The organism is Vibrio fluvialis, from assembly GCF_900460245.1.
Taxonomy (GTDB): Bacteria; Pseudomonadota; Gammaproteobacteria; order Enterobacterales; family Vibrionaceae; genus Vibrio; species Vibrio fluvialis.
In genome coordinates this window covers 57,672-115,342 of the sequence record NZ_UHIP01000001.1, presented here as the reverse complement: position 1 = coordinate 115,342, position 57,671 = coordinate 57,672, and the positions used below count along the sequence as shown (strand labels likewise).

Below are 57,671 nucleotides of genomic sequence, written 5' to 3'. Positions count from 1 at the left end.
CCGCCGCCTGCAACCACGCCTTCTTCCACTGCTGCGCGAGTTGCGTGCAGAGCGTCTTCAACGCGGTCTTTCTTCTCTTTCATTTCAACTTCAGTCGCTGCGCCCACTTTAATTACTGCAACGCCGCCAGCCAGTTTCGCTACACGCTCTTGCAGTTTCTCTTTGTCGTAGTCTGAAGTTGCATCTTCGATTTGTTGACGAATCTGAGCAACACGGCCCTGGATCGCTACTTCATCACCTGCACCGTCGATAATCGTGGTGTTTTCTTTGGTGATGGTCACGCGTTTCGCTTGACCCAGATCTTCCAGCACTGCTTTTTCCAGTTCCAGACCGATCTCTTCAGAAATCACCGTACCGCCAGTCAGAATCGCGATATCTTGCAGCATCGCTTTACGACGATCGCCAAAGCCAGGCGCTTTCACTGCCGCAACTTTCACGATGCCACGCATGTTGTTCACAACCAACGTTGCCAGCGCTTCACCTTCCACGTCTTCTGCGACGATCAGCAGTGGACGAGAGGCCTTCGCGACGCCTTCCAGTACTGGCAGCAGTTCGCGAATGTTCGATACTTTTTTGTCAACCAGCAGGATGAACGGGCTTTCCAGATCCACGCTGCCTGCTTCCTGGTTGTTGATGAAGTAAGGAGACAGGTAACCGCGGTCAAACTGCATACCTTCTACCACGTCCAGCTCGTCTTGCAGAGCCTGACCTTCTTCAACAGTGATAACGCCGTCGCGGCCCACTTTTTCCATCGCTTCTGCGATGATGTTGCCAACGCTTAAATCCGAGTTTGCAGAGATAGTACCTACCTGTGCGATCGCTTTGGTGTCTTCACATGGCACAGACAGCGCTTTCAGCTCTTCAACCGCTGCAATCACGGCTTTATCGATACCGCGCTTCAGGTCCATTGGGTTCATGCCGGCAGCAACAGCTTTCAGACCTTCGTTAACGATAGCCTGAGCCAGTACGGTTGCAGTTGTCGTACCGTCACCCGCTGCGTCGTTGGCTTGAGAAGCCACTTCTTTCACCATTTGTGCGCCCATGTTCTGGAATTTGTCTTCCAGTTCAATTTCGCGCGCAACAGATACACCATCTTTGGTGATGGTTGGTGCACCAAAAGATTTATCCAGTACTACGTTACGGCCTTTAGGGCCCAAGGTAACTTTTACTGCATCAGCCAGAACGTTTACACCTTCCAGCATTTTTACTCGAGCGTCATTACCAAATTTTACGTCTTTAGCAGCCATTTTGTATTTCCTCTCTAGAATTCGGTTTTAGTTAGTTTGCTTGGGAGCAATTACTCAACGATTGCCAGGATGTCGTTTTCAGACAGAATCAGTACTTCTTTACCGTCGATTTTCTCTGATTTCGTGCCGTAGCTTTCAGCAAAAATCACAGAATCGCCAACTTTCACGTCCAGAGGCAGAACTGTACCGTTTTCCAGAATGCGGCCTTTGCCGACTGCAAGTACTTTACCGCGTGTTGATTTTTCTGCCGCAGAACCAGTGAGAACAATTCCACCAGCAGATTTTGATTCAACTTCTTGGCGTTCAACGATAACTCGGTCATGTAATGGACGAATATTCATCGGTCGTCTCTCCTGATTAAATTTTCCGTTTGGTTAATAAAACGCTGATTGACCAGCTTGTGAATGTTATGTGGGGTATCAAACGCCATATCCCAAGGGGGAAGCGCGAAAAAAGTGTGATGAAATTAACGAATCCGTGGCGAAGTCTTCCAATTGATGAGGTTTCTGCCGCTTTACGCCAGCGCGTATAGTAAATAATTTGCTTTATTAACCTGAATATCCATAATAGTCAGAGAATAAAGAGGGATATGATGAAGACGATCGACCGGATTTTACACACCATCAAACGTGAAGGTGCCGTGACCGCCAAACAGCTCGCCGATGACCTGGGTATGACGACCATGGGTGCGCGTCAGCACCTGCAGGCTTTGGAAGACGACGGCGTGCTGGCGTTTCACGATGTGAAAGTCAAAGTTGGCCGTCCGACTCGTCATTGGTCTCTGACACGTAAAGGTCATGATCAGTTTACAGACCGCCATGGCGAACTCACCATTCAGGTGATTGAAGCGGTGGAGCATATCTTTGGCAAAGAGGGCTTGGCCAAAGTGGCGGCCGAACGCGAAGCGCAAACTCTGGCGCAATACCAGAACGTGCTGGCGGAGTGCACCGATCTGCACAGTAAACTGGCAACGCTGGTTGAACTGCGTGAACAGGAAGGCTACATGGCTGAGCTGGAGCAAACCGAGCACGGTTATCTGCTGATCGAAAACCACTGCCCGATTTGTAAAGCCGCTAAACGCTGCCCGAATCTGTGCCAGTCGGAACTCAACATCTTCCAGCGTCTGTTGGGCGAAGAGTACCGTATTGAGCGCAGCGAACACATCATCGAAGGCCAGCGCCGCTGCACCTACCTTATCGCTGCTGCCTGACCTTGTCTCATTTTTGAGAACAACGATATTCGTTCCACCTTTAGGACATTTCCTCACTTATGCTTGAAGTGTTGATAATTTAATCAACGTACGACCTTGCAGAGGAGTGAACTATGTCCCCCCCTCAATCAAACGTAGCGAACCAGACCCTGCCATCCTTTGATGAACTGGTAGAGCTGGCGCAGCAGGATCCTGAAGCATTCAGCCGTTTTAAACGCGATATGTGCCAGGAGATGATCCTTTCCGCATCCGATGGCATGCAGAATCGATTGTGGGCGCAGCAAAGTCATATCGACCTGATTCTGAGCCAATGCAAGAATCCAGACCACGCGAACGTCACCCTGATGCGAGAACTCAGTCTGCAAATGGCCAAATTTCGCGACGCACTTGATGGTGAGATCATTGAGGAGAAACCGAGCGCGGATGTGATTCCCTTCCGCCCGAAATCGGATTCGTGGCGCTAAATAAAAAGGAGGCGAATGCCTCCTTTTTTCATCATTTGAATCGCCTTATTCCGGCGCTTTACCAAAACGGTTATCGCCGTCGCTTCCGGCCAGAAAGCCACATTCAATCAGTATCCAACTACCACACAACAGAGCCGCGAGTGAGATACCGGTATCGAGTAAATTGGGCGTGGTCGTCATACTGGCCTCTCCCATTGGCACTGTCATTCGGCCTATCACCAACGGTACATTGAGCAGCAGCCACCAACTCGACTTATCCCGGTCATGCCAGCGCTTGGCCGTCACCGCCAAATCCGGTACCAGAATCAGCAGCATAAACATCGGCAATACATACGGCGCGAGTCCCGGCAACCAGCGGTTGAGCAGTACAATCACGCTGACAATGGCCAGGTAATAGCAGACATTCCAGATCCAGTAAGTCTGGCGTCCGATGCGTCCCTGAAATGAAAATAACAGTGTTTGATAAGACATACGTGTTTCCTGTTAAAACGGAATCAACTCGCTGTCAGTTCGTGACCTTCTGAAAACATGCCCGGTCCATGTCACGAATATTCACCGTCAGACTGCGGACATGACTGGCTTGTGCAACCAAGACGTCCATCAACTGGCGTGACAGCTCGCGTTTTTGCTCGGAGGTGCGCCCGTCCAGCATCTCAAAACTGATATGAATAAAATCCACGCTGTCCGCTTCATCCCCCACCAACCAGTGGTGGCAACGTAACGCACGGGATTTGATGGATGGAATATCGAACAAACCGCACTCCATCACCACCTGATGCAAATCTTCCAACAGCCCCTGCACATTGACGCGCTCATCCACAGAGTTGGAATACTCAAGCACCAAATTAGGCATATCTACTTCCTTGTTTGTTATTTTCCCCATACTGAACTGACAGTAATAACAAGACGCAGCACAAAATCCGAGCGAATGGCCTCTATTCTGTATAGCAGATCACTTCCCGGCCTTGCGCCTCATCAAACAAGATCCCAGAAAGTCATGACCGGAGTCATGATCTGCGTAGTTTTATCTGTTATATTCTTTCGCAGTCACGTTTTTTTTATTCATTTAAATTGGAGATATTCCTATGCGTCGTCCTGTAGTGATGGGGAACTGGAAACTGAATGGCAGCAAAGCAATGGTTACTGAGTTGCTGACTGGTCTGAATGCGGAACTTGAAGGTGTAACGGGTGTTGACGTGGCAGTAGCTCCACCAGCACTGTACCTGGATCTGGCTGAGCGTCTGATTGCAGAAGGCGGCAACAAAATGATCCTGGGTGCACAGAACACTGACCTGCACAACAGCGGTGCGTACACTGGTGACATGTCTCCAGCCATGCTGAAAGATTTCGGTGCGTCTCACATCATCATCGGTCACTCTGAGCGTCGTGATTACCACAACGAATCAGACGAGTTTGTTGCGCAGAAATTCGCATTCCTGAAAGAAAACGGTCTGACTCCAGTTTTCTGTATCGGTGAAACTGAAGCACAAAACGAAGCGGGCGAAACGGAAGCAGTATGTGCACGTCAAATCAACGCAGTGATCGACGCATACGGCGTTGAAGCTCTGAACGGCGCAATCATCGCTTACGAACCAATCTGGGCAATCGGTACTGGTAAAGCAGCAACTGCTGAAGATGCGCAACGCATCCACGCCTCTATTCGCGCTCTGATCGCAGCAAAAGACGAAGCCGTTGCAGCACAAGTTATCATCCAATACGGCGGTTCTGTTAAACCAGAAAACGCAGAAGCTTACTTCTCACAACCAGACATCGACGGTGCCCTGGTTGGCGGCGCGTCTCTGGATGCGAAAAGCTTTGCAGCGATCGCGAAAGCAGCAGCAAAAGCAAAAGCGTAATCGCTTATTGAAGAAAAAAGGTCGGCATCGCCGGCCTTTTTTTGTTGAGGCTCCGTGAACTTGGCTCGGCTAGTGCCCGCAGGCAAGATCGAGTATCCTAGCGACTTCTTCCCTGTAACTGGCTGCCTGCTTACCTGAGTGACGCACGTTGCCGCGTGATGTAAGAAGGGTATATGCACGACAAACACGGCCTGCTCTCCGCCCCTATTCCCAATGTACTGCGCCAGATGACGATCCCAATGATTTTCGGCATGGTCGCGATCTTGATGTTTAACTTGGTCGACACCTTTTTCATCTCGCTATTGGGCACCGATGCACTGGCCGCCATCAGTTACACCTTTCCGGTGACCTTCGGCGTCAACTGCATCACCATGGGCATAGGCGTGGGGCTGTCGACCAGTATCGGTCGTCTGCTGGGTCAGGGCGATACCTCTAATGCCGCGCGCTTTTCTACTCACGGGTTACTGCTGGCGGTCACCTTAGTCGCCATCGCCTGTACGCTGGGCTTTTTCACCATCGAACCGCTATTTTTGCTGCTCGGCGCCAAAGCCGAACTGATTCCGCTGATTGAGCAGTACATGCAGGTCTGGTATCTCACTATTCCGCTGCTGGTTATTCCGATGGCGGGCAACAGCGCGATTCGTGCCACTGGCGATACCAAAACTCCGGCTAAGATGATGATGCTGGCGGGCGCGATTAACGGCTGTCTCGATCCGTTGCTGATTTTTGGCTATGGTCCGTTTCCGGAGCTCGGTATTCAGGGCGCTGCCATTGCCAGCGCCTTTTCCTGGCTGGGCGCCTTGATTGGCTCACTCTACGTATTAGTCAAACGCGATCGTCTACTGGCACCGCCACATTTTGCCTCTCTGCGCCACGACTGGCAGCAGATCCTCAAGATTGGCACGCCTGCAGCGCTGTCTACGGCGATGAGTCCGATTTCCGGAGCACTACTGATGATGATGCTTTCCAGCCACGGTACCGCCGCAGTGGCCGCATACGGTGCGGCGCAGCGCATTGAATCGATTCTGATCCTGGTGCTGATGTCGCTGACTTCCGCCCTGACGCCGTTTATGGCGCAGAACTTCGGCGCACAAAATCCGACCCGCAGCTTTTCCGGCCTGTTTTTAAGCCTGCGCTTCTCGTTGATTTTTCAGTTGTTGGTTTTCATCATGATGGTACCGCTGAGTATTCCGCTGGCCGCGCTGTTTTCGCAGGAGCAAGCGGTGCGCGATCTGCTGTGGCATTACCTGCTGGTGGTGCCGTTCAGTTATGGTTTTCAGGGTGTGGTGATGATGCTGGTGTCGGCGCTCAACGCGCTTCATTTACCGCTCAAAGCTTTCCAATGGAGCTTCATGCGCCTGTTTCTGTTCACTCTGCCATCTGCATGGCTCGGGTCGACTCTGTACGGCATTGAAGGACTGTTCATCGGGATTGCGCTCGGCAACGTCCTCGGCGGGTTGTCGGGCTATCTGTATGCGTTATTACTGCGCCGCCGCTATCTGCGCGAAGGCATGGCACTGCCCGGTCAACACTAACTCAGACCAAAGTGATAGCAACAAAAAAGCCAGCTCAATGCTGGCTTTTTTCAATCTGATTCAGAGAAGTTCGTCTTCCACTTCATCTTCTTCGCTGTCTAGGTCAGCCGTATTGAGCGGCTCCTGCGACAGGATGATACCGGTATTGTCGGCGTAGAGGTAATCTTCCGGCAGGAACGTCACGCCACCAAAGTTAACCGGTATATCCACTTCACCGATACCTTGTGATGGAGCGCCAACCGGAATCGATGCCAACGCCTGAATGCCGATGCTCATGTCTTCCAGCTCATCGACTTCACGCACGCAGCCGTACACGACAATGCCTTCCCATTCGTTCTCTTCGGCTATGGCCGCCAGTTCAGCATCAAGCAGAGCACGGCGTAGTGAACCGCCACCGTCGATCAGCAGTACACGCCCTAGGCCATCTTGCTCGAGCGTCTCACGAATGAGGCCGTTATCTTCAAAACACTTGATGGTCGTGACCTGGCCGGCAAATGACGCGCAGCCACCGAAATTGCTAAACATGGGTTCTACCACATCCACTTGGTCGAGATAGATATCACATAACGCAGAGGTGTTATATTCCATAGCCTTAGTCTCTTTACGAACAGTCTTTCAACGAGTATATCGGGTCAGTAAGTCAATGCAATGACAGAGTGCAAATTAACTCGTCAGAGTTTGAGCTATAACCACTCCAACAAACAAAAGGTTAGTGACGAGTGAACACTTGACGATCACTGGCAACATCGGAGCAATCTGCGCTGGTTTCTCAGAGACCCACACCGCGCGGCCATGCTTGGTCACCATAATGAGGCTCAGCAGAAACGGTAGGCTGATCCACAGCGGCTTGCCTTGCATCAGCAGGTAACTGGCAAACGCCAGCACAGCGCCTGTCAGCAGCAGAAAGTGGTAGGTTTTCGCACGCTGCTGCCCCAAACGCACAGGTACGGTACGCTTGCCGCACTCGGCGTCGTTTTCGATATCGCGCATGTTGTTGACGTTGAGCACCGCCACCGCCATCAAACCGCAACCCAGCGACGGCAGAAACAGGCTCCACTCGATGTGGCCAGTGTGCAGGAAGTAAGTGCCAGACACGCCCAGCAGGCCAAAGAACAGGAACACCGACAAATCACCAAGGCCCACGTAACCGTAGGGTTTGTTGCCTACGGTGTACGCAATCGCCGCCATCATCGCCAGCACGCCTAAGCCAATGAAGGCCAGAATGCTTTCCAGACTATCCAGCGCGTAGAACACTAACGCCAGCCCGGCGATAATCGTCAGAGCGATATTGATGACTATCGCCCGCTTCATGTCGGCCAGCGACACTTCGCCCGACTGAATGGCGCGCATGGGGCCGAGACGTTTTTCGTTATCGGTGCCTTTTACTGCATCGCCGTAATCATTGGCCAGATTGGACAGAATTTGCAATAAGGTGGCGGTCAGCAGGGCCAGCAACGCAATCGGCAGTGAAAAGTGTCCGGACGAAAACGCCAGCGCGCTGCCGGTAAAAATGGAAACCAGTGCCAGAGGCAACGTCTTAGGACGTGCGGCATCAAACCAGATACGTAATGAGTTATTCATGAGAACGAACAATTGATCAACATTGGCTTCAGTATACGCCCAAGTGCGTAATATGAAAAAGCCCACCAGATCAAGGTGGGCTCAGAAATTACAGAATAAAGCGGCTGAGATCTTCGTCTTCGACCAGCTCTCCGAGTTTGGAGCGCACATAAGCCGAATCAATCGTCAGACTTGCACCGGCTTTCTCGGTGGCGTCAAACGAGATTTCATCCATCAGACGCTCCATTACCGTATGCAGGCGGCGGGCACCGATATTTTCGGTGGTTTCATTCACCTGCCATGCGGCTTCAGCAATCTGTTTGATGCCATCTTCCGTGAAGGAGATGTCAACGTCTTCCGTCTTCATCAGTGCCATGTACTGTTCGGTCAGCGAAGCTTTTGGCTCAGTCAGAATACGTTTGAAGTCATCGCTTGATAGCGCTTCCAGTTCAACGCGGATTGGCAGACGGCCTTGCAGTTCTGGGATCAGGTCCGAAGGTCGCGCCACCTGGAATGCACCCGACGCAATAAACAGAATATGGTCGGTACGAACCATGCCGTGCTTGGTGGATACTGTGCTGCCTTCAATCAGGGGCAGTAAGTCGCGTTGTACGCCTTCACGAGAGACATCAGGGCCAGACACTTCACCGCGCTTACAGATCTTGTCAATCTCATCGATAAACACGATGCCGTTGTTTTCAACGTTGTAAATCGCCTGCTCTTTCAGCTCTTCCTGATTAACCAGCTTCGCCGCTTCTTCTTCCGTCAGCGCTTTGAACGCATCTTTGATTTTCAGTTTACGTTTTTTCTTGGTGTCACCACCCAGATTCTGGAACAAGCCCTGCAGCTGGTTGGTCATTTCTTCCATACCAGGAGGCGCCATGATTTCCACGCCCATCTGCGGCACTGCCACGTTCACTTCGATCTCTTTGTCATCCAACTTGCCTTCACGCAGTTTCTTACGAAATACCTGACGCGTGTTGGAGGATTCATCGTTCTGTTCCGCTTGGCCCCAGGCATCACGTGCCGGTGGCAGCAAAGCATCAAGAATGCGTTCTTCCGCTTGCTCTTCAGCGCGGAACTTCACTTTTTCCATTGCTTGTTGGTGGGTCATCTTCACAGCGACGTCGGTCAAATCGCGAATGATGGTTTCCACCTCTTTGCCCACATAGCCCACTTCGGTGAACTTGGTGGCTTCAACTTTGATGAACGGCGCATTGGCCAGTTTCGCCAGACGGCGGGCAATTTCGGTTTTACCCACACCCGTTGGGCCGATCATCAGAATGTTCTTTGGCGTAACTTCCACACGCAGGCTCTCTTCAAGCTGCATACGGCGCCAGCGGTTACGCAGAGCAATTGCAACCGCGCGTTTTGCTTTGTCCTGACCGATGATGTGACGATTCAGTTCATGGACAATTTCACGAGGAGTCATTTCAGACATAATGGTTTCCTTCAAATTCGGTGGCAAATCACACGCGATTATTATTCTGCCGCTGCAGGCAATAAGCCTTCAGGAATTTCCAGTTCTTCGATGGTGTGATGATGGTTAGTGAACACGCAGATATCACCGGCAATCGTCAGCGCTTTTTCTGCGATTTCACGTGCGTCTAAATCGGTATTTTCCAACAGGGCAATCGCTGCCGCTTGAGCAAAGTTACCGCCGGAACCAATCGCAATCAGATCGTGTTCTGGCTGCAGCACATCACCATTACCCGTGATGATCAGCGATGCCGTTTCATCGGCTACCGCCAAAATGGCTTCAAGGCGACGCAGTGCGCGGTCGCTGCGCCAATCTTTGGCCAGCTCTACCGCGGCTTTTGTCAGGTGCCCCTGATGCATTTGCAGTTTGCTTTCAAAGCGTTCGAACAGCGTGAATGCGTCCGCCGTACCACCCGCGAATCCGGCCAATACTTTGTTGTTGTACAGACGACGAACTTTACGCGCATTGCCTTTCATTACGGTATTGCCAAGCGAGACTTGTCCGTCACCTGCGATGACAACTTTGTTATTACGACGTACAGATACGATGGTAGTCACGATGAACCCCTTTGTGGTTTTCACTATCAAGATAGTGGATATATGAGGCTGGAAAATCAAAATTCAAGGATTGAATCGTCAGCACAAAGTAAAAACGCCCGGCACAAAGTCCGGGCGTTTCTGTTGTTCACGAGATTACTGCTGCTCTTTCCAAATCGCACAAGGTTCAATTTTAGCGCGTTGCAGTTTGTGTTTATCACGCTCCGCATCGCGTTTGAATTTGTACGGACCGAGGACCACGCGATACCAGCTGCTGTCTTCTTTCTTGCGGATTTTGCTACTCAACCCTTGGAAGGCGATATCCAGTTTACGCGCTTCCGCCTGCTGCATATTTTTGTACGCGCCGCACTGCATCACGTAAGGAATATCGGAGACCTGCAGCTCTTTGGCTTTGACCTCAATCTCACGACTCGGCAGTGATTCAACATAATCCCACTTCTCCGTCGGAGGCGGTGGCAATTCATTAGTCGCTTTAGGTTTGCTGACGGATTTCGGCTTGGTATCCACCACGACCGGAGTGGGTTTCGGCGGCTCAGGATCCTGATTGAGCAGATACAGCCCATAGCCAAAACCGGCAACCAATAGCGTCGCCAACAGGCCACTACGCCAAGGTTTTCTACGTCGAGGAGCTGCTTTTTTGGGGGTCGGCTTTTTCGGACTACGACCGCGCCTTACATAATCTTTATTAGCCACAGACAAATTCAAAAGTTGACAATTTTGCCCACATGTTAAAGCAGTTTCGCGGCAGATAACAGAGCGGAAATGGAAGCGGCGCATCAAAATACGCCGCTTATTTCAAGGAAATGTCAGGTTTGAAGCTGCTTACATCGAACGAGGCGGCGCTGCGCTCTCACGCACCACCAGCTGAGTTTCCAGCAAACGTGAGCCGGCACGCACGTCATGACCACGCAGCAATTCCAGCATCATCAGCATCGCCTGACGGCCAATCTCGTAGCGAGGCTGAGAGATGGTCGTCAGCGGTGGATCGCAGTACTGGGCGAATTGAATGTCATCAAAGCCCACCACAGAGAGATCTTGCGGTACGCGCAGTCCCAGACGTTTCGCTTCCTGAATCGCGCCAATCGCCATGGTATCGTTGTGACAGAAGATAGCCGTTGGTGGCTCAGGCAGGGCCAATAATTGACGCACCGCTTTGGCTCCGGACTCAAAAGTAAAGTCACCACTCATACTGTAGGTCGGATTGCGAGTGATACCCGCACGACGCAGCGCCTGCTGATAACCTTGCTGACGAAACTGACACAGCACCGCGGCTTCCGGTCCGGCGATTTGTGCCACACGTTTGTGCCCCATCTGAGTCAGATAGTTCACGGCTTCAAACGCCGATGTCAGGTTATCAATGTGTACCGTAGGTAGCTCAAGCTCCGGCGCAAACTCACACGCCATCACCATCGGTGGCAGGTTTTTCTGCTCGGGTTTGCTCACATCAAACGGCAAGTCAGTCCCCAGCAGTAACATGCCGTCCGCTTGTTTGGTAAACACCAGGTTCACAAATGAGCTTTCACGTTTTTTCTGCTGTCCGCTGTCGCCCAGCAGCACCAGATAACCGTGTTCCATTGCAGCATCTTCGATACCACGAATGATCTCTGTGTAATAAGGGTCACAGATATCCGGCACTATCGCGACAATGGTTTTTGACTCATTGCGGCGCAGATTTCGGGCCAAAGAATTCGGTGAATAGCCAGCTTCTAAAACTGCCTCCTCGACCCGCTTACGGGTTGAGGCTGAAACTTTTTCGGGATTCATCAGAGCGCGCGAGACCGTCGCCGTCGAAACGCCTGCAAGCTGGGCAACATCCTTCATTGTCGCCATGTGTAATTACCCTCTTTCTCGGTTCTCATCGTGCAATTGCACTTTTTTATGATTATGGGATTGCGAGTTGTCCAATTACATTCAGAAGTTCGGCACTCCTTTTACCCAACGTCTGATACCGCTTTGGACGAACTTAAGCTCGATTTTATGCAGCGAAAACGTTTCACTGACAAAATGTTGCGAATAGTCTATTCGTTTCCGCATAGAAAGTTACGGTCTGATTAACAAATTTTGCATCACAAGCGTGATTTTAATCACGATAAGAAGGATTTTACTTTTCTGATAAAAGCAACAATAAGCAAAATCAGCTCAGATCCTGTGGTTCTATGTCCAATGACCAGCGAACTTTCCCCGCCAGCGGCAGCAACTGAATCGCAGGTTTGGCACTGGCGAGCAGCTTTTGCATCACTGAACGGCTCGGCGCCTGCAGCAATAATTGCCAGCGGAATTTGCCCGCGCGTTTTGCCAGAGGTGCAGGAGTTGGGCCGAGCACCATGCAGCCCTGTTCACACAGCGGATGCGCTTCTAAGGTGTGTCTCACCTGGCGCAGAAAATCTTCCACCATTGGCGACTGGTTGCCTTCGGCGCGAAACAAGGTCAGATAAGTGTACGGCGGCAATTGCGCCAGTTTGCGCTCAGCCAACGCCTGCTCGGCAAAATGGTTGTAGTCGTTATTCAGCAAAGCTTGCAGCAAACTGTGCTCGGGATGATGGGTCTGCAACACCACTTCGCCGGGTTTACTCGCTCGGCCCGCACGGCCGGCGACCTGAATAAACAGCTGCGCCAGACGCTCAGAGGCACGAAAATCGCTGCTGTACAGCGAGCCATCGACATCCAGTAGCGCTACCAGCGTCACATCGGGGAAGTGGTGACCTTTGGCCAGCATCTGCGTGCCGATCAGAATTTGATATTCGCCGCGGCGAATCGCGTTGAGTGCCGATTCGAGACTGCCTTTGCGGCGCGTGCTGTCGCGATCGATACGAATCGCTTTGTATTCCGGAAACAGCTCACCGAGCTGCGCTTCCAGCTGCTCGGTGCCGACACCGACGGTCACCAGATGCGTCGAGCCGCAGCCCTGACATTGGTGAATCACCGGACGCTGCGAACCACAATGGTGGCAGCGGATTTCATTGCTGTACTGATGATAGGTATAGTAGGCATCGCAGCGCTGACAGTCGGCAATCCAGCCACATTCGTGGCACATCAGCGCGGGCGAAAAACCGCGACGGTTGAGGAACAACAGCACCTGATTGCCTTGCGACAAGTGGCGGCGCATTTCGGCGATCAGCGGTGCCGACAAGCCACTTTCAAGATATAAGCCTTTGACGTCTAACACCCGGTTAGTGGTCGGCAGTGCCGCTCCGGCGCGCTGCGTCAGTTGCAGATGATGATATTTACCCGTCAGCGCATTGTGCAGCGTTTCCAGAGCCGGCGTGGCCGAACCCAGCACAATCGGCACCTGCTCAAGATTGGCGCGCATGACGGCGACATCCCGCGCGTGATAACGCAGGCTGTCTTGTTGTTTATAAGAGGCGTCGTGCTCTTCATCGACAATAATGATGCCGAGATCGGCAAACGGTGTCAGCAGCGCCGAGCGCGTGCCAATCACAATGCCCGCAATTTTATCGCGCGCCGCCAGCCAGGCATTGAGGCGTTCCGTTTCATTCAGCCCCGAGTGAATCACTTCGACCGGCACATCAAAACGCTTGCGAAAACGGTTGATGGTCTGGGGCGTGAGGCCAATTTCCGGCACCAGCACCAACGCTTGCCGCCCGGCTTCCAACACCGGCTTGATGAGATTGAGGTAAACCTCCGTTTTACCCGACCCCGTGACGCCTTGCAGCAGATAACAACCAAAACCACGCTGACTGTTCACCGATGCAATCGCAATCGCCTGCTCCTGATTGAGCCTAGGTTTATCCACCTGAGCTTCAATCTCCTTCGGCCACGGGCGAAACTGAGGCTGCTTTTCAGTGACTTCAATCCAACCTTTGTCTTGCAAGGTATTCAATGTGGCACTGGACACTTCTTCATCCAGCATGATCTGATGCGCCACCGGACCTGATTGCACCAAATGCATCACCTGAGCCTGTTTAATCGCCCGGCCAAACCCCTGCATCAGTTGATCACGGCCACGTTCGGTAATCTGCCACTCTTTACTGCTGGCAAAATCGGCTGGTTTGCCTTTGCGCAGCGCACCCGGCATCGCATTGGCCAGCGTGTCGCCGAGTGGATACTGATAAAACTGGCTACACCAGTGCAGCAGGCGGTACAGGGTCTCCGGCCACACGGGCTGCGAATCCAGCACCGCTTTGATCACTTTTAACTGCTCACGCGGAAATTCCGATTCCTGCACCAGTGCCGTGACGATGCCGACCAGCGTCTGGCGGCCAAACGGCACCGACACCCGTCCGCCGATGATCGGAAACAGATGGCTGGGAATCAGGTAATCAAATTGCTTATCCAGTGGCACCGGCAAGGCAACACGGGCAATAGTTGGGCGCATAACAGTCCGTCAGCAGTCAAAAATGGTGAGAAATCACAGTCTACTGGATGCGGATGGGAAATTCGACCCACAATAGTGGCGAAAATAACGCCGAAAGCGGTTGATCCGAAGCGGTGGATTCATTAATATATCGCGCCTTGAAGATGCTTGGTCAACAAGGCTGAGTATCGAACAGTATCATTAACATTACGTGTGGTGTCCGACGTTGATTCGGATAGCGACACGGCCTAAATTGAGGTTATCCCATGAAAGCTGGTATCCACCCAGAATACAAAGCAGTAAACGCGACTTGCTCTTGCGGCAACTCTTTCGTTTTCAACTCTACTCTAGGTAAAGACTCTCTGCACCTGGACGTATGTGACAAGTGCCACCCATTCTACACTGGTAAACAACGTGTTGTTGACACTGGCGGCCGTGTTGATCGCTTCAACAAGCGTTTCGGCGCACTATCAAGCAAGAAGTAATTACTGCTTCACGCGAAGATTCAGAAAAGGACGCTCCGGCGTCCTTTTTTCATGCCTGCAATTTCTCCTCACGGCGATCACAAAACAGCTGGTCTTATCAGATTAAATCAGTCAAGTTTTGTACGATTGACTCGCAATCCTGCCTAGGCAGCTTGACAGACATCAATTAGAATAATTCTCCTTTTCCAAAACAATAAGAGAACCTCCCCCTATGTCCGATGACAATCGCCAACAACTGACTCCGGAAGAAACTTTCCGCCAACGCGCACTGGATTACCATGCCCTACCTATTCCAGGGAAAATCGCTGTTTCTCTAACGAAACCAGCAGATTCTGCTGCTGACCTTGCTCTGGCTTACAGCCCGGGCGTGGCGGAACCGGTGCGTGAAATCGCACAAAATGTCGACAACGTATACAAGTACACTGCAAAGGGAAATACCGTTGCAGTTATCTCCAACGGAACGGCGATCCTCGGTCTGGGTAACCTGGGCCCGATGGCATCCAAACCGGTCATGGAAGGTAAAGCCCTGCTGTTCAAACGTTTTGCGGGCCTGGATTCTATCGACATTGAAGTCAAACACCGCACCATCGACGAGTTCGTCGATACCGTCGCGAACATTGCCGACACCTTTGGTGGCATCAACCTGGAAGACATCAAAGCTCCGGACTGTTTTGAAATCGAACGCCGCCTGATTGAACGTTGTGACGTTCCCGTGTTCCACGATGACCAGCACGGTACTGCGATCGTCACCGCTGCCGGCATGCTGAACGCGATTGAGCTGCAAGGTAAAAAGCTGGAAGAGTGCATCATCGTCTGTCTGGGTGCTGGCGCCGCTGCCGTCGCTTGTATGGAACTGCTGATCAAATGTGGCGCAATGCGCGAAAAGATCTATATGTTGGATCGCAAAGGTGTGATTCACACCCGTCGTGACGACCTGAACGAATACAAACAACTGTTCGCGAACAACACCGACAAACGTACGCTGGAAGATGTGATCGCCGGCGCTGACCTGTTCCTGGGCGTTTCGGGTCCGAACCTGCTGCCAGCCGACGCACTGAAGCTGATGGCCGACAAACCGGTGGTGTTTGCGTGTTCCAACCCAGATCCAGAAATCAAACCAGAACTGGCTTACCAAGTGCGCAGCGATCTGATTATGGGTACCGGCCGCAGCGACTACCCGAACCAGGTGAACAACGTGTTGTGTTTCCCATTCATCTTCCGTGGTGCTCTGGATGTCCGCGCCAGCGAAATCAACGATGAGATGAAACTGGCTGCGGTCGACGCGATTCGTCAGCTAGCCAAAGAAGAAGTGCCAGTAGAAGTGCTGAAAGCCGCGGGTGTAGACAAATTGTCTTACGGCAACGACTACATCATTCCAAAACCAATGGACCCTCGCCTGCTACCACGCGTAGCAAAAGCGGTGGCTCAGGCTGCCGTGGATTCGGGCGTTGCTCGCATCGAAATGCCACAAGGCTACATGGAAGCCTAAGCACTCTTTGCTTCAAGTGAAGACAAAAAAACCCTGGCCAATGCCAGGGTTTTTTAATGCGTGTCGGTCCGTGGGATCAGTCGTCGTACGCTTCGAACTCAATGCCCATTGCGGTCATCAGTTCTTTCACTTCCGCCGGAATGTCATCCGGGCGGTCTTTACGCAGATCTTCATCCGTTGGCAGCGGCTGGCCTGTGTAGGCATGCAGAAACGCTTCACACAACAGTTCACTGTTCGTTGCATGACGCAGGTTATTGATTTGGCGGCGAGTACGTTCATCCGTCAGCACTTTCAGCACCTTAAGCGGAATCGATACGGTGATTTTTTTCACCTGCTCGCTCTTTTTCCCATGCTCCGCGTATGGGCTAATATATTCGCCATTCCAGTCTGCCATTGCGCACCTTCGTTGTTGGATTCGAGTTGAATATTTTCAAAGTCCCCAATTTTAGCGGGATTTACTGCCATAAGCAAAGACATATAGACGTCTAGAAGTGTTGACGTCTTCTTTTTTGGTCAGTAAAGTGTGATGTTATTCAGCGGGGTGAACAGAAATATTAAGGTTCACTGCCGACTTGGAAGCCAAAACACCGTCAATCAGGAAAGGAAACGCTCATGACCAATCGCAAGCCAGCGACCGTTGCGGTCCGCACGGGTATTGAATCTGACACTCAATACCACGCTGTTGTTCCACCCATTTATCTCTCGACCAACTATGGCTTTCCTGCGTTTGGTGAAGTGCCAAAATACGATTACACCCGCTCTGGTAACCCGAACCGTGGTTTGCTGGAACAGGCACTATCTGAACTCGAATGCGGTGCCGATGCGGTGGTCACCAACTGCGGCACTTCGGCGCTCAACCTTTGGGTCAGCGCGTTTCTTTCTCCACAAGATTTAATCATTGCGCCGCACGACTGTTATGGCGGCACTTACCGTTTGTTTAACACGCGCGCGAAGAAAGGCGACTTCAAAGTGCTGTTTGTCGATCAGTCCGACGAGCAGGCTCTGGCGGCGGCGATGGCCCAAAACCCGAAACTGGTGTTATTGGAAACCCCGTCCAACCCATTGGTGCGTGTGGTCGACATCGAAAAAATCTGCCAGCAAGCCAAAGCGGTCGGCGCCTTGGTGGCGGTCGACAATACCTTTTTGACACCGGTGTACCAAAAGCCTCTGACGCTCGGCGCTGACTTTGTGGTGCACTCCACCACCAAATACCTGAACGGTCACTCGGACGTGATTGGCGGCGTGATCATCAGTAAAGATGCCCAGCATGCCGAAGAGCTGAAATGGTGGGGTAACTGCATCGGCGCGACGGGTACGCCGTTTGACAGCTACATGACGCTGCGTGGCTTGCGCACGCTCGGCGCACGTATGCGCGTGCATGAAGAAAGCTCACAGCAAATCCTTAACTATCTGCAAAGCCAGTCATTGGTAAAAGTGATTTATCACCCTAGCCTGCCAAACCATCCTGGTCACGAGATTGCGAAAAAACAGCAGGTCGGTTTTGGTTCAATGCTGAGTTTTGAGTTTGGCGGTTCGTTTGAGCAACTGAAATACTTCGTCGGCGAATTGGAACTGTTCTCGCTGGCAGAATCACTCGGCGGTGTAGAAAGTCTGGTATGTCACCCCGCCTCAATGACTCACCGCGCGATGGGCGAAGAAGCTCTGGCGGAAGCGGGCGTCTCACAGCAACTGCTGCGTTTGTCAGTCGGTCTGGAAGATGCATCCGACCTGATTGCCGATCTGGATCAGGCGTTTAATAAAGCCAAGGAGGCCTTTTAATGACAATTTCGCGTCAGCTGCATAAATTTGGTGGTAGCAGTCTCGCAGACCCGGAATGTTATCAACGCGTCGCCCATATTCTGCAGGAATATTCACAGGCCGACGATCTCGTGGTGGTCTCCGCGGCGGGTAAAACAACCAACCGCCTGATTGCCTTTCTCGATGCTCTGAATAAAGACGGCCGTATTGCGCACGAAGCGCTGCAATCCCTGCGTCTATATCAAAGCGAACTGATTGAAGGTTTGCTGGACGGCGACACTGCCGATCAGCTGCTCACCCAACTCAACAACGAATTTGTCGCCCTGGGCGAGCTTGCCGCTCCCCTGAACAAAGCGCAACAAGCGGCGGTGCTCGGTCACGGAGAAGTGTGGTCATCACGCCTGTTGGCAGCGCTGCTCAACCAGCTCAAACTGCCAGCGGTCGCTCAGGACGCTCGTGCTTTCCTGCGCGCCGAGAGCGGCACGCAACCGGAAGTCGATCGCGCGCGCTCTTATCCGCTGATCAAAGAAGTACTGGCACAACACGCCCATCATCGCGTCATCATCACAGGTTTTATGGCGCAGAACGAAGCAGGCGAAACCGTGCTGCTCGGCCGTAACGGTTCTGACTATTCCGCGACCGTAATTGGCGCGCTGGCCGAAGTGGATCGCGTCACCATCTGGAGTGATGTCGCAGGCGTGTACAGCGCCGACCCGCGTCTGGTCACCGATGCCTGCCTGCTGCCACTGCTGCGTTTGGATGAAGCCAACGAACTGGCTCGCCTGGCCGCACCGGTACTGCACAGCCGTACTTTACAGCCTGTGGCACAAAGCGCGATGGATCTCAGCCTGCGTTGCAGTTATCAACCAGAATCCGGATCCACCCGCATCGAGCGCGTGCTGGCTTCAGGCCGCGGCGCAAAAATCATCACGTCGCTGGAAGAAGTTCTGCTGATTGAACTGGCGTTTGTGCATGGTCACAACTTCCAGCGCGCTCAGCAAGACGTGCTGGAAAAACTCCAACGGGCGCAGTTGGAACCGCTGGCGTATGAAGTTCAGGCCGACCAACAATACCTGCGTCTGGCCTATACCGCAGAAATTGCCTCCGGTTCGCTGGCCTTCTTGCAAGATTTAGGTATTGAGGCGGAAATCAAACTCAAAGAAGGTTATTCCATGGTGGGCGCGGTCGGTGCAGGTGTCACCAAAAACGCGCAGCACAGCTATGGGTTCTTCCAACAGCTCAAAACCGCGCCGGTTGAATTTGTGTGCGAAGCGGAATCCGGTCTGAGTCTGGTCGCCGTGCTGCGCCAGACGGCTGTCGAACCACTGGTCATCGGCCTGCACACGCAACTGTTCCAGGCACAAAAACGGGTCGCGCTGGCTCTGTGCGGGAAAGGCAACATCGGCTCCAGCTGGCTGAAGCTGTTTGCTGAGCAGAAAGAAGAGCTGGAAAAGCGTCATGGCATGAACTTCGAACTGGTGGCGGTGATTGACAGCCAGACTTACTGCTTCAAACCACAAGGTATCGACGCAGCAAAAGTGTTTGCTCACTATAACGACGAAGCCGTACCGAACGATGGACAAACTTGGTTGACGCAACTGGGGAATATTCAGGGCTTTGACGAAGTGGTGGTGCTGGATGTCACCGCGAGTCAGGAACTGGCGAGCCGTTATCTCGATATCGCCGAACACGGCATGCATCTGATTTCGGCCAACAAAGTGGCGGGATCGGCCGCGGGTGATTACTACCAGCAAGTGAAAGACGCATTTGCCAAAATCAGTCGCCATTGGTTGTACAACGCGACCGTTGGTGCCGGCTTACCCATCAATCACACCGTGCGCGATCTGCGTGAAAGCGGCGATGAAATTACCGCGCTGTCGGGTATATTCTCTGGCACGCTGTCGTGGCTGTTCCAGCAATACGATGGCCAGGTGCCGTTCAGTGAACTGGTTGATCTCGCCTGGCAACAAGGCCTGACCGAACCGGACCCACGCTGCGATCTCGATGGCTCTGACGTAATGCGTAAGCTGGTGATTCTGGCGCGTGAATCGGGGCTGGAAATCGAACCCCAAAACGTACGCGTTGAATCCCTAGTGCCGGAAGAGTTGCGCGATCTGTCACTGGATGATTTCCTCGATAAAAGCCAGTTGCTCAATGAGCGCCTGGCCGAACGTCTGGCGAAAGCACAGCGTCAGGATAAAGTGCTGCGTTATGTGGCGCGCCTCGAAAAAAATGGCAAAGCCACTGTTGGCGTGGAAGCACTCGATAAAGAACACGCGCTGGCGAATCTGCTGCCGTGTGACAACATCTTTGCCATCGAGAGCAAATGGTACCGCGATAATCCGCTGGTGATTCGCGGCCCGGGAGCCGGACGTGAAGTCACGGCAGGCGCGATTCAGTCGGATCTCAACCTGCTCGCAGGCCTGTTGTAAGCATGATAAAGCTCGCCAAATTGGCGAGCTTTTTGTTGTTTGTTCTACTATTAATTTCTATATCAGCACATTCGTCGAACTTGAAGGTTACAGGCAGAAAATGCGACTAACGTGCTGAGAACGTTGTTGAATTAACCTCACGATCAACATGAAAAATATTCATATTGGCAAGGTTGACATTAAAATGCATTCAAGACATTCTGTAGCCATATAGACGTCTAAACGTCAATTTTTAAGAAGTGTTCGCGTTGTGGCACGTTGCCACAGGGAGAGGAAAAATGGGTTACACGCACGCCAGTCATATTGACGCTTTAAACCAGAATATTGCTGATCTTTCAGACATCAATGTATCGTTTGAATTTTTCCCGCCGAGCACGCCACAAATGGAAGAGACCTTGTGGAACTCTGTACACCGCCTGAAAACGCTGAAACCAAAATTCGTCTCTGTGACTTACGGCGCCAACTCCGGCGAACGTGACCGTACCCACTCGATCATCAAAGCCATTAAAGATCAGACTGGCCTGATTGCAGCGCCGCACCTGACCTGTATTGATGCCAGCCGCGAAGAACTGATTCAGATTGCTGACGATTACTGGAACAACGGTATTCAGAACATCGTCGCACTGCGCGGTGACATTCCTCCGGGTGGCGGCAAACCTGACATGTACGCATCGGACTTGGTGACTTTGCTGAAATCACGTCATGACTTCGATATCTCAGTGGCAGCCTTCCCGGAAGTTCATCCGGAAGCGAAAAGCGCGCAAGCCGATCTGCTCAATCTGAAACGTAAAGTCGAGGCAGGTGCAAACCGCGCCATTACGCAGTTTTTCTTTGATGTGGAAAGCTACCTGCGTTTTCGTGACCGCTGTGTGACCGCCGGCATCGATGTTGAAATCGTACCGGGCATTCTGCCCGTCTCGAACTTTAAGCAGGCATCGCGTTTTGCTGCGCAGAACAACGTTAAGGTGCCGAGCTGGATGGCGAAACAATTTGATGGGCTTGACGACGATCCTGTGACCCGTCAGCTCGTGGGCGCCAGCCAAGCAATTGACATGGTGCGCATCCTGTCGCGTGAAGGCGTGAAAGATTTCCACTTCTACACACTTAACCGTGCCGAAATGACTTACGCGCTATGCCACACGCTGGGCGTTCGTCCAAGCCTGTAAGCGAATGTGAGAAACAAAAAAACGCCGACAACCGTCGGCGTTTTTTTATAGATTCGATATCGTGGCAATCGGTGGATTATTCCACGTCGTCCATTTTACCCAGCAGATTGCGAATACGCTCTTGCCATGCCGTGTGTTCTTGTTGAATTTGCTGAGCGCGCTGCTCCAGAGCTTCACGGCTGGCTTTCAGCTCGTTTGCTTCTTCAGTCAGCTTCACTTTTTCTTCTTTTAGCTCTTCAACTTCCATTTGCAGCAACGCGATTGTATCAACCGCGGTTTGGATTTTTGCTTCTAGTTGTTCTAGTACTTCAAAAGACATGGTACTTACCCTTTTTTGATTCGGTTGCGGTGAACTCACTTCACTTAATTTCCCCATTCTACTCAGCCAAGCGCAGAGAAACACTCACTATATTCGATATTTTGCGCTATTCGGTTAAAAAAACGGCGCAAATTGACCTGACGCTTACTTTGCATGCGTGAAGGGGGAAACAATGCCTGAAAACAGAGGCTATCGTAGCGAGTTTTGATCGAGTGCAAGTCTCATGGGTGTCAAAAAGCAAACGTTTCCTTTCGAATATGCTAAGATCCGCCGCAAATTGTCCCTATTACTGATCCTTGGTTTGGAGTAAGCATGAAACGCGATTTGGCAATGGCATTTTCACGCGTCACGGAAGGCGCTGCATTGGCAGGATATAAATGGCTTGGCCGCGGCGATAAAAATGCCGCAGACGGCGCTGCAGTTGAAGTGATGCGCACCTTATTAAATAAAACCGAAATCAAGGGTGAGATCGTCATCGGCGAAGGCGAGATTGACGAAGCGCCAATGCTGTACATCGGTGAACAAGTGGGCATCGGTGGCGATGAAGTCGATATTGCGGTGGACCCGATTGAAGGCACACGTATGACGGCGATGGGCCAGTCCAACGCGCTGGCCGTACTGGCGGCGGGCGAAAAAGGCAGCTTCCTCAAAGCGCCGGACATGTACATGGAAAAACTGGTAGTGGGTCCGGGTGCGAAAGGTTGCATCGACCTGCACAAACCTTTGCAGGAAAACCTGGAAAACATCGCTGCGGCGCTGGGTAAACCGCTCAGTAACCTGACTGTGATTACGCTGGCCAAACCGCGACATGATAACGAGATTGCCCAGATGCAAAAACTTGGCGTACGCGTGTTTGCGGTGCCAGATGGTGACGTGGCGGCTTCTATCCTGACCTGTATGCCAGACAGCGAAGTCGATGTGATGTACTGTGTGGGCGGCGCGCCGGAAGGGGTTGTCTCTGCGGCCGTGATTCGCGCGCTGGACGGCGACATGAATGGTCGTCTGCTGCCGCGCCATAAAGTCAAAGGCGAGACCGAAGATAACCGCATCTGGGGGGCTCGTGAGCTTGAGCGTTGTGAGCAGATGGGCGTTAAAGCCGAAGTCGTTCTGAAACTGGAAGACATGGCGCGCAGCGATAATGTCATCTTCGCCGCGACTGGCATCACCAAAGGCGATCTGCTGGAAGGCATTACCCGCCAAGGCAACATTGCCACCACCGAAACCCTGCTGATCCGCGGTCGCTGCCGTACTATTCGCCGCATCAAATCGATTCACTACCTGGAGCGTAAAGATCCGGAAGTGCGCGAAATTATTCTCTAACAACCAAAAACAAAAAAAGACCGCCAAGGCGGTCTTTTTTACGAACTGAGTTCAGGTTAGCTGTGCTTAGAACAGCTCTTCAGCCACCTGGAACAGATCTTTGCGTACTGGACGCTTCATGTTTTCAATCGCATCGATGATGTCGTGGTGAACCAGTTGTTCTTTCTGAATACCAACACAACGGCCGCCGTGACCTTCCAGCAACAGGTGAACCGCGTAGTTACCCATACGAGAAGCCAGAACGCGGTCAAACGCCGTTGGTTTACCACCACGCTGAATGTGGCCAAGAATCGTTGCGCGAGTCTCACGACCCGTTGCCTTTTCGATCTCTTTTGCCAACTGGTTCGCATCCATCATCAGCTCTGTCAGCGCGATAATCGCGTGTTTCTTGCCTTTCTTGATGCCGTCCTGAATGTTAGAGATCAGTTGATCCATATCCAGGCCAGTTTCTGGCGTGATGATGTATTCACAACCACCCGCAATCGCAGACATCAGAGTCAGGTCACCACAGTGACGGCCCATGATTTCTACGATAGAAATACGCTGGTGAGAAGAAGACGTGTCACGCAGACGGTCGATAGACTCGATAACCGTGTTCAGTGCAGTCAGGTAGCCGATGGTGTAATCCGTACCTGCGATGTCGTTGTCGATCGTGCCTGGCAGACCGATACATGGGTAACCCATTTCAGTCAGCTTCTTCGCACCCATGTACGAACCGTCACCACCGATCACAACCAGTGCATCAATACCGTGTGTTTTCAGGTTTTCGATCGCTTTTTCACGAACAGATTCTTCACGGAACTGCGGGAAACGCGCAGAACCCAGGAAGGTACCACCACGGTTAATTACGTCAGACACGCTTGAACGATCCAGCTGCTTGATGCGGCCTTCATACAGGCCCTGATAGCCATCGTAAATACCGAATACTTCAAGACCTGCGCCCAAGGCTGTACGAACCACGCCGCGAATTGCAGCATTCATGCCTGGGGCGTCACCGCCACTTGTCAAAATACCGATCTTCTTAATCATGCTCACCCTCGATTTTTGGGAACTTAATATAATTTTTTGGGCCGCCTGCTAACGACATTCAGACGGCAAAAGCATTCATTATCTGTGCGTTATGTTACATTTCCTAATTAGGAATACTACTGTTATTTGCACGAAATTCTGTAAGTTTTCTACTTATGTAAGAGTATTACAGTTTTAACCATCATCGTTGTTGATTCACATCAGGATCATGTTTTTTAGTCGATTGGAGAAAAGATAGCCAACGTTGCAGGCTTTTTCCTTACCACCCTTGGAATTTTTGCTTTCTCTCCGGTCCGAAGACCACAGAATACGGATCCTGATGGATTAAAACATCAGCACCCGGGAAATTTTTGCGCAGTTTGGCTTCCACCATGTCTGAGATGCGATGTGCTTCAATTAACGGGATCTTGTCATCGAGTTCCAAATGTAACTGGATGAATCTTACAGGCCCCGACATCCGGGTGCGCAGTTGATGCACGCCCATAACCCCTTCCACCGACAGTGACAAGGTACGGATCTGCATCAGTTCGTCGTCCGGCAGTTTGCGATCCAGTAGCGTTTGTACTGCGCTGTGTGCCATGCGATACGCGCTGTAAAGAATATAGATGCCAATCCCGACCGCAAACACCGCGTCCGCCTGTGTTATACCAAACCAGCTCAGACCTAACGCCACCATGATCGCCGCGTTCATGAACAGATCTGACTGATAATGCAGTGAGTCTGCCGCAATCGCCTGACTGCCGGTTTTCTTCACCACCTGACGCTGGAACATCACCAACGCAAACGTCACCACCATGGCAAATCCACTGACGTAAATGCCGAGTTCCGGCGATTGTAGTTCATGCGGGCGGAAGAAGCGGTCAATACCGTTCAGAATCAAGAAACAGGCCGAGCCCGAAATAAACATCGCCTGCGCCAGAGCGGCCAACGACTCCGCCTTGCCATGGCCAAAGGTGTGCTCCCGGTCTGCCGGTTGGAGCGAATAGCGCACCACAATCAAGTTGACTACCGACGCGGCGATGTCGAGCAGCGAGTCGATAAGAGACGCCAGCAAGCTGACTGAGCCGGTCACCCACCAGGCAGCAATTTTGATGATCAGCAGCAACGTCGCAACCGTGGTTGCCGTCCATGCTGCGAGAGTAACCAGTCTGGCGTATTCCTGTTTCATAGTATGATATCCAAGCAAATCAATGGCGTAATTATACGCAAAAGCCTGTTTAATGTGCGTTAAATCTCATCGAACATCCGGTAACAAAACGCAAAAAAGGCAGCCTAAGCTGCCTTGAATGAGAGTCGGAATTATTCACCTGCTGGTGGCGCTGGCGGCATCATGTTCTGACCTTTTGATCCTTTGCCGCCATGATGACCTTCACGTGGGCCGTTTTCCCAACATTTCGCCATGCGTTCCTGTTGCAGATTCTGGAACTGTGTTTTTTGTTCAGGGGTCAATACGCTCAGCATCTGATGACGTTTTTCCATCATCTGTACGCGGCGTTCCACCTGCATATCTACCATCTGTTTGGCCAGTTCGGTGGCCTGCGCTTTGTCGAAGTTGGGTGCCAGCATCAGCGCACGTTCTTTATCACGCATCGCTTTCATCTGTTCTGAAGGACCAGCCTGACGTTTTTGCTGCATCTGCTCACGCCCTTCTTCACGCATCTGACGCAGTTTCGCATGTTGTTCTGCGGTCAGGTTAAGCTGTTTGAAGATACCGCGTTCACCATCCGGGCCGCACATTTCGCCATCCGGACCTTTATTTTTACCACCGGCAGCCAGTGCACTCGCTGAACCCAGCACAATCGGTAGAACGACAGCTGCAAGCATCAATTTTTTAGCCGTTTTCATAATCATATCCTCAATCGTTGAACTCTTACTTACGGGCTGCCCTCGCAGCGCTTGAGTGTAGAATACGTCCTGCTAAGTAAAGTGACGTTTAGGCAGCGTAAAGATTCGTAAAGAGTGAAATTAGCTCTGATTCAGAACAAAATTTCACAGTAAACTAGAGTTAACCCCAATGTTTTAAGAGGCAGTTATGGCGCACATTCTTCTTATTGATGACGATACCGAACTCACCAGTTTGCTCAAAGAGGTGCTGAGCTACGAAGGCTTTGAAGTCTCCGAAGCCAACGACGGCGAAGCGGGCTTGCTGGCGGTGAGTGAACGTATCGATCTGATTCTGCTTGATGTGATGATGCCCAAGCTCAACGGTATGGAAACGCTGAAAAAGTTGCGTGAGAAATGGCAGACACCCGTGCTGATGCTGACTGCGAAAGGCGAAGAGATCGACCGCGTGATTGGCCTGGAACTCGGCGCTGACGACTACCTGCCTAAGCCGTTCAGTGACCGCGAGTTGCTGGCACGCATTCGCGCCATTTTACGCCGCACTGGCAATCACACCCAAAGCAAGCCGACGGATGTGATTGAATGCCAGGACCTGCAACTCTATCCCGGCAGGCAAGAAGCATATTGTCAGGGGGAACTGCTCGATCTCACCACCACGGAATTTGCTCTGCTGACCCATTTTGTCCAGAACCCGGGCGAAACGCTGACGAAAGAAGCGCTGAGTCTGGATGTGCTTGGCAAGCGACTGGCAGCGTTTGACCGCGCCATCGACATGCACGTTTCCAACCTGCGTAAAAAATTGCCGGAACGCAGCGACGGGAAAGCGCGCATCAAAACCCTGCGTGGTCGCGGCTACCTGATGATTGTGGAGGATTGATGCGTCTGCCTAAGATCAACAGCCTGTACGGCCGCATCTTTGCCATCTTCTGGTTTACCATGATGTTGGTGGTTGTGGCGGTGCTGTCACTGCCCCATCTCGATCCGCGCAAATCACGCGATATTCCGCCGGAAGGTTATCAGCGCCTGCTGGAATACAAAGACTCGATTGAAGATCGCTTCGGCAGCGAAACCAATCTGGCGCGCATTCTGATGATTCTGGAAGGCAACGGTGGCCCGCAGGGCGAAGGGCGCCCGCGCTTTTTCCTCACCGATCAGGAAGGCAACATCCTCACCACCAAGAAACACGCAGATTTCAAACTCAAAGCGCTGCAAAACTTTACCACCAGCATTGAATCGGTGGATAAGCCGCAGCAGCGTCTGTATGGCCGCTACATGATTGCCGGCCCACTGCCGATTGTGCTCGCCAAGCGCGATTTGCTGCTGTATGTCGGCCTGCGCTGGGATGAGCCACCGCCGTTCCTGCTACGCCTGTTTGATCGCCCATTGCACCTGCTGCTGGCGGTCATGGTCGTCAGCACACCGCTGCTGTTGTGGCTCGCCTGGGCATTGAGTAAACCGGCGCAGAGGCTGGCGCTAGCCGCTCAACGTGTGGCGCGCGGCGAGTTCGTGGTCGACCCGAATCTGGAAAAAGGCACCACCGAGTTTCGTCAGGCTGGCCGCAGCTTCAACCAGATGGTCGAAGCGGTCAATCTGATGATTTCCGGCCAGCAGCGTCTGTTGTCCGACATCTCGCATGAGCTGCGATCGCCGCTGACCCGGCTGCGCATGGCCAATGCACTGGCGACCCGTAAACAAGGCACCAGTACGGAGCTGGAGCGCATAGACACCGAAGCGCAGCGTCTTGAGCAGATGATTGGTGAATTGCTCGAACTGTCGCGCATGCAGACCAACAGTCATCTCAGTCGCGAAGTCCAGCCACTCAGCAGCCTGTGGGAAGAACTGCTCAGTGATGCTCAGTTTGAAGCTGAGCAGATGCACAAAACCCTGACTCTGGACGAGATTCCCGAGCGCAATATTTCCGGCAATCCGAAACTGTTGATGAGCGCGCTGGAAAACATCGTACGTAACGCCATTCACTATGGGCAGGATAAGATTGAGGTGCATTTTTCCGCCACCGCGCAGCAGCTCACCGTCACCGTAGAAGATAACGGTGAAGGCGTGCCGGAAAGTGAACTGGATGAAATATTCCGCCCCTTCTACCGCGTGTCGACTGCTCGTGATCGCCACAGCGGCGGGACAGGCTTGGGGCTGGCGATCACTGAAAGCGCGATTCGTCAGCACAGTGGCGAGATTGCCGCCAGCCGCAGTCGCCTCGGCGGCTTAAAAGTGCAGTTCACCCTGCCTTTGGATGCGTAACGAAAGACCTTACAAAAGACATAGTTGATAATGAGATTGATTATCAGTAACGTTAAGTTAATCAAACGGAGGATCAACTATGTCTCATATTTTCCCTGAGTTGCCATACGCCTACGATGCACTGGAACCGTACATCGACGCGAAAACCATGGAAGTCCATTACAGTAAGCACCACCGGACTTACTACGACAAATTCATCGCCGCCCTCAAAGGCACTGAACACGAACACACCCCGCTCACGGAGTTGTTTGCCCAAATCTCCACTCTGCCCCCGGCGCTGCGTAACAACGGCGGCGGCTACTACAACCACATTCTCTACTGGAACTGCATGACGCCCAATGGTGGCGGCGAACCGCAGGGCGAACTGGGTGAAGCGATTCGCGCCACCTTTGGCAGCTTTTATGCGTTCAAAGAGCAGTTTGCTCAAGCGGCAGTCAACACCTTCGGTTCGGGCTTTGCGTGGCTGGTGGTCAAAGAAGGTGCGCTGCACATCAGTTCCACCAGCAACCAGGATAACCCGCTCATGGATGTCGCCAGCGTGCGTGGCGAGCCGATACTGGCGCTGGATGTGTGGGAACACGCCTATTACATCAGTTATCAGAACCGTCGCCCGGAATACATTGATGCGTGGTGGAACGTGGTCGACTGGGAAGCGGTGAGCGAAAACTACGCGGTCGCCAAAGCACTCTCGGCCTAAGCGGCTCTCTCGCATCTTGCGGCGACTTGGGTATATACTCCGTCGCTCAGCAAGAGAGGAACTGACGCGCTATGTTTGATATCGCCCTGTATGAACCGGAGATCGCACCGAACACCGGTAACATCATTCGTCTGTGTGCCAACTGTGGTGCCAACCTGCATCTGATTGAGCCGCTGGGTTTTGATCTGGAAGAGAAGAAAGTGCGCCGTGCCGGGCTGGATTATCATGATCTGGCACGCGTGACCCGCCACAAAGATTATCAGGCGTTCATCGATTTTCTCGAAGCGCGGGGCGATTACCGCATTTTTGCCTGCACCACCAAGACTACCGGTCATCATGTCGATGCGCAGTTTCAGCGCGGTGACGTACTGCTGTTTGGCCCGGAAACCCGAGGGCTGCCCGCTGACCTGATTGAAAGCCTGCCCATGGCGCAGCGCATCCGAATTCCGATGATGCCCGAGGCGCGCAGCCTGAACCTGTCAAATGCGGTGGCGATCATCGCGTTTGAAGCCTGGCGTCAGATGGGATTTGAAGGCGCGCAGTGAGCGCTCAGTGCAAGACACTGACCGAATAAAAAAGCTCTCCATTGGAGAGCTTTTTTGTCTGCTGAGCTCAAGGGCGATTGAGCTTGTCCTGATCGTCATCCTGCTTGCGTTCAAACTCACCGTCAAACGTCTGGCCATGTTGCTGGGACGAATGAGAGTGAAAATCGCGCTCAAAGTGGCTGGATTGAAAGCCGGATGACATATTGGTCACCACCACTTTGCTCATCAGGTATTTGGCCAACATCGCTCGTGGCGCAGGCAGCAGAATCAGCATACCCATCGCGTCGGTCATAAAGCCCGGCGTCAGCAGCAACACACCCGCCACAGCCAGCATCACGCCTTCCACAATTTGTTGCGCCGGTATTTCACCGTTCTGCATACGTTGTTGCACCGTCATCAGCGTGTGTAATCCCTGGCTGCGCACCAGAGACGCACCAACAAACGCGGTGATCAGAACCAGTGCAATCGTCGGCCACAGCCCCAGCACGCCACCCACCTGAATAAACAAGCCGATTTCGATCACTGGCACCGCAATAAATAGAATCAGTAGTATCGGAAACACAGTCCCTCCTTAGTTGGCTACAACCTTAGCGCCAAGCCCTGAGCACTTCAAGCGCTCGACGCAAGGCAAAAATGTAGCGAATTGTTGCCTGTGAGGAAAATTTCTCTGAATAGAAATCAAATGGATAGAGTGAAACGCCCGTTTTTACTGGATTTCGCAATGGAAAATAAGCAAAGGCTTAACTATTTTTAAACCAGATTTCAGACAGCGTGAGTTGCAATGAAACGAGTTGCCAAAACTCTTAAACAGGCTTTAGTGCTATGGGTAGGATTATCACTGATCCCCATCGCCTACTATTATCATTTATCGGACAAAGCGCATCAGTTTCTGCTCAGCAGAATGGAAGCGCAGGGTTCTCAGTTTCTGTCGTTTGTTGAAACCAAAGCCACTCGCCTTCACCATCAAATCGAAAAGACTTTTTATGGCCTCAGCCATTCTCCCTTGTTGGTGGACTTTGCTCTGACCAACAATCCCAAGTACCGCGGTTTTCTCGAAAGCCAATGGTATCTGACTTCCTTAAACTCTGGTCTGTTTTATCAGCTTCGCTACCTCGACAACACAGGCAAAGAGGTGATTCGTGTCGATAGCACGCCGCAGATGACACATCCGTTTATCGTGCCAATCGGGCAGTTGCAGGATAAGGGCCAGCGCGATTACTTCAATTACGCGCAGCAACTCACGCCGGGTGAACAAGGATACTTTGGTATCGATCTGGAGTACGAACACGGCCTGCCCGTGATTCCATACAAGCCGGGGTTTCGCATTCTCTACCCCATCGACACCCTGACTGGCCGTCAGGGCTATTTTATTGCCAACTTGGACGTGATGAACGTGATCCATCAGATCACGGAAAATAATCAGGATCTGAACGTCGACTTTATTGATCAACACGGATTCTTTGTCGTCAGCAGCGATGAGAACAAATTGTTCGGCGACTTGATTCAGGCGCGCGCCTCGCACAATCTACCCAATGAATACCCGCGGGTGTGGCAAGCCATTCAGGCGACCGGACGAGCTAACGGCAGCGTGATGACCGACGAAGGTTTGTTCATTTTCCAGCCATTCAATAATCAGCTGTTCTCTTCAGTCGGCGGCATGACGTTATTAACCCACTACTCACCACAAGTGCTGCAGCAAACCTTTAAGGTGCGCGATAAGCAGATCCTGTCCGACAGTATCGTCATCTGGCTCGGGCTCGGGTTGATCTCCGGCGTGCTGGGAATGATGCTCGAAGCGCATCGCCGCATGCGCATGGATCAGACCTACGCCCAGTTTGTGATGGAGAATGGCGTCGCGATTGCGTTTACCAACCGCGAGCACCGCATATTGCGCGCCAACACCCGCTTTAGTGAAATGGTCGGGATTGAGATGCATCTGCTGCCAGGCCGGATGATTCTGGATCTGTTGCCCTCGGGCCACAAGCAGAAACTGATGCTCGGCCATCTGCAGCAAACAGGCGAATGGAAAGGCCAGTACAGCCTGCAGGATCCAGAAGGTCATGAAGTGGTATGCAAAACCGAAGTGCGTGCGTTGGCCGGAAAGCTGTCCAAAGTACACTATTACGTCTACTCGTTTACCGATATTTCCGAGCATTACAATGCGATTGTTGAACTCAAAGAGCGCAGCGAACGCGACCCGGCCACCTCACTGTGGAACAAGAAGAAGTTTGAAAACACACTGCAATATTACGCGCGTCTTAAACAGCGCTACCAGAACCAGCCGCCAACCTGCCTCGCCATCATCGATATCGACTCCTTCAAAGAAGTGAACGATTCGCTCGGCCATGCCGTTGGCGATGAAGTGATTCGCTATGTCGCCACTCAGTTACAAGCCTTGCTGCGTGACACCGACTTTATCGCCCGCATTGGCGGTGATGAGTTTGCCGTCATTATTCAGCACACCGATATTCACCAGGCGATCAAGCTGATGCAGCGCGTATGCGTGGCCATTTCGTCCTGGCCGCAGCACAAAGTCACCATCAGCGTTGGGGTTGCGGAAGTTTTGGCAGAAGCATCACAAACCATGACCCATGCCGACCAAGCGATGTATCGCTCCAAGCGCAAAGGCAAAAATTGCGTCTCTGCCCATGGTTTTGAAAACCTGACGGTGGTTGAGTCACACCACGTATAAATCTTTCCGCCAATTGACGTAAAAAGTGATCCAGTTCCTATTTTTAAAATACTACTCAAGTATTATGTGCCACAGAAGTCAGGACGGATTTTCCAGCCAAAAATTCTGATGAATGGATTCTTAAGGCAGAAATGGCTAAGCATTTTAAATCTAATCAGAATAATTATCTTAAGGATCCTGTTATGGCTACCCTATCTGATGCCCCTATGACATCCACCCCAGCCACACGTATCGAAGAAGATCTACTAGGCCAACGTCACGTACCCGCCGACGCTTACTACGGCATTCATACCTTGCGCGCAATGGAAAACTTCAACATCTCAAATATGACTATTTCAGATGTGCCTGAGTTTGTACGCGGTATGGTCATGACCAAGAAAGCAGCGACGCTGGCAAACAAAGAACTGAGCGTAATTCCTAAGGATGTGGCGAATTACATCATTCAAGCGTGTGATCTGATTCTGGAAACCGGCAAATGCATGGACCAGTTCCCTTCAGACGTTTACCAAGGCGGCGCGGGCACTTCGGTGAACATGAACACCAACGAAGTGATTGCCAACGTTGCGCTTGAGCTGATGGGCAAAGAAAAAGGTCAGTACGAGTTCATTAACCCGAACGACCACGTGAACAAGAGCCAGTCGACTAACTGTGCGTACCCTACCGGTTTCCGTATCGCGGTTTACAACAGCGTACAAAAACTGATTGATGCGATCGAGTATCTGAAAGGCGCATTTGAACTGAAAAGTATCGAGTTCAAAACCATCCTGAAGATGGGCCGTACTCAGCTACAAGACGCAGTACCAATGACTGTGGGTCAGGAATTCCACGCTTGGGCGGTCACGCTGAACGAAGAAATCCGTGCCCTGCAATACACCTCTAAACTGCTACTGGAAGTGAACCTGGGCGCAACTGCGATCGGTACCGGCCTGAACACAGCACCGGGCTACCAAGCGGCGGCGGTGAAACACCTGGCTGAAGTAACCGGTTTGGAAGTGGTTCCAGCTGAAGACCTTATCGAAGCGACGTCAGACTGTGGTGCTTACGTGATGACTCACGGCGCACTGAAACGCCTGGCGGTGAAACTGTCTAAAATCTGTAACGACCTGCGTCTGCTCTCTTCCGGCCCACGTGCAGGTCTGAACGAACTGAACCTGCCTGAACTGCAAGCTGGCTCTTCTATCATGCCTGCAAAAGTAAACCCAGTTGTGCCAGAAGTGGTCAACCAAGTGTGCTTTAAAGTTCTGGGTAACGACAACACCGTGTCTTTCGCAGCCGAAGGCGGCCAGCTACAGCTGAACGTGATGGAGCCTGTGATTGCACAAGCCATGTTCGAATCCATCTCTCTGCTGTCTAACGCGTGTGTGAACCTGCGTGACAAATGTATCGACGGCATCACAGTCAACAAAGAGATCTGTGAAGGCTACGTGTTTAACTCTATCGGTATCGTGACTTATCTGAACCCGTACATCGGCCACCATGAAGGTGACATCGTCGGTAAGATCTGTGCGGAAACCGGTAAGAGTGTACGCGAAGTCGTGCTGGAGCGTGGCCTACTGACCGAAGAAGAACTGGATGACATCTTCTCAGTACAAAACCTGATGCACCCGCAATACAAAGCGAAACGCTACGAATAAAACTCTTTCATCAGGCCCCATCCGGGGCCTGTTCTGCTCACCATTTTTTTGGTGGCTCGCAACGGACCTGCTCTGACCGAACCCGCTTTAATTATCTGAGGATTTATCCTCACTGAGTTTTCAGATAATTAAATTCATAATATTACACGAGGTATCACTATGGTTTGGGTTGAACTGTTAGTTGTTCTGCTCTTTATCTTTTTGGGAGCACGTATCGGCGGTATCGGTATCGGTTTTGCCGGTGGCGCAGGTGTCATTGTCCTGTCTCTTGTTCTGGGCGTTCCGACCAGTCAGGCATTCATTCCTGTCGATGTTATTCTGATCATCATGTCTGTGATCACCGCCATTGCTGCTATGCAGGTAGCGGGGGGTATGGATTGGTTGGTTCAGGTGGCTGAAAACTTTTTGCGTAAACATCCGGAACGCATCACCTTTTACGCCCCGATTGTCACCTTCCTGATGACACTGATGGCGGGTACTGGTCACACCGCATTTTCTACCTTGCCCGTAATTGCCGAAGTGGCCAAAGGTCAGGGCGTACGTCCTTCTCGCCCATTGTCTATCGCAGTGGTCGCTTCACAAATTGCCATTACGGCGTCGCCAATCTCGGCGGCCGTGGTCGCGTTTGCCGCGATGCTGGTGCCGTTTGGCGTTGATTACCTGACTCTGCTGGCCATCTGTATTCCTACCACGTTCGCCGCTTGTATGGTCGGTGCATTTGTCGCCAACTTCATGGGTTGTGAGCTGAAAGACGATCCGACTTATCAGGAGAATCTGGCTAAAGGCCTGGTGAAACTGGAAAACAACGAGAAACGTGAAATTCTGCCAACCGCGAAAACAGCGACCTACATCTTCCTCGCCGCGATTGCGTTTGTGGTGTGCTACGCCGCCGCCATTTCTAAATCGGTGGGTCTGATTGAGAACCCGGCGCTGGGCCGTAACGAAGCCATCATGACCGTCATGCTGGCGGCAGCGGCGGCGATTGTACTGTTCACCAAGATCGATGCATCGAAAATTTCTTCTGCGGCAACATTCCGCTCCGGTATGACTGCGTGTGTGTGTGTACTGGGCGTCGCGTGGCTGGGTTCAACGTTCGTCAACGCGCACGTGGCAGGTATTAAAGAAGTGGCCGGTGCACTGCTGGCTGATTATCCATGGATGCTGGCGCTGGTGCTGTTCTTTGCTTCTATGCTGCTCTACTCGCAAGGTGCAACCACGGTTGCTCTGATGCCTGCGGCACTGGCGATTGGTGTTGCGCCACTGACGGCCGTTGCATCATTCGCAGCGGTGAGCGCGCTGTTCGTCCTGCCAACCTACCCAACGCTGTTGGCGGCGGTTGAAATGGACGACACCGGTTCAACCCGCATCGGCAAATACGTCTTTAACCACCCGTTCTTTATCCCGGGTGTGGTAACCATCGCTTCAGCGGTTGCCTTCGGCTTCCTGTTTGGCGGTCTGTTCATCTAAACGAATAAAGTGCAAAGCAAGGGGAGCTTCGGCTCCCTTTTTTTATGGCCGCGCCAAGCTGCTCGCGTTAGCGCTGCTTTTGTGCCCGAATACCGTTTAGTGTGCGATACAGTGACTTGATTTAAATCAAGCATTGGTTCGAAAGTTATTTTCCTGCCACTGAAATAGCAATTGAATAAAATTCCCTATTTTTTATTCACCCGGAGAAAAGTCACGAGTAACCGTGCACAAGGGGAATATTTAAAGAATAGAATTTCATTATTTATAGCCAATTACCCCGCTTTATTTTTCTGGTTATTTCCGGCCAATTTATTACCCCAATATTTTGTGAACCACCGCTAAGATAATCCGCCGCAGGCTCTTTAGAATTTCTTTAACGATGAAGTGAAATTCACTTTATCACCATGAATAACAATAAAAGTTTTCACCATATTTATTACAAGTCCTAAGCTTTATTCCACGAAATACGTTGCCATATTGAATAGTATTGCAATAAACGTTTTCTAAATGAGTGAATTGAGGTGTGGGCCTGATGATGCAAACATATCTTCTCTGTTTCCGCTCTGATATTTGTTATGCATCACCGCGCCTCAACTCTTCAGGCAGAAAGCCATCAGGTGAATAGAGAATATTAGCCACCAAACGCGTTCAGAGCGCTTCATTTTCTGAATGTAAGGAGACAGCTATGACAACCCAAACTGCACCCACAGAACGTAAAGGCGGCTTCCTGGCCAACTTTAAGTTCCCTTCCGCTTACACCATTCTCTTTATACTGATCGCTCTGGTAGCGATGCTCACCTGGATTGTTCCGGCTGGCCAGTATGACCGTGCCATGAACGAAGACCTCGGCCGTGAAGTGCCGGTGGCAGGCACCTACCACCCAGCCGAGGGTAATCCTCAGGGCGTGATTGATGTGCTGCTGGCACCAATTGACGGCTTCTACGATCACAACAGCTATGAAGCGGCGGCGATTGACGTCTCACTGTTCATCCTGGTGATCGGTGGTTTCCTGGGGTTGGTGACCAAAACCGGCGCGATTGACGCGGGTATCGAACGTGTTACCGCCCGTCTGGAAGGACGCGAAGAGTTGATGATTCCGATCCTGATGGCGCTGTTTGCCACCGGCGGCACCGTGTATGGCATGGCGGAAGAATCGCTGCCATTCTACACCTTGTTGGTTCCGGTCATGATGGCCGCACGTTTTGACCCTGTGGTTGCCGCTGCAACAGTCTTACTTGGCGCAGGTATCGGTACGCTGGGTTCTACCATCAACCCGTTTGCCACCGTTATTGCCGCGAACGCCGCAGGCATTCCGTTTACCGACGGTATCTGGCTGCGCGCTGCGATTCTGGTGGTCGGCTGGATCATCTGTGTGATGTACGTGATGCGCTACGCCAAAATGGTGCGTGCAGACCAAAGTAAATCCATCGTGTTTGATAAATACGAAGAGAACAAAACCCACTTCCTGGGCAGCCGTAGTGATGAAGCTCTCGAGTTCACCGGCACACGCAAAGTGATTCTGACTATCTTCGCTGCTGCCTTTGCCGTGATGATCTACGGTGTATCTGTTGCGGGCTGGTGGATGGCTGAAATCTCCGCCATGTTCCTTGGCGCAACCATCATCATTGGTCTGGTGGCACGCATGAGTGAAGAAGAGTTTACCTCCAGCTTCATTGATGGCGCTCGTGACCTGCTTGGTGTCGCCCTGATCATCGGTATTGCGCGCGGTATCGTGGTGGTGATGGACCGCGGTATGATCACCGACACCATTCTGAACTCAGCCGAGCAAATGGTGACTGGCCTGTCGTCAGTAATCTTTATTAACGTGATGTATTGGCTGGAAATCCTGCTGTCATTCCTGGTGCCTTCATCTTCAGGCCTGGCAGTATTGACTATGCCAATCATGGCACCGCTGGCTGACTTTGCTGGTGTGGGACGTGAACTGGTCGTGACCGCTTACCAATCAGCATCAGGTATCGTCAACCTCATCACACCAACGTCTGCGGTGGTGATGGGCGGCCTAGCCATTGCCCGCGTCCCTTACGTTCGCTGGCTGAAATGGGTCGCACCACTGCTGGGTATTCTGTGTGTGTTCATCATGGTCATGCTCAGTGTCGGTGCCTTCATGTAAGCACAACCGCTCTACTTTTCCTCTCTCAAGCCGCGCTCTGCGCGGCTTTTTTTCGCTCTGCGTGTACATCATTGCCAGCTTCGTTCGTCTTCAGGTCAGGCGTGCGGCTTTGCCCATCAGACCATTGTCTCCCCTGTGTTGCCCACTCCCAGCTCTTCTCGCCGCACACGATGACCGCTATGGATTAACCATCATTCTGTCCGACTGGCGGGTTTATTAAGCAGCGGTGTCAGTGAGTCATTCAACAGTAATGGATAATTACCACCGGAATAAGAAAGTTTATTCTCTGGTATTTTTTATCCCTGTTTACGCCGGTCAGAATTCCCCTGTTTATTCGCCTCTACTTAAGGTTTTCCGTGCTCAAATCAGGCTTTATTGCATCGGTTTTAGTTTGTCTCAGATCAATATTTTGGCCGATATTTTTGTTACATCGGACGTTTTTATTCGCCCTAAAGTCACTATCTACCCTTTAGAAATGCATACTTCAGTGCTATTGAGTGAATAATAAGGGAAATGAATTTGCATAAACTTCCTCAACTATCAATTCATCCTCCTAATTTCATGAATATTCTTTATTTATCCCGATTAAACTTCCATAAAATCCGCACAACCACCCAACAAGATAATCTTCTATCAGATGAATAAACATTGTTAAAAAACACTAGATTTCATGCTTTTTTAATAAAAATCGAACTGTGATCGCTCTCTAAGAAAGACCTCTCTGACGGGGTAATATGAATATCAGAACGAAACAATGAATTAATTAAAACCCAATTAAATTCATTACCAAATCCCTACAAATAAATATGTATTTCAAATAAAGAAATACACAGAAAATAAGAGAGATACGATTATGAGTAAGTTATACGTAGGTTCTGAAATAGGTCAATTACGTCGCGTTTTAATTCACCGCCCACGCCGCGCGCTCACCCATCTGACTCCATCAAACTGTCACGATCTGCTGTTTGATGACGTATTGGATATCGAACGTGCAGGTAAAGAACACGACGTTTTTGCCCAAACACTTCGCGACCAAGGCGTTGAAGTATTGCTACTCACTAATTTGCTCGCTGAAACACTGGATGTGCCTGAAGCCAAAGAATGGCTGCTGAATACGCAAATTTCTGATAACCGTTTTGGTCCAACATTCGCTAACGATCTGCGCTGCTACCTGGCTGACCAGCCACACATGGATCTGGCGAAAATTCTGACTGGTGGTCTGTCTTACGGTGAACTGCCCATTCAATCTTCGTCTATTCTGCAGGCGATGAACAAAGCGAATGACTTCATTATCAAACCGCTGCCAAACCATCTGTTTACCCGCGACACTTCTTGCTGGGTTTACGGTGGCGTCTCTATCAACCCAATGGCGAAAGTGGCCCGTCAGCGTGAAACCAACCACCTGCGTGCGATCTACCGTTGGCACCCAACCTTCGCTGGCCAGGACTTCATCAAGTACTTCGGCGACGAAGAGCGTAACTACGACAAATCCACCATTGAAGGCGGTGACGTACTGGTTATCGGCCGCGGCGCAGTGTTGATTGGTATGTCTGAACGTACTACGCCACAAGGTGTTGAACAGTTGGCTTCTTCCCTGTTCAAACATGGTCAGGCGAAACAAGTCATCGCGCTGGAACTGCCAAAAGACCGTTCTTGCATGCACTTGGATACCGTGATGACGCACATGCGTGAAGACACCTTCTCCGTGTATCCAAACGTGATTCCGGATGACGTGAACTGCTGGAGCCTGACCGGTGATGAATCTGGCCGCGTGAAAGCCACTCAACAAGAGTCTTACATTCACACTATCGAAAAAGCGTTGGGCGTCGGCAAACTGAACATGATCACTACCGGTGGCGACAGTTTCGAAGCAGAACGTGAACAGTGGAACGATGCAAACAACGTGCTGACCGTTCGTCCTGGCGTGGTGATTGGTTACGAACGTAACACCTACACCAACGAGAAATACGACAAAGCCGGCATCACCGTTCTGCCAATTCCGGGTGATGAACTGGGCCGCGGCCGTGGCGGTGCACGCTGCATGAGCTGCCCAATTGAACGTGATGACATCTAGTAACTCGGGCCGGGGCTGATTTTCCTCTGCCAGCTTCGGCCCACATAATAAGAGATACAACCATGACTAAACAAACAGTAGTCGTCGCATTAGGTGGTAACGCATTGCTTCGTCGCGGTGAACCGTTAGAAGCGGATGTACAACGCCACAACATTGAAATTGCAGCCAAAACCATTTCTGAAATTGCCAAAGAGTACAACGTGGTACTGGTACACGGAAACGGTCCGCAAGTGGGATTGCTCGCGCTGCAAGGTTTGGAATACAAGAAAGTAAACCCTTACCCACTTGACGTGTTGGGTAGCGAAACTCAGGGCATGATCGGTTACATGCTGATGCAGGAATTCAAAAACCTACTGCCAGAACGCAACGTGACTTGCATGCTGACTCAGATGTCTGTCGATCCGAACGACCCGGCCTTTGCCGACCCGACCAAACCGATTGGTCCGGTCTACGAAGAAGCCGAAGCGCGTGAAATGGCAGAGAAATACCACTGGACGGTGAAACCGGACGGCAAATACTTCCGCCGCGTGGTACCCAGCCCTCAACCGACCGGCATCATCGAACATGAAGCGATCACCACCCTCATTGATGAAGGTCATCTGGTGATCTGTACTGGCGGTGGCGGCATTCCGGTCAAACGTGAAAACGGCAAACTGGTCGGTGTGGAAGCGGTGATCGACAAAGACATGTCGGCAGCATTCCTCGCCAAACAAATCGGCGCCGATGCGCTGCTGATCCTGACTGATGCCGATGCCGTGTACCTTGACTGGGGTAAACCAACTCAGACTGCACTGCGCAACACCACGCCAGATGAGCTGGCGAAATACCAGTTCGATGCCGGCTCCATGGGGCCAAAAATCGAAGCTTCATGCGAATTCATTCGCAAAGGCGGCACCGTAGTCGGTATCGGCGCGCTGCAAGATGGTCTGCGCATTCTGGAAGGAAAAGCAGGCACCAACATCACTCGCGATCAGTAATCACCCGTGCAGTTGTCACTGGTAAGCAAACATTGAATTTTCAGCGCTTAGGCGAGATAGCGTAAGCGCTTCCCAGATGAGGATAAGATCATGGCTTTTAACCTACGTAACCGTAACTTCCTGAAACTACTCGACTTCACTCCACGCGAAATTCAACACATGTTGGACCTGGCGGTGGAACTGAAAAAAGCCAAATACAACGGCTATGAACAACCACGCCTGAAAGGCAAAAACATCGCACTGATCTTTGAAAAAACCTCCACTCGTACTCGCTGTGCGTTTGAAGTGGCGGCGTTCGACCAAGGCGCGCAAGTGTCTTACCTTGGCCCATCAGGTTCTCAGATTGGTCACAAAGAATCGATGAAAGATACCGCCCGTGTGCTGGGTCGCATGTACGACGGTATTGAATACCGTGGTTTTGGCCAAGAGATCGTCGAAGAGCTGGGTGCTTACGCTGGTGTGCCAGTGTGGAACGGCCTGACTGACGAATTCCACCCAACCCAAATTCTGGCAGACTTCCTGACTATGATGGAACACAGCCGCGGTAAACAGCTACACGAAATCAAATTCGCTTACCTCGGTGATGCGCGCAACAACATGGGTAACTCTCTGATGGTTGGCGCAGCGAAAATGGGCATGGACATTCGCCTGGTGGCGCCAAAACAATTCTGGCCAACCGAAGAATTAGTGGCCACTTGCCGCGAAATCGCCAAAGAAACCGGCGGTAAAATCACTCTGACTGACGATGTGCAAGAAGGCGTGATTGGCTGTGACTTCCTGTACACCGACGTTTGGGTCTCTATGGGCGAAGCGAAAGAAGCATGGGCAGAGCGCATCAACCTGATGCTGCCTTACCAGGTGAACATGAACGTCATCAAAGCGACCGGCAACCCGAATGTGAAATTCATGCACTGTCTGCCAGCATTCCACGGCGAAGACACCACAGTGGGCAAACAACTGGCGCACGACTACCCAGTACTGAAAGACGGCTGTGAAGTGACCAACGAAGTGATCGAATCCGACTACTCAATCGTGTTCGATGAAGCGGAAAACCGCATGCACACCATCAAAGCCATCATGGTGGCAACACTGGGCGACTAACCCAAAATCAATTGACTTCCTTTACATACCTACCAATGCGGGCTGAATAAAGCCCGCATTTTTTTTCAGCGGCTTTTTCGCCATTTTTCTTAAAAAACCACCACCAAGCCAGACGCATAAACTGGTGGTTAAAATTCAGTAAATCTCGGCAAAATCCGCATAAAAATCCATAACTTGAATATTTTTCAAAAGCTATTGCACCGGTGTTTTTTGTCCGTATAATCCTCCGCAATTTGTCTACAGGGAACAAAAAATGAGCGTATTCAATCGAGCATCGCGTTTGAAAAACCGTCCGTATTGGGCGCGTCACGCCGTTTTGTTTTTCTGTGGTGATCGTTGTTAAAGCCTCCTATTTCAGGGGGCTTTTTTTTGAGTTTTTTTCGTCCTCAGCCCATCGGCCGAGCCATGAACCTACACAAAAGGAAGAGACGTTATGGCACACTCGCTGTTTAACCGACACATCATTTCGATTCCGGAATTCACTCGCAGTGAATTGGAACTTATCGTCGATACGGCCGCCCGCCTCAAAGCGGAGCCAAACCCTGAGCTACTGAAAAACAAAGTGGTGGCGAGCTGTTTCTTTGAGCCATCGACCCGTACCCGCTTGTCGTTTGAAACCGCAGTGCAACGCCTGGGCGGCACCGTGATTGGTTTTGACAACGGCGGCAACACCTCGCTGGCGAAAAAGGGCGAAAGCCTGGCGGACTCGGTGCAGGTGATTTCCTCTTACGTCGACGCGTTTGTGATGCGCCACCCGCAAGAAGGCGCCGCGCGTCTGGCCTCCGAGTTCTCTAACGGCGTGCCGGTGGTTAACGGCGGTGACGGCGCCAACCAGCACCCGACCCAGACTCTGCTCGATCTGTTCTCGATTTACGAAACGCAAGGCACGCTGGATAACCTCAACGTCGCGTTCGTCGGCGATTTGAAATATGGCCGCACAGTGCACTCGCTGACTCAGGCACTGGCGAAATTCACCAACATTCGTTTCTTCTTCATCGCCCCGGAAGTGCTGGCGATGCCGGATTACCTGTGCCAGGAACTGGAAGAAGCGGGCATTGCGTTCAGCACTCACGCCAGCATTGAAGAAGTGGTACCCGAGCTGGATATTCTCTACATGACTCGCGTGCAGAAAGAGCGTTTTGACGAGTCCGAATACGCGCACATGAAGTCGGCTTACATTCTGTCTGCCGACACATTGAAAACCGCGCGTCCGAACCTGAAAGTGCTGCACCCGCTGCCACGCGTGGACGAAATCACCACCGACGTGGATAAAACACCGCACGCGTACTACTTCCAGCAGGCCGAAAACGGCGTCTACGCCCGTGAAGCCCTACTCGCCCTCGTTCTGAACCCAAATCTATAAGCAGGAGATGTCATCATGGTAAAAGAGAACCAACTACAGGTAGAAGCGATCCGCAACGGCTCAGTGATTGACCACATTCCTGCCAATCTGGGCATCAAGATTTTGTCGCTGTTCAAACTGCACGAAACCAATCAGCGCATCACCATTGGCCTCAACCTGCCGTCGTCAGCGCTGGGTCATAAAGATCTGATCAAGATTGAGAACATTTATCTGAGCAAAGAGCAGGCCAACCAACTGGCGCTGTATGCACCGAACGCGACCGTGAACCAGATTGAAGAGTATCAGGTAGTGAACAAGCTGACGCTGACACTGCCAGAGCGCATCGATGGTGTGTTTGCCTGCCCGAACAGCAACTGTATCTCACACGGCGAGCCGGTCAGCAGCCGCTTCCGCGTGATTCTGAAACAAGAAAATGTTCAACTCAAATGCCACTACTGTGAAAAAGTATTCTCGCGCGAAATCATGACCGAGAACTGATTCCGCGTCAGCCACTCAGCCGCCTGCTCTGGCGCTGAGTGGCCGTTATGGCCGCGCATAAAACGATGCATAAACTTGCACCACTTCAATATAAATCACCAAACAACAAGCATTTACCCAGATTATTATTTGGTGATCCTATTCAAAAAGCCGCATTTTTATTAATGGTATGCTTCTTTCACCAACAATGACTATCCCAGTGCTCAACACAGGTTTCCCGCACCATGGCGAATGCATTCGTCACTGGCGGGTTGTCACACTCTAAGGCTTTGGGAGTGTGCTGACAGGGTATGGAACACCAGAATGTCTCACGCCTCGGCGTGACTGGATAAGGAGTTACCCGTGAACAGAAAAATGCCTCACAGTGCCATTGCGCATGAGGATGAATCTCTGGCGGCGGCCTGCAAACGTCTGCTGCAACAGCAGAGTTTTGCCAATCAGAATGAACTGCGCGAAAAACTCATCGAGCTGGGCTTTGACGGTATCAGCCAGTCGACGGTGTCGCGCCTGCTGTCACAGCTCGGCGTGGTCAAAGTGCAGAACGCCTGCGGTAAGAAAGTCTACTGTATAACGGTCGAAACTGCGCCAGTACGCGTGGAGTCGTCCATCGCCTCACAGATTGAGTTCATCACCCACAATCAGGCGATTGTGGTGGTCAAAACCCATCCCGGCAGTGCCCAACTGGTGGCCCGCCTGGTGGACATCGATCCGCACAGCGAAATTCTCGGCACCGTCGGTGGCAACGACACCGTGCTGGTGATCCCGCGTGACGCCAATAACGTTGAAGCGTGCGAACGCGTCGTCAAAACGCGTCTTGGTGTTGCCTGACTCAGGCGCCCGCCCTGCGCGGGTGCTTGCTCACGCTTTTTCAGCTTATTGACTCCGTTTCATGCCCGACATGAAACCAAATCCCCTTCACTCCGGTCTCATCGAACATAGCGTCCAAATGTCGTCCGGCGCGCCTGATGTTGCACAGAATTTGACACCAACAGGCGCAGTCACGAATATTTTGGGTATAGTATGACTGTCCACTTTTTCAGAATGTCTTGATGATGCGTATATTTTTCTCTTTCTTACTGCTGGTGTGTTCCGCTCTGAGCCAACCGGCACTGGCGGCGTTTGGTAACAATAACCCTCTCTCGCTCGGCAGTAACAACCAGTTTGTGACCGTGGATGAAGCCTTTCCGTTCAGCTATTTCCAGCAAGGCAATCAGGTCTATCTCGATTGGCAGGTCAAAGACGGCTACTACCTGTATCAGGATCGCATCAGCATCAGTGCAGACAAAGTCACACTCGGCGACTATCAGTTGCAGCAGGGCCAGCCGTATCATGATGAGTTCTTTGGGGATGTCACCATCTACACCACGCCACTGTCTGTCACGCTGCCACTGCGCGACTATCAGGACGGTGCTCGACTGATTGTGCAGTATCAGGGCTGTGCCAAAGCTGGCTTCTGTTATCCGCCGGAAACCCGCGTGATTACGCTCGACAGTTTTAGTTTTGATCAGCCCGCCGAAATCACACCGGCACCATCGGCCTCGGCGAACAATGCAGCCGTCACCACAGACAGCGTACCAGCGTCTCAACAGGATTCACTGGCTTCACAACTGGCCGATGCTTGGTGGACACCGCTGCTGTTCTTACTGCTGGGGATCGGGCTGGCGTTTACTCCGTGCGTACTGCCCATGTACCCGATTCTGACCAGCATCGTGCTCGGCGGCGGTCAGTTGTCGCACCGCCGCGCGCTGCTGCTGAGTTTTGTGTATGTGCAAGGCATGGCGCTGACCTACACCCTGCTCGGGTTAGTCGTTGCTTCGGCCGGGCTACAATTTCAGGCCGCCTTACAACACCCTTACGTGCTGATCGGCCTCAGCGCGCTGTTTGTGCTGCTCGCCGCGTCGATGTTTGGTCTTTACACCTTACAACTGCCAAGCCGCATGCAAACCTGGCTCAGCAACCTGAGTAATCAGCAGCAAGGGGGTAGCCTGGCGGGCGTATTCGCTATGGGTGCGATTTCCGGTTTGGTGTGTTCGCCCTGCACCACTGCGCCGCTGTCCGGCGCGCTGTTGTATGTTGCACAAAGTGGAGATTTGCTGACAGGTGGCGTAGCGCTCTACGCACTGGCACTCGGCATGGGCATTCCGCTGATTCTGGTTGCAGTATTTGGTAACCGTCTGCTGCCACGCGCGGGTATGTGGATGGAGCGCGTGAAAACGCTGTTCGGCTTTATTCTGCTCGCAGCACCGATTTTCCTTCTGGAGCGTCTGCTGCCAGAGTTCTGGTCCACCGCACTGTGGTCACTGCTTGGACTAGCCGCATTTGGCTGGCTGTACCATGTCAAAAACAGTCTGCCGTTTGCCGGCTGGAAACAGAGCCTGCTGGGCATTATTGCCATTCTCGGCCTGCTGGCCTCTGCACAACCGTTACTCAATCACTGGATGATGCCAGAACAAGCGGCCACGCAAGCACAACCTGCGATTGCGTTCACTCGAATTGCCAATGTTGACGACCTCAACCGTGAATTAGCCAGCGCCAAAGCGGCGGGCAAACCAGTGATGCTCGATTTCTACGCCGACTGGTGTGTGGCGTGTAAGGAGTTTGATAAGTACACCTTCCACCATCCGGATGTGGAGCAGAAATTGAAAAACTTTGTCTTACTTCAAGCCGACGTAACACAAAATCAACCGCAAGACATTGAATTGCTGAAACAAATGCAAGTGCTCGGTTTGCCGACTATCGAGTTCTGGAATGCGCAGGGCGAACGCGTTTCAAACGCGCGCATCACCGGTTTTCAGCCTGCCGAGCAATTTTTGCAGCATCTGAGCAACCACCAGCTCTGATTCCTCCTTTTACGCTCACCCGGTTCGAGACCCCGCTGTCAAACAGGGTGAGCGCTATTCATCTTCATGCAGATAAAAAGTGGATACAGTTCAGACTTTTAGTGTGTGAACATTGTCCATATTTTCAAAGCGGACAATAATTTCTTTAACTAATTTGTTAAAAGTGTTTAACGTCATGGACTCGACCTACACCATCATCATCGCCGATGATCATCCGCTATTTCGCAATGCCCTGTTCCAATCTGTGCACATGGCAGTCAGTGGGGCGAACCTTCTTGAAGCTGATTCTCTCGATGCGCTGCTGGCGCTGCTCAATAAAGGCTCTGAGCCGGATCTGCTGCTGCTGGATTTGAAAATGCCCGGCGCCAACGGCATGTCGGGGCTGATTCACCTGCGTGCCGAATACCCGGATTTGCCGATTGTAGTGGTGTCTGCCAGTGAAGAGCCGTCAGTGGTGTCACAAGTCAAAAGCCATGGCGCGTTCGGTTTTATTCCTAAATCGAGCGACATGCGCAGTTTGATCAGCGCAATTAATCAGGTGCTGAACGGCGAACCGTATTTTCCGGAAGGGCTGATCGCCGATGCGGGAGCCTGTAACGATCTGGCGGAGAAAATCGCCGCCCTGACCCCACAGCAATACAAAGTACTGGGCATGTTGTCGGACGGCTTACTGAATAAGCAGATTGCTTATGAACTGAATGTTTCGGAAGCCACCATCAAAGCACATATGACGGCGATCTTCCGTAAACTTGGGGTGAAAAACCGCACTCAGGCCGTGATCCTGCTGAAAGAGATGAGCGAATAACGCTACTCGCCCGCCTCCACCACATCATCTTCCGCTGGCAGACGTAAACCAATCTTGGTCACCTGCCAGTCCACCACGTCGGCCACCACCCAATGCAGGCCATGCCATTCGAAGTGGTCACCCAGTACCGGGGTGGTGCCAAGGTGTTCGGTCACTAAATCTTTCAGCGTTTTGTCGTCGCTCAGCTCGCCCAAATCGAGACCATAAGCCATCGCGATATCCACCAATTTGGCTTCAATATCGAGGAAGAAGTCACCAAAGAAGCGCGCCAGTGAGGCTTTTTCCGGCGCTTCACTGAACAGTTGGCTGAGCGCTTCAAGATCTTTTTCCTGCGCCAGCACACACAGCGTATCCCCTTCTTCAAGCTTAGTACTGCCCGACGGGTGAAGCAGTTGCTGCTGACGGAATACCGCCGCAATCCGCGTACCATCCGGCATGAACAGGTTACGCAGCGGCTCACCGATGCACCATTTGTCCTGCTTCAGATTGTAGATAAACAATTCCCACTCGCTGGTCGGAAAAATCTCGACACCCGTGCGAGAAATCGGCTCCGGCTTTGATGGCAGCTCTACCTTGGCCAGCGACATCGCCTTGGTCAGCGTTCCGCCTTGCACAATCAGCGATACCATGACCACGAAGAACGCCAGATTGAAGTAAAGCTGTGCATCCGGCAATCCGGCCATCATTGGGAACACCGCCAGAATGATCGGTACTGCGCCGCGCAATCCGACCCAGGAAATGAACCATTTCTCACGGGCGGTAAAACTTTTGAACGGCAACAAGCCAATCCATACCGACACCGGACGGGCAAACAGAATCATGCCAAACGCCAGCGCCAGACCCGGCACCATGATCGCCACCAGATTTGACGGTGTGACCAGCAGACCCAATACCAAGAACATGCCGATTTGCGACAACCAGGTCATGCCATCCAGCACGTTCAGAATCGAATGACGGCTGCGGGTTGGGCGGTTACCGATCAGCAGACCGACCAGATAAATAGACAGAATGCCGCTGCCGCCGAGCGCGTTCGACAACGCAAAAATAATCAGGCCGCCGCTCACGGTCAGAATGGAATAAAGCCCTTCGGGTAACTGACTGCGATTGATCAGTTTCCACAATAACCAGCCGCCACACAGGCCGAGTAACGCGCCGAGACCAAACTGTTTCACAAAGCTCAGCGCCAGGAAACCTGCGCTCAGATCGCTGCTCTGGCTGCCCAGCACTGCAATCATGGTGACGGTCAGAAACACGGCCATCGGGTCGTTGGTACCGGATTCAATTTCCAGCGTGGCTCCGACACGCTCGTTGAGACTGCGACCTTTGAGCAGCGAGAACACCGCCGCCGCATCGGTTGAACCGACAATCGCACCCACCAGAATGCCCTGCAGCAGATCGAGATCAAACAACCAAGCTGCCATCAATCCGGTCAGCATCGTGGTAATCGCTACCCCGACAGTCGCCAAAGACACCGACGGCCAGAATGCGACCCGGAAACTCGCTACCCGGGTGCGCATCCCGCCATCGAGCAGGATGATCGCCAGCGCCAGGTTACTCACCAGATACGCTACCGGATAGTTATCAAATAAAATGCCACCGACCCCGTCTTCCCCAGCCAACATACCGACGGCAAGAAAAACCAAAAGAATAGGAATCCCCAGTTTTGAGGATACCGGGCTCAGGAGTACGCTGAGCGCAATGAGTAATGCGCCAACCAGAAAAAAGCTGTTGATGGTAATCGCGTCCACACTCCCCCTCCCTTAATTAAATTGTTGTTATATACGGTGGATTCCACCGCGCTACTGCTTGCCTATTGTGCACGAAAACCTAGCAGTTTGACGAAAAGTTTATGTAAACAAATACCACCTAACCTAAGTGTGGCAAGCGCTGCCGATCGGCGCGCAACACAAATTCCGCATTGCCGACACTAAAAAAGTGCCGCCGACACGACTTTTCTGGTGCGGATTTCTTAGACCTTTGGCTAATTTAACATAGTTTTAACACGCAATCTGCATCACAAACCCGCCATGAAGCCTTGATTTTCCATCGTTTTAAACAAAAACCGTCACGACTAAAGTTGCACAGATCCCTTGATTAAACACTGCTAAATTACAAACCGTAACATTGCGTTAACACAACATCTAACAGGAAGGAGAAGGCCATGGCGTTCGAATCTACAGAACATGCTCAAGCCTACTGGAAAGAAAACTTGGGGATTATGGGGTCACTGCTCGCAGTGTGGTTCTTAGTATCTTATGGCGCGGGCGTGTTATTCGTCGATGCGCTGAACAGCATTCATTTAGGCGGCTTTAAGCTTGGATTCTGGTTTGCACAACAGGGCTCAATTTACACCTTCGTCGCTTTAATCTTTATTTACGTTGCGCGGATGAACTCGCTCGACAAAAAGTACAACGTGCACGAAGACTAAGAGGTTTTAGCAATGGATATTCAAACTTGGACGTTTCTTCTCGTTGGTCTCTCTTTCGCTCTGTATATTGGCATCGCCATCTGGGCTCGCGCGGGATCAACCAGTGAGTTCTATGTCGCAGGCGGTGGTGTACACCCTGTCGCGAATGGTATGGCGACCGCAGCAGACTGGATGTCAGCCGCATCGTTCATCTCAATGGCAGGTATCATCTCGTTCATCGGTTACGATGGTACGGTTTACCTGATGGGTTGGACAGGCGGTTACGTTCTGTTGGCTCTGTGTTTAGCGCCTTACCTGCGTAAATTTGGTCAGTTCACTGTGCCGGATTTCATCGGCGAACGTTACTACTCGAAAACGGCTCGTATGGTAGCGGTATTCTGTGCGATCTTCATTTCCTTCACCTACGTAGCAGGTCAAATGCGCGGTGTGGGCGTGGTATTCTCCCGCTTCCTCGAAGTTGACATCAACGTGGGTATCGTTATCGGTATGGCGATCGTGTTCTTCTACGCCGTACTGGGTGGCATGAAAGGCATCACTTATACACAGGTAGCTCAATTCTGTGTGCTCATTTTCGCCTTCCTTGTACCAGCTATTTTCACTTCAATCATGATGACCGGTAACCCGCTGCCACAAATTGGTATGGGTTCAACCATCTCAGGCACTGATGTTTATCTGCTTGATAAGCTTGATGGTCTGACGCAGGAGCTTGGCTTCACAGCGTACACTGAAGGCAACAAGAGCATGGTGGATGTGTTCTTCATCACGGCGGCTCTGATGGTGGGTACAGCTGGTCTGCCACACGTCATCATTCGCTTCTTCACGGTACCTAAAGTGCGTGATGCGCGTATCTCTGCGGGTTGGGCACTGCTGTTCATCTCTCTGCTGTATACCACTGCACCAGGTGTGGCTGCGTTTGCTCGCGTGAACCTTATCGAAACCATCAACGGTCCGGACATGCAAGGTGTGACGGCTGAGCAAGCACCAAGCTGGTACAAAAACTGGGAAAGCACAGGTCTGGTTAAGTGGGAAGATAAGAACGGCGATGGTCGCATGTTCTACTCGGGTGATGCTCGCAACGAAATGAACATCAACCGTGACATCATCGTACTGGCTTCTCCAGAGCTGGCGAAACTGCCTAACTGGGTTGTAGGTCTGCTGGCAGCAGGTGGTTTGGCAGCAGCACTGTCTACAGCGGCAGGTCTACTGCTGGTTATCTCAACGTCTATCTCTCATGACTTGTTGAAGAAAGGCTTCAAGCCAAATATGACCGACAGACAGGAATTGATGGCTGCGCGTGTCGCTGCAATTGTCGCCATCGTCGGCGCCGGTTACTTGGGTATTAACCCTCCGGGCTTCGTGGCTCAGGTGGTCGCCTTCGCCTTCGGCTTGGCAGCAGCCTCCTTCTTCCCTGCCATCATCCTGGGTATTTTCTACAAGAAGATGAACAAAGAAGGGGCGATTGCAGGTATGGTGGCAGGTATCGCGTTCACTGCGGCTTACATCATCTACTTCAAGTTCATCAACCCGGCAGCAAGTACGCCTGACAACTGGTTCTTTGGTATCAGCCCAGAAGGCATCGGTACGCTGGGTATGTGTCTGAACTTCGTGGTCTCAATCGTGGTGAACAAATTCACGGCTGAAGTACCGACTGAAGTCCAAGACATGGTTGAGTCTATCCGCTATCCAAAAGGCGCTGGCGCGGCTCACGACCATTAATCCTCTCCAGAGCGAGTGAATTGTAGGGATTCTCTCCACAAAAAAGCCCGGGCACTGCCCGGGCTTTTCTTTATCTTGGTTTACGCTTTCGCGACAGTGAAATTCGGGTTCACCGCCGTCAGTTTGCGAATCAGATAATTGAGCAGAACACCATACATCGGCACGAACAGGCCAAGGCTGATGATCAGCTTGAAGCTGTAATCCACCAACGCGATTTCCGTCCAGTGCTGCGCCATAAACGGATCCGGGCTCTGGTAGAACGCGATGGCGAAGAAAGCGATGGTATCCAACGCATTACCAAATAAGGTGGATGCGGTCGGTGCCACCCACCACTGCTTCAATTGACGCAGGCGGTTAAACACATGCACATCCAGAATCTGACCCAGTAAGTAAGCCATAAAACTGGCGGCGGCAATACGCGCCACAAACAGGTTGAACTCACTCAGCGGCGCCAAACCCTGAAACTGGCCTTCAAAGAACACCACAGACAACAGGTACGACACCAACAGCGCTGGCAGCATCACCAGAAAGATGATTTTGCGTGCCATCGGCGCACCAAAGATACGTACAGTCAGATCGGTCGCCAGAAAAATAAACGGGAAAGTGAAGGCGCCCCAGGTGGTATGAAAACCAAAGATGGTAAACGGAATCTGCACCAGGTAGTTGCTCGAGGCAATGATCACCAGGTGGAACAGAACAAGATAGGATAAAGCTTTGCGCTGCTGCGCAGGGGTAAAGTTACTCATATTGTACCTTTTTAGTTTGTTTTGGGGGCGAGGGAACCCAAATTGAAGCCGTAGCTTCACTCATCAATGTTAGTCGCTGACACTCTTCTGGCTCGCAGCCAGCGTCAGGGGCGGCGATTATACCTTAATCAATTGGCCCTGCAAGTGAGCAAAAAATAGCAAACGTTTTTACCATCAAATAATTGCACGAGTCCCCTTTCACTGACTCAGCGAAGCCGATCTCAGCCTGTGACCTTTTGCTTGAGAAGATCCAAAGGATCGTGCTAATCTTCGCCTCCATTTTTCTGGCCTAAAATTCATCCTCCGAATGAACAAATGCGGGTCAGTGCTATCTTTTAGGGTGTTGAACGCGCAAGCTTCAGCACACAATCCCCAACCCAACGTGGAACCGAACAGATGGGCAAAGGTACTCTATATATCGTCTCTGCACCGAGCGGCGCAGGCAAATCAAGCTTGATCGCGGCGCTGTTGGAACGCAATCCGACTTACGCGATGAAAGTGTCTATTTCGCACACCACGCGCGGCATGCGTCCTGGCGAACAAGATGGTGTGCATTACCATTTTGTACAGAAAGAGCACTTCGAAGACCTGATTGGTAAAGGCGAGTTTCTGGAGTACGCCGAAGTGTTTGGTAACTACTACGGCACTTCCCGTGTCTGGATTGAGGAAACCTTAAACAAAGGTATCGATGTTTTTCTCGACATTGACTGGCAAGGCGCGCGTCAGATTCGCGAACAGATGCCAGCGGCGAAAAGCATCTTTATTCTGCCGCCATCCAAAGAAGAGCTGGAGCGTCGTTTAAACACGCGCGGCCAGGATAGCGAAGCAGTGATTGCAAAACGTATGAACGAAGCGCAGTCGGAAATTTCGCACTACAGCGAATACGATTACGTGATCGTCAACGACGATTTCGATGTCGCACTGATGGATTTTAAAGCCATCATGCGTGCAGAAAGATTGAAGCAGGATAAGCAAGCTGCTAAATATAGCAGTATGCTGGCTGCACTTCTGGCGGACTAAGCCCGCCACCATGAAATTGGCCAGCCTCTCGCTAGTATCTCAACGCGTTAGGCTGTATACTTTCTCGTCATTCAACATTTTAGTTAACTATTTGGAGTTCTCATGGCACGCGTAACTGTTCAAGACGCTGTTGAAAAAGTTGGCAACCGTTTCGACCTAGTTCTGATTGCGGCTCGCCGCGCTCGTCAAATGCAAACTGGCGGTAAAGACTCACTGGTGCCGGAAGAGAACGATAAGCCAACGGTTATCGCTCTACGCGAAATCGAAGAAGGTCTTATCACGAAAGATGTGCTAGACGCACGTGAACGCCAAGAGCAGCAAGAGCAAGAAGCAGCAGAATTGGCAGCGGTAAGCAGCATCGTGCACAACCGTTAATTCTGCATCAGGAATTAATCAACACTCGGGCCTGAAATTTGTATCTATTCGATAGCCTCAAAGATGTTGCCCAGGAATATCTCACAGAGCCTCAAATTGAGGCTCTGCGCCAATCTTATGTAGTGGCAAGAGATGCCCATGAAGGGCAAACCCGCTCAAGCGGCGAACCTTACATTATCCACCCTGTTGCTGTAGCTCGAATTCTGGCAGAAATGCGTCTGGATTTAGAAACGCTGCAAGCCGCGCTCCTGCATGATGTTATCGAAGATTGTGACGTCACCAAAGAAGACCTCGAAGCTCAGTTTGGCCATGCCGTGGCAGAACTGGTGGACGGCGTATCTAAGCTCGACAAACTCAAATTCCGCGATCGCAAAGAAGCACAGGCTGAGAACTTTCGAAAAATGGTCCTGGCCATGGTGCAGGACATTCGCGTTATCCTGATCAAACTGTCAGACCGGACCCACAATATGCGTACGCTGGGCGCACTTCGCCCGGACAAAAAACGTCGCATCGCCCGTGAAACACTGGAAATCTACGCTCCGCTGGCACACCGCCTCGGTATTCATAACATCAAAACCGAGCTCGAAGAGCTGGGCTTTGAAGCTCTGTATCCCAACCGTTATCGCGTTCTCAAAGAAGTGGTGAAAGCCGCGCGCGGTAATCGTAAAGAGATGATTCAGCGCATTCACAGTGAAATCGAAGGTCGCCTGCAAGACGTGGGCTTGCCCGCTCGCGTGGTGGGCCGCGAGAAAAACCTGTTCTCCATCTACAACAAGATGAAAACCAAAGAGCAGCGGTTTCACACCATTATGGATATTTACGCGTTCCGCGTGGTGGTCGACAGCGCCGATACCTGTTATCGCGTGCTTGGCCAGGTACACAGCCTGTACAAACCACGTCCGGGGCGTATGAAAGATTACATCGCGGTCCCGAAAGCCAACGGCTACCAATCGCTGCACACCTCCATGGTCGGCCCGCACGGCGTGCCGGTGGAAGTGCAGATCCGTACCGAAGATATGGATCAGATGGCGGACAAAGGGGTCGCGGCACACTGGTCTTACAAAGCCAACGGCGATCGTGCTGGCACCACCGCGCAAATTAAAGCGCAGCGCTGGATGCAAAGCCTGCTTGAGCTGCAACAAAGCGCTGGTAACTCATTCGAATTTATCGAAAACGTCAAATCCGACCTATTCCCGGACGAGATTTACGTCTTTACGCCAAAAGGCCGCATTGTGGAACTGCCTGTCGGTGCCACCGCGGTTGACTTCGCTTACGCAGTGCATACCGACGTAGGTAACACCTGTGTCGGCGCTCGTGTCGATCGCACACCATACCCACTGAGCAAACCACTGAAAAACGGCCAGACCGTGGAAATCATCAGCGCACCGGGTGCCCGCCCGAATGCAGCATGGCTCAACTACGTGGTAACCTCACGCGCACGTACCAAGATTCGTCAGGTACTAAAAACCATGCGCCGTGAAGAGTCGATTACGCTGGGACGTCGTCTGCTCAACCACGCTTTGGGTGATTTGTCGCTGAGCGACATCAGTGCCGACAACATCAAACATGTTCTGAGCGACCTTAAGATCGCCAGCGAAAGCGATCTGTTGGCCGCAATTGGTCTGGGCGAGCTGATGAGTATCGTGATTGCCCGCCGTCTGTTGGGCGATGCCGATGAACTGACGGAAACCGAAAGCAAAGATGGCAAACCGAAGAAGAAACTGCCAATCCGCGGTGCGGAAGGCATTCTGCTGACGTTCGCGAACTGTTGTCACCCGATTCCGGACGACTCGATCATCGCGCACGTCTCTCCGGGCCGAGGTCTGGTGGTGCACCGTGAAACTTGTCCGAACGTACGCGGCTATCAGCGCGAACCGGATAAGTACATGGCGGTAGAATGGACCCGTGATTACGATCAGGAATTCATTACCGAGCTGCGGGTCGATATGCAAAACCGTCAGGGTGCGCTGGCTGAGCTGACCAATGTCATCTCCAAAACCGGCTCCAACATCCACGGCCTGTCGACCGAAGAACGTGATGGCCGTCTGTATACGGTGACCGTACTCCTGACCACGAAAGATCGCGTCCACTTAGCAGACATCATGCGTAAGATTCGCACCATGCCAAACGCGCTGAAAGTGAGGCGCAGAAAGTACTAAACGTACGCTTGAACTGCCCTTGATAGCCACCTATCAAGGGCTTTTTTATTTTCGATTATGTTCAAACGACTTCACCCGTCGTCACCTTAGTGACCCCCTTTGAAGTCGTTTGGGTATAAAGGTAAAAACTTCAGAGTCCTAACCATGAACTTAGACCGTTATTCCCGAATTCAGGAAGTCTTAAAAGCCCGCCAAACCGACTTAACCGTCTGTCTGGAAGAGGTGCACAAACCCAATAACGTCTCCGCGGTCATTCGTACTGCCGATGCGGTCGGTCTGCACAAAATTCACGCCATCTGGCCGAATGAACAGATGCGCACCCTGACCCACACTTCCGCTGGTGCCCGTAACTGGGTTGAACTGCAAACGCACGACAGCACACTGGAAGCGATTCAACACCTCAAAGATCAGGGCATGCAGGTCCTGGTGACCAATCTGTCGGACGATGCGGTTGATTTTCGTGACATCGACTACACCAAACCAACAGCCATCATTCTCGGCAGTGAAAAAGTGGGCATTTCCAAACAAGCGCTGGCCCTGGCAGATAAAGACATCGTGATCCCGATGGTCGGCATGGTGCAATCACTCAATGTCTCGGTGGCTGGCGCGCTGATTCTGTATGAAGCGCAGCGCCAACGTCAGCAAGCGGGCATGTATGAGCGCGACGAAAGTCCGCTGCCCGCAGAAACCATCAACCGTATTCTGTTTGAACGCGGCCATCCGGTGCTGGCGAAAGTCGCCAAGCGCAAGAAGCTTGACTACCCACAGCTGGATGACGAAGGCCAGATCGTGGCCGACGAGGCGTGGTGGAAAGCGATGCAGAGCGCGTAATTGGCCTACCGGGCCGAATTACCCCTGTACAAATAGACAGCTCAGTGTTTGAATAGTTACCCAGTCAATTGGTTACGTGGTTGAATCTATGTCGCAGCTTCTTTCAGCAATTCCGTTAAGTTCACTCTCCGGCGTCGGTGCCAAGGTGGCCGAGAAGCTGGAAAAAATTGGTTTGAACAGCGTTCAGGACTTGCTGTTTCATCTGCCGCTGCGCTATGAAGATCGCACCCGTATCTACCCGATTATCAAACTGCACCCGGGCCTGTGGGCTGCGGTGCAGGGCAAAGTGATGGCGGTCGACACCACCTTTGGCCGCCGCAAAATGCTGACGGTTAAAATCAGTGACGACAACGGGACACTGACGCTGCGTTTTTTCAACTTTACCGCCGGTATGAAGAACAACTTCGCCGACGGTAAGTTAGTGCACGCTTACGGTGAAATTAAGCGCGGTAATGGTGGGCTGGAAATCATCCACCCGGATTACAAATTTTTCGCCCCGGCGCAAAGCCCCGATGTCGAACCCAACCTGACTCCGGTCTATCCGACCACCGATGGCCTGCGCCAGATCACGCTGCGTAACCTGACCGATCAAGCACTGGCCTTGCTCGACAAAGCCGCCGTGCAGGAGCTATTGCCCTCAGGCCTGTATGACCACCAAATCACTCTCGCCCAAGCGCTGCACACCATTCATCGCCCGTCAGCGGACATCGATCTGAGCCTGTTTGACGAAGGCCGTCATCCGGCGCAGATTCGCCTGATCATGGAGGAGCTGCTGGCGCAGAATCTGTCGATGCTCGCCGTACGCAGCAAAGGTCAGCAGGACATCGCGCTGCCGCTGCCAGAAACTCAGCAGCTAAAACAGCAGTTGCTGGCACAGTTACCTTTTTCTCCGACCAATGCGCAAGCACGTGTGGCGCGTGAAATCGAAGCCGATCTCGCCAAACCGCATCCGATGATGCGCTTGGTACAGGGCGATGTGGGTTCAGGCAAAACGCTGGTGGCCGCACTGGCTGCGGTGCGGGCGATCGAACACGGTTATCAGGTCGCACTGATGGCGCCGACCGAACTCCTGGCTGAGCAACATGCGATCAACTTTGCCAACTGGTTTGAAAGCATGGGTATTCAGGTCGGCTGGCTGGCAGGCAAACTGAAAGGTAAAGCCAAAGAAGCCGAACTGGCGCGCATTGCCAGCGGCGAAGTCAAAATGGTGGTCGGCACTCACGCCCTGTTTCAAGAGCACGTGGTGTTTGACCATTTGGCGCTGGTGATCATT

The 57,671-nt window shown here is 52.0% G+C and carries 52 protein-coding genes (2 of these 52 cut by a window edge); 33 read left to right on the top strand and 19 right to left on the bottom strand.

The window, feature by feature from the left end; genetic code table 11:
* Window positions 1-1,247, bottom strand: partial view of a chaperonin GroEL gene (gene groL, locus DYA43_RS00530; protein ID WP_020329411.1) — the 5' portion only. Its footprint begins 391 nt before the window's first position; only the first 1,247 of its 1,638 coding nucleotides appear in the window; the start codon lies at window positions 1,245-1,247; its stop codon lies beyond the left edge, outside the window.
* 50 nt (window positions 1,248-1,297) lie between these two features.
* The gene (locus DYA43_RS00525) at window positions 1,298-1,588 is read right to left on the bottom strand and encodes a co-chaperone GroES (protein ID WP_020329410.1); all 291 of its coding nucleotides are present in this window, start codon (window positions 1,586-1,588) and stop codon (window positions 1,298-1,300) included.
* Window positions 1,589-1,839: 251 nt separating this feature from the next.
* Here DYA43_RS00525 and DYA43_RS00520 point away from each other — a divergent pair, with 251 nt between their 5' ends.
* Window positions 1,840-2,457 (top strand): helix-turn-helix transcriptional regulator, encoded by a 618-nt coding sequence (locus DYA43_RS00520; RefSeq protein WP_055451891.1) that lies wholly within the window; start codon window positions 1,840-1,842, stop codon window positions 2,455-2,457.
* Window positions 2,458-2,570: 113 nt separating this feature from the next.
* Entirely contained in the window at window positions 2,571-2,921 is a 351-nt protein-coding gene (locus DYA43_RS00515) for a DUF3135 domain-containing protein (protein WP_020329407.1), read from the top strand.
* A gap of 45 nt (window positions 2,922-2,966) precedes the next feature.
* On the opposite strand, the gene DYA43_RS00510 is transcribed toward DYA43_RS00515, so the two are convergent.
* Together DYA43_RS00510 and DYA43_RS00505 are read right to left on the bottom strand one after the other, a co-directional pair.
* Complete coding sequence (locus DYA43_RS00510) at window positions 2,967-3,392, bottom strand: DUF805 domain-containing protein (protein ID WP_061057145.1); 426 nt, start codon at window positions 3,390-3,392, stop codon at window positions 2,967-2,969.
* Window positions 3,393-3,426: 34 nt separating this feature from the next.
* Window positions 3,427-3,774, bottom strand: a complete 348-nt coding sequence (locus tag DYA43_RS00505) for a 5-carboxymethyl-2-hydroxymuconate Delta-isomerase (RefSeq protein ID WP_020329405.1) — start codon at window positions 3,772-3,774, stop codon at window positions 3,427-3,429.
* Window positions 3,775-4,006: 232 nt separating this feature from the next.
* Here DYA43_RS00505 and tpiA point away from each other — a divergent pair, with 232 nt between their 5' ends.
* Both tpiA and DYA43_RS00495 read left to right on the top strand, forming a co-directional pair.
* A complete protein-coding gene (gene tpiA / locus DYA43_RS00500; protein WP_020429329.1) occupies window positions 4,007-4,777 on the top strand; it encodes a triose-phosphate isomerase in 771 nt (256 codons plus the stop codon).
* A 173-nt stretch (window positions 4,778-4,950) separates the two neighbouring features.
* Complete coding sequence (locus tag DYA43_RS00495) at window positions 4,951-6,312, top strand: MATE family efflux transporter (protein ID WP_061057144.1); 1,362 nt, start codon at window positions 4,951-4,953, stop codon at window positions 6,310-6,312.
* A 60-nt stretch (window positions 6,313-6,372) separates the two neighbouring features.
* Here the strand turns inward: DYA43_RS00495 and rraA are convergent, their stop codons facing one another.
* The 7 genes from rraA to priA all read right to left on the bottom strand — a co-directional run bounded on the left by rraA (window position 6,373) and on the right by priA (window position 14,245).
* Window positions 6,373-6,900: a ribonuclease E activity regulator RraA gene (gene rraA, locus DYA43_RS00490; RefSeq protein ID WP_020329402.1), complete on the bottom strand. Its 528-nt coding sequence runs from the start codon at window positions 6,898-6,900 to the stop codon at window positions 6,373-6,375.
* 75 nt (window positions 6,901-6,975) lie between these two features.
* On the bottom strand, window positions 6,976-7,893 hold the full coding sequence (locus tag DYA43_RS00485) for a 1,4-dihydroxy-2-naphthoate polyprenyltransferase (protein ID WP_020329401.1): 918 nt from the start codon (window positions 7,891-7,893) through the stop codon (window positions 6,976-6,978).
* A gap of 88 nt (window positions 7,894-7,981) precedes the next feature.
* The gene (gene hslU, locus DYA43_RS00480) at window positions 7,982-9,313 is read right to left on the bottom strand and encodes an ATP-dependent protease ATPase subunit HslU (RefSeq protein ID WP_020329400.1); all 1,332 of its coding nucleotides are present in this window, start codon (window positions 9,311-9,313) and stop codon (window positions 7,982-7,984) included.
* 41 nt (window positions 9,314-9,354) lie between these two features.
* Window positions 9,355-9,909, bottom strand: a complete 555-nt coding sequence (hslV, locus tag DYA43_RS00475) for an ATP-dependent protease subunit HslV (protein ID WP_020329399.1) — start codon at window positions 9,907-9,909, stop codon at window positions 9,355-9,357.
* Between the two features lie 135 nt (window positions 9,910-10,044).
* On the bottom strand, window positions 10,045-10,602 hold the full coding sequence (ftsN, locus tag DYA43_RS00470; protein ID WP_024373673.1) for a cell division protein FtsN: 558 nt from the start codon (window positions 10,600-10,602) through the stop codon (window positions 10,045-10,047).
* Between the two features lie 129 nt (window positions 10,603-10,731).
* Window positions 10,732-11,739: a DNA-binding transcriptional regulator CytR gene (gene cytR, locus DYA43_RS00465; protein ID WP_020429332.1), complete on the bottom strand. Its 1,008-nt coding sequence runs from the start codon at window positions 11,737-11,739 to the stop codon at window positions 10,732-10,734.
* Window positions 11,740-12,043: 304 nt separating this feature from the next.
* Window positions 12,044-14,245 (bottom strand): primosomal protein N', encoded by a 2,202-nt coding sequence (gene priA, locus DYA43_RS00460; RefSeq protein ID WP_061057143.1) that lies wholly within the window; start codon window positions 14,243-14,245, stop codon window positions 12,044-12,046.
* Between the two features lie 245 nt (window positions 14,246-14,490).
* Here priA and rpmE point away from each other — a divergent pair, with 245 nt between their 5' ends.
* Window positions 14,491-14,709, top strand: a complete 219-nt coding sequence (gene rpmE, locus DYA43_RS00455) for a 50S ribosomal protein L31 (protein WP_020329395.1) — start codon at window positions 14,491-14,493, stop codon at window positions 14,707-14,709.
* Window positions 14,710-14,920: 211 nt separating this feature from the next.
* On the top strand, window positions 14,921-16,198 hold the full coding sequence (locus DYA43_RS00450; protein WP_061057142.1) for a malic enzyme-like NAD(P)-binding protein: 1,278 nt from the start codon (window positions 14,921-14,923) through the stop codon (window positions 16,196-16,198).
* A gap of 76 nt (window positions 16,199-16,274) precedes the next feature.
* Here the strand turns inward: DYA43_RS00450 and metJ are convergent, their stop codons facing one another.
* Window positions 16,275-16,592, bottom strand: coding sequence for a met regulon transcriptional regulator MetJ (gene metJ, locus DYA43_RS00445; protein WP_020329393.1), 318 nt, complete (start codon window positions 16,590-16,592; stop codon window positions 16,275-16,277).
* Window positions 16,593-16,810: 218 nt separating this feature from the next.
* On the opposite strand from metJ, the gene DYA43_RS00440 reads away from it, so the two are divergent.
* The 3 genes from DYA43_RS00440 to metF all read left to right on the top strand — a co-directional run bounded on the left by DYA43_RS00440 (window position 16,811) and on the right by metF (window position 21,554).
* A complete protein-coding gene (locus DYA43_RS00440; protein WP_020329392.1) occupies window positions 16,811-17,977 on the top strand; it encodes an O-succinylhomoserine (thiol)-lyase in 1,167 nt (388 codons plus the stop codon).
* Window positions 17,977-20,388 carry a bifunctional aspartate kinase/homoserine dehydrogenase II gene (locus DYA43_RS00435; protein WP_061057141.1) on the top strand — a complete coding sequence of 804 codons (2,412 nt, stop codon included), beginning with the start codon at window positions 17,977-17,979 and terminating at the stop codon, window positions 20,386-20,388. The genes DYA43_RS00440 and DYA43_RS00435 overlap by 1 nt, the downstream gene beginning before the upstream one ends.
* Before the next feature lie 278 nt (window positions 20,389-20,666).
* The gene (metF, locus tag DYA43_RS00430; protein WP_020329389.1) at window positions 20,667-21,554 is read left to right on the top strand and encodes a methylenetetrahydrofolate reductase; all 888 of its coding nucleotides are present in this window, start codon (window positions 20,667-20,669) and stop codon (window positions 21,552-21,554) included.
* 76 nt (window positions 21,555-21,630) lie between these two features.
* Here the strand turns inward: metF and zapB are convergent, their stop codons facing one another.
* Window positions 21,631-21,873, bottom strand: coding sequence for a cell division protein ZapB (gene zapB, locus DYA43_RS00425; protein ID WP_020329387.1), 243 nt, complete (start codon window positions 21,871-21,873; stop codon window positions 21,631-21,633).
* A 312-nt stretch (window positions 21,874-22,185) separates the two neighbouring features.
* On the opposite strand from zapB, the gene glpX reads away from it, so the two are divergent.
* Window positions 22,186-23,193, top strand: coding sequence for a class II fructose-bisphosphatase (gene glpX, locus DYA43_RS00420; RefSeq protein WP_024374838.1), 1,008 nt, complete (start codon window positions 22,186-22,188; stop codon window positions 23,191-23,193).
* 66 nt (window positions 23,194-23,259) lie between these two features.
* On the opposite strand, the gene pfkA is transcribed toward glpX, so the two are convergent.
* The 3 genes from pfkA to DYA43_RS00405 all read right to left on the bottom strand — a co-directional run bounded on the left by pfkA (window position 23,260) and on the right by DYA43_RS00405 (window position 26,067).
* Window positions 23,260-24,222, bottom strand: coding sequence for a 6-phosphofructokinase (pfkA, locus tag DYA43_RS00415; protein WP_020329385.1), 963 nt, complete (start codon window positions 24,220-24,222; stop codon window positions 23,260-23,262).
* Between the two features lie 259 nt (window positions 24,223-24,481).
* A complete protein-coding gene (gene fieF, locus DYA43_RS00410; RefSeq protein ID WP_024374771.1) occupies window positions 24,482-25,390 on the bottom strand; it encodes a CDF family cation-efflux transporter FieF in 909 nt (302 codons plus the stop codon).
* A 131-nt stretch (window positions 25,391-25,521) separates the two neighbouring features.
* Complete coding sequence (locus DYA43_RS00405; protein WP_020329383.1) at window positions 25,522-26,067, bottom strand: CpxP family protein; 546 nt, start codon at window positions 26,065-26,067, stop codon at window positions 25,522-25,524.
* A gap of 187 nt (window positions 26,068-26,254) precedes the next feature.
* On the opposite strand from DYA43_RS00405, the gene DYA43_RS00400 reads away from it, so the two are divergent.
* From DYA43_RS00400 to trmL, 4 genes are all read left to right on the top strand, one after another.
* Entirely contained in the window at window positions 26,255-26,941 is a 687-nt protein-coding gene (locus DYA43_RS00400; protein ID WP_020329382.1) for a response regulator, read from the top strand.
* A complete protein-coding gene (gene cpxA / locus DYA43_RS00395) occupies window positions 26,941-28,320 on the top strand; it encodes an envelope stress sensor histidine kinase CpxA (RefSeq protein ID WP_020429341.1) in 1,380 nt (459 codons plus the stop codon). The genes DYA43_RS00400 and cpxA overlap by 1 nt, the downstream gene beginning before the upstream one ends.
* 79 nt (window positions 28,321-28,399) lie before the next feature.
* Window positions 28,400-29,017, top strand: a complete 618-nt coding sequence (locus DYA43_RS00390; protein ID WP_061057140.1) for a superoxide dismutase — start codon at window positions 28,400-28,402, stop codon at window positions 29,015-29,017.
* A 71-nt stretch (window positions 29,018-29,088) separates the two neighbouring features.
* Window positions 29,089-29,562 (top strand): tRNA (uridine(34)/cytosine(34)/5-carboxymethylaminomethyluridine(34)-2'-O)-methyltransferase TrmL, encoded by a 474-nt coding sequence (gene trmL / locus DYA43_RS00385; protein ID WP_055451900.1) that lies wholly within the window; start codon window positions 29,089-29,091, stop codon window positions 29,560-29,562.
* Between the two features lie 67 nt (window positions 29,563-29,629).
* On the opposite strand, the gene DYA43_RS00380 is transcribed toward trmL, so the two are convergent.
* Entirely contained in the window at window positions 29,630-30,124 is a 495-nt protein-coding gene (locus DYA43_RS00380; RefSeq protein WP_044363283.1) for an FxsA family protein, read from the bottom strand.
* A 219-nt stretch (window positions 30,125-30,343) separates the two neighbouring features.
* On the opposite strand from DYA43_RS00380, the gene DYA43_RS00375 reads away from it, so the two are divergent.
* The 12 genes from DYA43_RS00375 to DYA43_RS00320 all read left to right on the top strand — a co-directional run bounded on the left by DYA43_RS00375 (window position 30,344) and on the right by DYA43_RS00320 (window position 47,123).
* On the top strand, window positions 30,344-32,254 hold the full coding sequence (locus DYA43_RS00375; RefSeq protein WP_061057139.1) for a sensor domain-containing diguanylate cyclase: 1,911 nt from the start codon (window positions 30,344-30,346) through the stop codon (window positions 32,252-32,254).
* 182 nt (window positions 32,255-32,436) lie between these two features.
* Window positions 32,437-33,888, top strand: a complete 1,452-nt coding sequence (gene aspA, locus DYA43_RS00370) for an aspartate ammonia-lyase (RefSeq protein ID WP_020329376.1) — start codon at window positions 32,437-32,439, stop codon at window positions 33,886-33,888.
* A gap of 159 nt (window positions 33,889-34,047) precedes the next feature.
* The gene (locus DYA43_RS00365) at window positions 34,048-35,355 is read left to right on the top strand and encodes an anaerobic C4-dicarboxylate transporter (protein WP_020329375.1); all 1,308 of its coding nucleotides are present in this window, start codon (window positions 34,048-34,050) and stop codon (window positions 35,353-35,355) included.
* A 685-nt stretch (window positions 35,356-36,040) separates the two neighbouring features.
* Entirely contained in the window at window positions 36,041-37,486 is a 1,446-nt protein-coding gene (locus tag DYA43_RS00360; protein WP_020329374.1) for a YfcC family protein, read from the top strand.
* A gap of 853 nt (window positions 37,487-38,339) precedes the next feature.
* Window positions 38,340-39,560: an arginine deiminase gene (arcA, locus tag DYA43_RS00355; protein ID WP_020329373.1), complete on the top strand. Its 1,221-nt coding sequence runs from the start codon at window positions 38,340-38,342 to the stop codon at window positions 39,558-39,560.
* 62 nt (window positions 39,561-39,622) lie between these two features.
* Window positions 39,623-40,537, top strand: coding sequence for a carbamate kinase (arcC, locus tag DYA43_RS00350; RefSeq protein WP_020329372.1), 915 nt, complete (start codon window positions 39,623-39,625; stop codon window positions 40,535-40,537).
* A 90-nt stretch (window positions 40,538-40,627) separates the two neighbouring features.
* A complete protein-coding gene (locus tag DYA43_RS00345; RefSeq protein WP_020329370.1) occupies window positions 40,628-41,638 on the top strand; it encodes an ornithine carbamoyltransferase in 1,011 nt (336 codons plus the stop codon).
* Window positions 41,639-42,071: 433 nt separating this feature from the next.
* Window positions 42,072-43,001 (top strand): aspartate carbamoyltransferase, encoded by a 930-nt coding sequence (gene pyrB, locus DYA43_RS00340; protein WP_020329369.1) that lies wholly within the window; start codon window positions 42,072-42,074, stop codon window positions 42,999-43,001.
* Between the two features lie 15 nt (window positions 43,002-43,016).
* Window positions 43,017-43,478 (top strand): aspartate carbamoyltransferase regulatory subunit, encoded by a 462-nt coding sequence (gene pyrI, locus DYA43_RS00335; RefSeq protein ID WP_020329368.1) that lies wholly within the window; start codon window positions 43,017-43,019, stop codon window positions 43,476-43,478.
* 354 nt (window positions 43,479-43,832) lie between these two features.
* Window positions 43,833-44,306 (top strand): arginine repressor, encoded by a 474-nt coding sequence (locus DYA43_RS00330; RefSeq protein ID WP_171933990.1) that lies wholly within the window; start codon window positions 43,833-43,835, stop codon window positions 44,304-44,306.
* 224 nt (window positions 44,307-44,530) lie between these two features.
* Window positions 44,531-46,318, top strand: a complete 1,788-nt coding sequence (locus tag DYA43_RS00325; RefSeq protein WP_061057250.1) for a protein-disulfide reductase DsbD — start codon at window positions 44,531-44,533, stop codon at window positions 46,316-46,318.
* 175 nt (window positions 46,319-46,493) lie between these two features.
* Window positions 46,494-47,123, top strand: a complete 630-nt coding sequence (locus DYA43_RS00320; RefSeq protein WP_020329364.1) for a response regulator — start codon at window positions 46,494-46,496, stop codon at window positions 47,121-47,123.
* Window positions 47,124-47,125: 2 nt separating this feature from the next.
* Here DYA43_RS00320 and DYA43_RS00315 read toward each other — a convergent pair whose 3' ends face one another.
* On the bottom strand, window positions 47,126-48,871 hold the full coding sequence (locus DYA43_RS00315; RefSeq protein ID WP_020329363.1) for a potassium/proton antiporter: 1,746 nt from the start codon (window positions 48,869-48,871) through the stop codon (window positions 47,126-47,128).
* A gap of 413 nt (window positions 48,872-49,284) precedes the next feature.
* Here DYA43_RS00315 and DYA43_RS00310 point away from each other — a divergent pair, with 413 nt between their 5' ends.
* Complete coding sequence (locus tag DYA43_RS00310; protein WP_020329362.1) at window positions 49,285-49,551, top strand: DUF4212 domain-containing protein; 267 nt, start codon at window positions 49,285-49,287, stop codon at window positions 49,549-49,551.
* 12 nt (window positions 49,552-49,563) lie between these two features.
* Window positions 49,564-51,267: a sodium:solute symporter family protein gene (locus tag DYA43_RS00305; protein ID WP_044363295.1), complete on the top strand. Its 1,704-nt coding sequence runs from the start codon at window positions 49,564-49,566 to the stop codon at window positions 51,265-51,267.
* 80 nt (window positions 51,268-51,347) lie between these two features.
* On the opposite strand, the gene DYA43_RS00300 is transcribed toward DYA43_RS00305, so the two are convergent.
* Entirely contained in the window at window positions 51,348-52,013 is a 666-nt protein-coding gene (locus DYA43_RS00300) for a 7-cyano-7-deazaguanine/7-aminomethyl-7-deazaguanine transporter (protein ID WP_020329360.1), read from the bottom strand.
* Between the two features lie 396 nt (window positions 52,014-52,409).
* Here DYA43_RS00300 and gmk point away from each other — a divergent pair, with 396 nt between their 5' ends.
* The 5 genes from gmk to recG all read left to right on the top strand — a co-directional run.
* The gene (gene gmk / locus DYA43_RS00295) at window positions 52,410-53,033 is read left to right on the top strand and encodes a guanylate kinase (protein WP_020329359.1); all 624 of its coding nucleotides are present in this window, start codon (window positions 52,410-52,412) and stop codon (window positions 53,031-53,033) included.
* A gap of 102 nt (window positions 53,034-53,135) precedes the next feature.
* Entirely contained in the window at window positions 53,136-53,408 is a 273-nt protein-coding gene (gene rpoZ, locus DYA43_RS00290) for a DNA-directed RNA polymerase subunit omega (RefSeq protein WP_004728487.1), read from the top strand.
* Window positions 53,409-53,446: 38 nt separating this feature from the next.
* A complete protein-coding gene (gene spoT, locus DYA43_RS00285) occupies window positions 53,447-55,567 on the top strand; it encodes a bifunctional GTP diphosphokinase/guanosine-3',5'-bis pyrophosphate 3'-pyrophosphohydrolase (protein WP_061057138.1) in 2,121 nt (706 codons plus the stop codon).
* Window positions 55,568-55,711: 144 nt separating this feature from the next.
* On the top strand, window positions 55,712-56,398 hold the full coding sequence (trmH, locus tag DYA43_RS00280) for a tRNA (guanosine(18)-2'-O)-methyltransferase TrmH (RefSeq protein ID WP_020329356.1): 687 nt from the start codon (window positions 55,712-55,714) through the stop codon (window positions 56,396-56,398).
* Between the two features lie 88 nt (window positions 56,399-56,486).
* On the top strand, window positions 56,487-57,671 hold the 5' portion of the coding sequence (gene recG / locus DYA43_RS00275) for an ATP-dependent DNA helicase RecG (RefSeq protein WP_061057137.1). The gene runs 894 nt beyond the window's last position; only the first 1,185 of its 2,079 coding nucleotides appear in the window; the start codon lies at window positions 56,487-56,489; the stop codon falls past the right edge of the window.

Excerpts from the sequence above, each read along its gene's own strand:
- DYA43_RS00525 (WP_020329410.1), bottom strand. The coding sequence starts at position 1,588 with ATGAATATTCGTCCATTACATGACCGAGTTATCGTTGAACGCCAAGAA.
- DYA43_RS00520 (WP_055451891.1), top strand. The coding sequence starts at position 1,840 with ATGAAGACGATCGACCGGATTTTACACACCATCAAACGTGAAGGTGCC.
- DYA43_RS00515 (WP_020329407.1), top strand. The coding sequence starts at position 2,571 with ATGTCCCCCCCTCAATCAAACGTAGCGAACCAGACCCTGCCATCCTTT.
- DYA43_RS00510 (WP_061057145.1), bottom strand. The coding sequence starts at position 3,392 with ATGTCTTATCAAACACTGTTATTTTCATTTCAGGGACGCATCGGACGC.
- DYA43_RS00505 (WP_020329405.1), bottom strand. The coding sequence starts at position 3,774 with ATGCCTAATTTGGTGCTTGAGTATTCCAACTCTGTGGATGAGCGCGTC.
- tpiA (WP_020429329.1), top strand. The coding sequence starts at position 4,007 with ATGCGTCGTCCTGTAGTGATGGGGAACTGGAAACTGAATGGCAGCAAA.
- DYA43_RS00495 (WP_061057144.1), top strand. The coding sequence starts at position 4,951 with ATGCACGACAAACACGGCCTGCTCTCCGCCCCTATTCCCAATGTACTG.
- rraA (WP_020329402.1), bottom strand. The coding sequence starts at position 6,900 with ATGGAATATAACACCTCTGCGTTATGTGATATCTATCTCGACCAAGTG.
- DYA43_RS00485 (WP_020329401.1), bottom strand. The coding sequence starts at position 7,893 with ATGAATAACTCATTACGTATCTGGTTTGATGCCGCACGTCCTAAGACG.
- hslU (WP_020329400.1), bottom strand. The coding sequence starts at position 9,313 with ATGTCTGAAATGACTCCTCGTGAAATTGTCCATGAACTGAATCGTCAC.
- cytR (WP_020429332.1), bottom strand. The coding sequence starts at position 11,739 with ATGGCGACAATGAAGGATGTTGCCCAGCTTGCAGGCGTTTCGACGGCG.
- priA (WP_061057143.1), bottom strand. The coding sequence starts at position 14,245 with ATGCGCCCAACTATTGCCCGTGTTGCCTTGCCGGTGCCACTGGATAAG.
- rpmE (WP_020329395.1), top strand. The coding sequence starts at position 14,491 with ATGAAAGCTGGTATCCACCCAGAATACAAAGCAGTAAACGCGACTTGC.
- DYA43_RS00450 (WP_061057142.1), top strand. The coding sequence starts at position 14,921 with ATGTCCGATGACAATCGCCAACAACTGACTCCGGAAGAAACTTTCCGC.
- metJ (WP_020329393.1), bottom strand. The coding sequence starts at position 16,592 with ATGGCAGACTGGAATGGCGAATATATTAGCCCATACGCGGAGCATGGG.
- DYA43_RS00440 (WP_020329392.1), top strand. The coding sequence starts at position 16,811 with ATGACCAATCGCAAGCCAGCGACCGTTGCGGTCCGCACGGGTATTGAA.
- DYA43_RS00435 (WP_061057141.1), top strand. The coding sequence starts at position 17,977 with ATGACAATTTCGCGTCAGCTGCATAAATTTGGTGGTAGCAGTCTCGCA.
- metF (WP_020329389.1), top strand. The coding sequence starts at position 20,667 with ATGGGTTACACGCACGCCAGTCATATTGACGCTTTAAACCAGAATATT.
- zapB (WP_020329387.1), bottom strand. The coding sequence starts at position 21,873 with ATGTCTTTTGAAGTACTAGAACAACTAGAAGCAAAAATCCAAACCGCG.
- glpX (WP_024374838.1), top strand. The coding sequence starts at position 22,186 with ATGAAACGCGATTTGGCAATGGCATTTTCACGCGTCACGGAAGGCGCT.
- pfkA (WP_020329385.1), bottom strand. The coding sequence starts at position 24,222 with ATGATTAAGAAGATCGGTATTTTGACAAGTGGCGGTGACGCCCCAGGC.
- fieF (WP_024374771.1), bottom strand. The coding sequence starts at position 25,390 with ATGAAACAGGAATACGCCAGACTGGTTACTCTCGCAGCATGGACGGCA.
- DYA43_RS00405 (WP_020329383.1), bottom strand. The coding sequence starts at position 26,067 with ATGAAAACGGCTAAAAAATTGATGCTTGCAGCTGTCGTTCTACCGATT.
- DYA43_RS00400 (WP_020329382.1), top strand. The coding sequence starts at position 26,255 with ATGGCGCACATTCTTCTTATTGATGACGATACCGAACTCACCAGTTTG.
- cpxA (WP_020429341.1), top strand. The coding sequence starts at position 26,941 with ATGCGTCTGCCTAAGATCAACAGCCTGTACGGCCGCATCTTTGCCATC.
- DYA43_RS00390 (WP_061057140.1), top strand. The coding sequence starts at position 28,400 with ATGTCTCATATTTTCCCTGAGTTGCCATACGCCTACGATGCACTGGAA.
- trmL (WP_055451900.1), top strand. The coding sequence starts at position 29,089 with ATGTTTGATATCGCCCTGTATGAACCGGAGATCGCACCGAACACCGGT.
- DYA43_RS00375 (WP_061057139.1), top strand. The coding sequence starts at position 30,344 with ATGAAACGAGTTGCCAAAACTCTTAAACAGGCTTTAGTGCTATGGGTA.
- aspA (WP_020329376.1), top strand. The coding sequence starts at position 32,437 with ATGGCTACCCTATCTGATGCCCCTATGACATCCACCCCAGCCACACGT.
- DYA43_RS00365 (WP_020329375.1), top strand. The coding sequence starts at position 34,048 with ATGGTTTGGGTTGAACTGTTAGTTGTTCTGCTCTTTATCTTTTTGGGA.
- DYA43_RS00360 (WP_020329374.1), top strand. The coding sequence starts at position 36,041 with ATGACAACCCAAACTGCACCCACAGAACGTAAAGGCGGCTTCCTGGCC.
- arcA (WP_020329373.1), top strand. The coding sequence starts at position 38,340 with ATGAGTAAGTTATACGTAGGTTCTGAAATAGGTCAATTACGTCGCGTT.
- arcC (WP_020329372.1), top strand. The coding sequence starts at position 39,623 with ATGACTAAACAAACAGTAGTCGTCGCATTAGGTGGTAACGCATTGCTT.
- DYA43_RS00345 (WP_020329370.1), top strand. The coding sequence starts at position 40,628 with ATGGCTTTTAACCTACGTAACCGTAACTTCCTGAAACTACTCGACTTC.
- pyrB (WP_020329369.1), top strand. The coding sequence starts at position 42,072 with ATGGCACACTCGCTGTTTAACCGACACATCATTTCGATTCCGGAATTC.
- pyrI (WP_020329368.1), top strand. The coding sequence starts at position 43,017 with ATGGTAAAAGAGAACCAACTACAGGTAGAAGCGATCCGCAACGGCTCA.
- DYA43_RS00330 (WP_171933990.1), top strand. The coding sequence starts at position 43,833 with ATGCCTCACAGTGCCATTGCGCATGAGGATGAATCTCTGGCGGCGGCC.
- DYA43_RS00325 (WP_061057250.1), top strand. The coding sequence starts at position 44,531 with ATGCGTATATTTTTCTCTTTCTTACTGCTGGTGTGTTCCGCTCTGAGC.
- DYA43_RS00320 (WP_020329364.1), top strand. The coding sequence starts at position 46,494 with ATGGACTCGACCTACACCATCATCATCGCCGATGATCATCCGCTATTT.
- DYA43_RS00310 (WP_020329362.1), top strand. The coding sequence starts at position 49,285 with ATGGCGTTCGAATCTACAGAACATGCTCAAGCCTACTGGAAAGAAAAC.
- DYA43_RS00305 (WP_044363295.1), top strand. The coding sequence starts at position 49,564 with ATGGATATTCAAACTTGGACGTTTCTTCTCGTTGGTCTCTCTTTCGCT.
- DYA43_RS00300 (WP_020329360.1), bottom strand. The coding sequence starts at position 52,013 with ATGAGTAACTTTACCCCTGCGCAGCAGCGCAAAGCTTTATCCTATCTT.
- gmk (WP_020329359.1), top strand. The coding sequence starts at position 52,410 with ATGGGCAAAGGTACTCTATATATCGTCTCTGCACCGAGCGGCGCAGGC.
- rpoZ (WP_004728487.1), top strand. The coding sequence starts at position 53,136 with ATGGCACGCGTAACTGTTCAAGACGCTGTTGAAAAAGTTGGCAACCGT.
- trmH (WP_020329356.1), top strand. The coding sequence starts at position 55,712 with ATGAACTTAGACCGTTATTCCCGAATTCAGGAAGTCTTAAAAGCCCGC.